Origin of the sequence: Agrococcus sp. Marseille-Q4369, from assembly GCF_018308945.1 — a bacterium.
Taxonomy (GTDB): domain Bacteria; phylum Actinomycetota; class Actinomycetes; order Actinomycetales; family Microbacteriaceae; genus Agrococcus.
The window spans coordinates 1,114,565-1,169,345 of the sequence record NZ_CP070501.1; the positions used below are offsets into that span (position 1 = coordinate 1,114,565).

54 protein-coding genes (1 of these 54 only partly in view) are annotated in these 54,781 nt (G+C 72.2%); 23 read left to right on the plus strand and 31 right to left on the minus strand.

The features are described from left to right. The 3 genes in view from JSQ78_RS05610 to rsmI are tightly spaced (at most 57 nt apart) and all read right to left on the minus strand, a layout consistent with a single transcriptional unit that may run on beyond the window. On the minus strand, nt 1-155 hold the start of the coding sequence (locus JSQ78_RS05610) for an SRPBCC domain-containing protein (RefSeq protein ID WP_211450066.1). The gene continues 328 nt to the left of window position 1, outside the view; 155 of the gene's 483 nt are visible here — the first part of the coding sequence; the start codon lies at nt 153-155; its stop codon lies off the left edge, out of view. A gap of 57 nt (nt 156-212) precedes the next feature. Further along, nucleotides 213-1,763 (minus strand): methionine--tRNA ligase, encoded by a 1,551-nt coding sequence (gene metG / locus JSQ78_RS05615; RefSeq protein ID WP_211450068.1) that lies wholly within the window; start codon nt 1,761-1,763, stop codon nt 213-215. Between the two features lie 50 nt (nt 1,764-1,813). Then, nucleotides 1,814-2,632, minus strand: a complete 819-nt coding sequence (gene rsmI / locus JSQ78_RS05620) for a 16S rRNA (cytidine(1402)-2'-O)-methyltransferase (RefSeq protein WP_211450070.1) — start codon at nt 2,630-2,632, stop codon at nt 1,814-1,816. A 76-nt stretch (nt 2,633-2,708) separates the two neighbouring features. On the opposite strand from rsmI, the gene JSQ78_RS05625 reads away from it, so the two are divergent. Then, nucleotides 2,709-4,409, plus strand: a complete 1,701-nt coding sequence (locus JSQ78_RS05625) for a dolichyl-phosphate-mannose--protein mannosyltransferase (RefSeq protein WP_211450072.1) — start codon at nt 2,709-2,711, stop codon at nt 4,407-4,409. A 4-nt stretch (nt 4,410-4,413) separates the two neighbouring features. Here the strand turns inward: JSQ78_RS05625 and JSQ78_RS05630 are convergent, their stop codons facing one another. Together JSQ78_RS05630 and JSQ78_RS05635 are read right to left on the minus strand one after the other, a co-directional pair. After that, complete coding sequence (locus JSQ78_RS05630; RefSeq protein ID WP_211450073.1) at nt 4,414-6,180, minus strand: thioredoxin domain-containing protein; 1,767 nt, start codon at nt 6,178-6,180, stop codon at nt 4,414-4,416. 129 nt (nt 6,181-6,309) lie between these two features. Continuing rightward, nucleotides 6,310-6,729, minus strand: coding sequence for a DUF2695 domain-containing protein (locus JSQ78_RS05635; protein WP_211450075.1), 420 nt, complete (start codon nt 6,727-6,729; stop codon nt 6,310-6,312). An 84-nt stretch (nt 6,730-6,813) separates the two neighbouring features. Here JSQ78_RS05635 and JSQ78_RS05640 point away from each other — a divergent pair, with 84 nt between their 5' ends. Beyond that, nucleotides 6,814-7,485 carry an alpha/beta hydrolase family protein gene (locus JSQ78_RS05640; RefSeq protein WP_211450077.1) on the plus strand — a complete coding sequence of 224 codons (672 nt, stop codon included), beginning with the start codon at nt 6,814-6,816 and terminating at the stop codon, nt 7,483-7,485. Between the two features lie 148 nt (nt 7,486-7,633). On the opposite strand, the gene JSQ78_RS05645 is transcribed toward JSQ78_RS05640, so the two are convergent. Both JSQ78_RS05645 and JSQ78_RS05650 read right to left on the minus strand, forming a co-directional pair. Continuing rightward, nucleotides 7,634-8,461, minus strand: coding sequence for an aldo/keto reductase (locus JSQ78_RS05645; protein ID WP_211450079.1), 828 nt, complete (start codon nt 8,459-8,461; stop codon nt 7,634-7,636). A 4-nt stretch (nt 8,462-8,465) separates the two neighbouring features. Beyond that, on the minus strand, nt 8,466-9,620 hold the full coding sequence (locus tag JSQ78_RS05650) for a bifunctional 2-methylcitrate synthase/citrate synthase (RefSeq protein ID WP_211450081.1): 1,155 nt from the start codon (nt 9,618-9,620) through the stop codon (nt 8,466-8,468). Nucleotides 9,621-9,795: 175 nt separating this feature from the next. On the opposite strand from JSQ78_RS05650, the gene JSQ78_RS05655 reads away from it, so the two are divergent. Continuing rightward, nucleotides 9,796-10,644 carry an SRPBCC family protein gene (locus JSQ78_RS05655; protein WP_211450083.1) on the plus strand — a complete coding sequence of 283 codons (849 nt, stop codon included), beginning with the start codon at nt 9,796-9,798 and terminating at the stop codon, nt 10,642-10,644. 58 nt (nt 10,645-10,702) lie between these two features. On the opposite strand, the gene JSQ78_RS05660 is transcribed toward JSQ78_RS05655, so the two are convergent. After that, nucleotides 10,703-12,487 (minus strand): hypothetical protein, encoded by a 1,785-nt coding sequence (locus JSQ78_RS05660; RefSeq protein ID WP_211450085.1) that lies wholly within the window; start codon nt 12,485-12,487, stop codon nt 10,703-10,705. 251 nt (nt 12,488-12,738) lie between these two features. Here JSQ78_RS05660 and JSQ78_RS05665 point away from each other — a divergent pair, with 251 nt between their 5' ends. Further along, entirely contained in the window at nt 12,739-13,311 is a 573-nt protein-coding gene (locus tag JSQ78_RS05665) for a TetR/AcrR family transcriptional regulator (protein ID WP_211450087.1), read from the plus strand. Between the two features lie 9 nt (nt 13,312-13,320). Here the strand turns inward: JSQ78_RS05665 and JSQ78_RS05670 are convergent, their stop codons facing one another. Further along, the gene (locus tag JSQ78_RS05670; protein WP_211450089.1) at nt 13,321-14,484 is read right to left on the minus strand and encodes an acyl-CoA dehydrogenase family protein; all 1,164 of its coding nucleotides are present in this window, start codon (nt 14,482-14,484) and stop codon (nt 13,321-13,323) included. 157 nt (nt 14,485-14,641) lie between these two features. On the opposite strand from JSQ78_RS05670, the gene JSQ78_RS05675 reads away from it, so the two are divergent. Both JSQ78_RS05675 and JSQ78_RS05680 read left to right on the plus strand, forming a co-directional pair. Continuing rightward, nucleotides 14,642-14,887, plus strand: a complete 246-nt coding sequence (locus tag JSQ78_RS05675; protein ID WP_211450091.1) for a CopG family transcriptional regulator — start codon at nt 14,642-14,644, stop codon at nt 14,885-14,887. Next, on the plus strand, nt 14,884-15,228 hold the full coding sequence (locus JSQ78_RS05680) for a type II toxin-antitoxin system PemK/MazF family toxin (RefSeq protein WP_211450092.1): 345 nt from the start codon (nt 14,884-14,886) through the stop codon (nt 15,226-15,228). The genes JSQ78_RS05675 and JSQ78_RS05680 overlap by 4 nt, the downstream gene beginning before the upstream one ends. Before the next feature lie 8 nt (nt 15,229-15,236). On the opposite strand, the gene JSQ78_RS05685 is transcribed toward JSQ78_RS05680, so the two are convergent. Genes JSQ78_RS05685 through JSQ78_RS05710 form a run of 6 tightly spaced genes read right to left on the minus strand, consistent with a single transcriptional unit; the run spans nt 15,237 to nt 21,938 of the window. After that, complete coding sequence (locus tag JSQ78_RS05685) at nt 15,237-16,331, minus strand: NADH:flavin oxidoreductase/NADH oxidase (RefSeq protein ID WP_211450094.1); 1,095 nt, start codon at nt 16,329-16,331, stop codon at nt 15,237-15,239. Further along, nucleotides 16,328-17,254 carry a methylisocitrate lyase gene (gene prpB, locus JSQ78_RS05690; protein WP_211450096.1) on the minus strand — a complete coding sequence of 309 codons (927 nt, stop codon included), beginning with the start codon at nt 17,252-17,254 and terminating at the stop codon, nt 16,328-16,330. The genes JSQ78_RS05685 and prpB overlap by 4 nt, the downstream gene beginning before the upstream one ends. Beyond that, nucleotides 17,254-18,759, minus strand: coding sequence for an MmgE/PrpD family protein (locus JSQ78_RS05695; RefSeq protein WP_211450098.1), 1,506 nt, complete (start codon nt 18,757-18,759; stop codon nt 17,254-17,256). Before JSQ78_RS05695 ends, prpB begins: the two co-directional genes overlap by 1 nt. After that, complete coding sequence (locus JSQ78_RS05700) at nt 18,756-20,345, minus strand: tripartite tricarboxylate transporter permease (protein ID WP_211450099.1); 1,590 nt, start codon at nt 20,343-20,345, stop codon at nt 18,756-18,758. Before JSQ78_RS05700 ends, JSQ78_RS05695 begins: the two co-directional genes overlap by 4 nt. A gap of 16 nt (nt 20,346-20,361) precedes the next feature. Then, the gene (locus JSQ78_RS05705) at nt 20,362-20,916 is read right to left on the minus strand and encodes a tripartite tricarboxylate transporter TctB family protein (protein ID WP_211450101.1); all 555 of its coding nucleotides are present in this window, start codon (nt 20,914-20,916) and stop codon (nt 20,362-20,364) included. After that, the gene (locus JSQ78_RS05710; protein ID WP_211450103.1) at nt 20,913-21,938 is read right to left on the minus strand and encodes a Bug family tripartite tricarboxylate transporter substrate binding protein; all 1,026 of its coding nucleotides are present in this window, start codon (nt 21,936-21,938) and stop codon (nt 20,913-20,915) included. The genes JSQ78_RS05705 and JSQ78_RS05710 overlap by 4 nt, the downstream gene beginning before the upstream one ends. Before the next feature lie 105 nt (nt 21,939-22,043). On the opposite strand from JSQ78_RS05710, the gene JSQ78_RS05715 reads away from it, so the two are divergent. Both JSQ78_RS05715 and JSQ78_RS05720 read left to right on the plus strand, forming a co-directional pair. Next, on the plus strand, nt 22,044-22,706 hold the full coding sequence (locus JSQ78_RS05715; protein ID WP_211450105.1) for a GntR family transcriptional regulator: 663 nt from the start codon (nt 22,044-22,046) through the stop codon (nt 22,704-22,706). 183 nt (nt 22,707-22,889) lie between these two features. Further along, nucleotides 22,890-23,453, plus strand: coding sequence for a hypothetical protein (locus tag JSQ78_RS05720; protein WP_211450107.1), 564 nt, complete (start codon nt 22,890-22,892; stop codon nt 23,451-23,453). A 21-nt stretch (nt 23,454-23,474) separates the two neighbouring features. On the opposite strand, the gene JSQ78_RS05725 is transcribed toward JSQ78_RS05720, so the two are convergent. Both JSQ78_RS05725 and JSQ78_RS05730 read right to left on the minus strand, forming a co-directional pair. Further along, nucleotides 23,475-25,280, minus strand: a complete 1,806-nt coding sequence (locus tag JSQ78_RS05725) for a DEAD/DEAH box helicase (RefSeq protein ID WP_211450108.1) — start codon at nt 25,278-25,280, stop codon at nt 23,475-23,477. Between the two features lie 43 nt (nt 25,281-25,323). Then, entirely contained in the window at nt 25,324-25,944 is a 621-nt protein-coding gene (locus JSQ78_RS05730) for a hypothetical protein (RefSeq protein ID WP_211450110.1), read from the minus strand. 107 nt (nt 25,945-26,051) lie between these two features. Between JSQ78_RS05730 and JSQ78_RS05735 the strand changes: the two genes are divergently transcribed. Continuing rightward, complete coding sequence (locus JSQ78_RS05735; protein ID WP_211450112.1) at nt 26,052-26,957, plus strand: ICP22 family protein; 906 nt, start codon at nt 26,052-26,054, stop codon at nt 26,955-26,957. Nucleotides 26,958-27,031: 74 nt separating this feature from the next. Here the strand turns inward: JSQ78_RS05735 and JSQ78_RS05740 are convergent, their stop codons facing one another. Next, nucleotides 27,032-27,502 carry a cupin domain-containing protein gene (locus JSQ78_RS05740; RefSeq protein WP_211450113.1) on the minus strand — a complete coding sequence of 157 codons (471 nt, stop codon included), beginning with the start codon at nt 27,500-27,502 and terminating at the stop codon, nt 27,032-27,034. A gap of 230 nt (nt 27,503-27,732) precedes the next feature. Next, on the minus strand, nt 27,733-28,689 hold the full coding sequence (locus tag JSQ78_RS05745; RefSeq protein WP_211450115.1) for a hypothetical protein: 957 nt from the start codon (nt 28,687-28,689) through the stop codon (nt 27,733-27,735). Between the two features lie 227 nt (nt 28,690-28,916). Here JSQ78_RS05745 and hrpA point away from each other — a divergent pair, with 227 nt between their 5' ends. Next, nucleotides 28,917-32,891: an ATP-dependent RNA helicase HrpA gene (gene hrpA / locus JSQ78_RS05750; RefSeq protein WP_211450534.1), complete on the plus strand. Its 3,975-nt coding sequence runs from the start codon at nt 28,917-28,919 to the stop codon at nt 32,889-32,891. Between the two features lie 31 nt (nt 32,892-32,922). After that, the gene (locus JSQ78_RS05755; protein WP_211450117.1) at nt 32,923-33,270 is read left to right on the plus strand and encodes a DUF6804 family protein; all 348 of its coding nucleotides are present in this window, start codon (nt 32,923-32,925) and stop codon (nt 33,268-33,270) included. 34 nt (nt 33,271-33,304) lie between these two features. On the opposite strand, the gene JSQ78_RS05760 is transcribed toward JSQ78_RS05755, so the two are convergent. Together JSQ78_RS05760 and JSQ78_RS05765 are read right to left on the minus strand one after the other, a co-directional pair. After that, nucleotides 33,305-33,505 (minus strand): hypothetical protein, encoded by a 201-nt coding sequence (locus tag JSQ78_RS05760; protein ID WP_211450119.1) that lies wholly within the window; start codon nt 33,503-33,505, stop codon nt 33,305-33,307. Continuing rightward, entirely contained in the window at nt 33,505-33,876 is a 372-nt protein-coding gene (locus JSQ78_RS05765; protein WP_211450121.1) for a hypothetical protein, read from the minus strand. The genes JSQ78_RS05760 and JSQ78_RS05765 overlap by 1 nt, the downstream gene beginning before the upstream one ends. Before the next feature lie 204 nt (nt 33,877-34,080). On the opposite strand from JSQ78_RS05765, the gene JSQ78_RS05770 reads away from it, so the two are divergent. Continuing rightward, a complete protein-coding gene (locus JSQ78_RS05770; protein ID WP_502756140.1) occupies nt 34,081-35,235 on the plus strand; it encodes an MFS transporter in 1,155 nt (384 codons plus the stop codon). A gap of 24 nt (nt 35,236-35,259) precedes the next feature. On the opposite strand, the gene JSQ78_RS05775 is transcribed toward JSQ78_RS05770, so the two are convergent. Next, entirely contained in the window at nt 35,260-36,171 is a 912-nt protein-coding gene (locus JSQ78_RS05775; RefSeq protein WP_211450125.1) for a DUF3800 domain-containing protein, read from the minus strand. Nucleotides 36,172-36,331: 160 nt separating this feature from the next. Here JSQ78_RS05775 and JSQ78_RS05780 point away from each other — a divergent pair, with 160 nt between their 5' ends. The 7 genes from JSQ78_RS05780 (at nt 36,332) to JSQ78_RS05810 (ending at nt 42,190) form a co-directional block, all read left to right on the plus strand. Then, entirely contained in the window at nt 36,332-36,487 is a 156-nt protein-coding gene (locus tag JSQ78_RS05780; protein ID WP_211450127.1) for a hypothetical protein, read from the plus strand. A gap of 67 nt (nt 36,488-36,554) precedes the next feature. Next, on the plus strand, nt 36,555-37,379 hold the full coding sequence (locus JSQ78_RS05785) for an aldo/keto reductase (protein ID WP_211450129.1): 825 nt from the start codon (nt 36,555-36,557) through the stop codon (nt 37,377-37,379). Between the two features lie 45 nt (nt 37,380-37,424). After that, on the plus strand, nt 37,425-38,396 hold the full coding sequence (locus tag JSQ78_RS05790; RefSeq protein ID WP_211450131.1) for a TetR/AcrR family transcriptional regulator: 972 nt from the start codon (nt 37,425-37,427) through the stop codon (nt 38,394-38,396). A gap of 116 nt (nt 38,397-38,512) precedes the next feature. Further along, on the plus strand, nt 38,513-38,977 hold the full coding sequence (locus JSQ78_RS05795; RefSeq protein WP_211450133.1) for a nucleotidyltransferase domain-containing protein: 465 nt from the start codon (nt 38,513-38,515) through the stop codon (nt 38,975-38,977). A gap of 38 nt (nt 38,978-39,015) precedes the next feature. Then, on the plus strand, nt 39,016-39,354 hold the full coding sequence (locus JSQ78_RS05800; protein WP_211450135.1) for a hypothetical protein: 339 nt from the start codon (nt 39,016-39,018) through the stop codon (nt 39,352-39,354). A gap of 80 nt (nt 39,355-39,434) precedes the next feature. Beyond that, a complete protein-coding gene (locus JSQ78_RS05805) occupies nt 39,435-40,334 on the plus strand; it encodes a DUF4349 domain-containing protein (protein ID WP_211450136.1) in 900 nt (299 codons plus the stop codon). Between the two features lie 164 nt (nt 40,335-40,498). Beyond that, nucleotides 40,499-42,190: a CAP domain-containing protein gene (locus JSQ78_RS05810; protein WP_211450138.1), complete on the plus strand. Its 1,692-nt coding sequence runs from the start codon at nt 40,499-40,501 to the stop codon at nt 42,188-42,190. Between the two features lie 46 nt (nt 42,191-42,236). On the opposite strand, the gene JSQ78_RS05815 is transcribed toward JSQ78_RS05810, so the two are convergent. After that, nucleotides 42,237-42,863: a Fic family protein gene (locus tag JSQ78_RS05815; protein WP_211450140.1), complete on the minus strand. Its 627-nt coding sequence runs from the start codon at nt 42,861-42,863 to the stop codon at nt 42,237-42,239. Next, the gene (locus JSQ78_RS05820) at nt 42,863-43,018 is read right to left on the minus strand and encodes a hypothetical protein (RefSeq protein ID WP_211450142.1); all 156 of its coding nucleotides are present in this window, start codon (nt 43,016-43,018) and stop codon (nt 42,863-42,865) included. Before JSQ78_RS05820 ends, JSQ78_RS05815 begins: the two co-directional genes overlap by 1 nt. Before the next feature lie 153 nt (nt 43,019-43,171). On the opposite strand from JSQ78_RS05820, the gene JSQ78_RS05825 reads away from it, so the two are divergent. Further along, nucleotides 43,172-44,494, plus strand: coding sequence for a maltokinase N-terminal cap-like domain-containing protein (locus JSQ78_RS05825; RefSeq protein ID WP_211450144.1), 1,323 nt, complete (start codon nt 43,172-43,174; stop codon nt 44,492-44,494). Nucleotides 44,495-44,575: 81 nt separating this feature from the next. Here JSQ78_RS05825 and JSQ78_RS05830 read toward each other — a convergent pair whose 3' ends face one another. From JSQ78_RS05830 to JSQ78_RS05840, 3 genes are all read right to left on the minus strand, one after another. Beyond that, nucleotides 44,576-44,926, minus strand: a complete 351-nt coding sequence (locus JSQ78_RS05830) for a histone-like nucleoid-structuring protein Lsr2 (protein ID WP_211450535.1) — start codon at nt 44,924-44,926, stop codon at nt 44,576-44,578. Between the two features lie 86 nt (nt 44,927-45,012). Continuing rightward, nucleotides 45,013-45,915 carry a UTP--glucose-1-phosphate uridylyltransferase GalU gene (gene galU, locus JSQ78_RS05835; protein WP_211450145.1) on the minus strand — a complete coding sequence of 301 codons (903 nt, stop codon included), beginning with the start codon at nt 45,913-45,915 and terminating at the stop codon, nt 45,013-45,015. Nucleotides 45,916-46,001: 86 nt separating this feature from the next. Continuing rightward, nucleotides 46,002-50,150: a DUF5979 domain-containing protein gene (locus JSQ78_RS05840; protein ID WP_211450147.1), complete on the minus strand. Its 4,149-nt coding sequence runs from the start codon at nt 50,148-50,150 to the stop codon at nt 46,002-46,004. Nucleotides 50,151-50,303: 153 nt separating this feature from the next. Between JSQ78_RS05840 and JSQ78_RS05845 the strand changes: the two genes are divergently transcribed. Next, on the plus strand, nt 50,304-50,870 hold the full coding sequence (locus JSQ78_RS05845) for a hypothetical protein (protein WP_211450149.1): 567 nt from the start codon (nt 50,304-50,306) through the stop codon (nt 50,868-50,870). Here JSQ78_RS05845 and JSQ78_RS05850 read toward each other — a convergent pair. Continuing rightward, a complete protein-coding gene (locus tag JSQ78_RS05850; RefSeq protein ID WP_211450151.1) occupies nt 50,789-51,463 on the minus strand; it encodes an arsenate reductase/protein-tyrosine-phosphatase family protein in 675 nt (224 codons plus the stop codon). The genes JSQ78_RS05845 and JSQ78_RS05850 overlap by 82 nt on opposite strands. A gap of 90 nt (nt 51,464-51,553) precedes the next feature. Between JSQ78_RS05850 and galE the strand changes: the two genes are divergently transcribed. Further along, nucleotides 51,554-52,564 carry a UDP-glucose 4-epimerase GalE gene (gene galE / locus JSQ78_RS05855; RefSeq protein WP_211450152.1) on the plus strand — a complete coding sequence of 337 codons (1,011 nt, stop codon included), beginning with the start codon at nt 51,554-51,556 and terminating at the stop codon, nt 52,562-52,564. 27 nt (nt 52,565-52,591) lie between these two features. Here the strand turns inward: galE and JSQ78_RS05860 are convergent, their stop codons facing one another. Together JSQ78_RS05860 and JSQ78_RS05865 are read right to left on the minus strand one after the other, a co-directional pair. Then, nucleotides 52,592-52,993: a hypothetical protein gene (locus JSQ78_RS05860; RefSeq protein WP_211450154.1), complete on the minus strand. Its 402-nt coding sequence runs from the start codon at nt 52,991-52,993 to the stop codon at nt 52,592-52,594. Next, the gene (locus JSQ78_RS05865) at nt 52,990-53,610 is read right to left on the minus strand and encodes a nucleotidyltransferase domain-containing protein (RefSeq protein ID WP_211450156.1); all 621 of its coding nucleotides are present in this window, start codon (nt 53,608-53,610) and stop codon (nt 52,990-52,992) included. Before JSQ78_RS05865 ends, JSQ78_RS05860 begins: the two co-directional genes overlap by 4 nt. Before the next feature lie 122 nt (nt 53,611-53,732). Between JSQ78_RS05865 and JSQ78_RS05870 the strand changes: the two genes are divergently transcribed. Further along, nucleotides 53,733-54,341, plus strand: coding sequence for an NADPH-dependent FMN reductase (locus JSQ78_RS05870; protein ID WP_211450158.1), 609 nt, complete (start codon nt 53,733-53,735; stop codon nt 54,339-54,341). A gap of 139 nt (nt 54,342-54,480) precedes the next feature. On the opposite strand, the gene JSQ78_RS05875 is transcribed toward JSQ78_RS05870, so the two are convergent. Continuing rightward, nucleotides 54,481-54,696 carry a hypothetical protein gene (locus JSQ78_RS05875; RefSeq protein WP_211450159.1) on the minus strand — a complete coding sequence of 72 codons (216 nt, stop codon included), beginning with the start codon at nt 54,694-54,696 and terminating at the stop codon, nt 54,481-54,483. Nucleotides 54,697-54,781 lie beyond the last annotated feature (85 nt).

Sequence of the window (54,781 nt, forward strand, 5' to 3'; positions counted from 1 at the left end):
CGGTCGATGCGCAGCCGAGAGCCGCGCGGGCCCATCCACTGCGCGAAGAGCTCAGCCGTCGTGTGCGCGCGCTGCACCTGCTCGGGACTCGCATCGAACTCGCGCCGGTGCACCACCGACTGCTCGCCGACGCGCTCGTGGGTCGTCTCCGCCATGGCCGAGACCCTACGCCCCTCCCGCTCGCGGTGCCCTACTCGACGAGCGGGGGCGGGCTACGCCGCGGGCGCCGCCTGCTCGATGCGCGGGAAGAGCGGCGGCACCGTCGTCACGCGGCCCGTGCCCCGCCACTCGTGCGCCTGCCGGATCGGCTGCTCGAGCACGTCGCCCTCGCCGCCGACCGCCGCCCACAGCGCTTGCGCGCTCGCGGGCATGATCGGCGCGAGCAGGATCGCGGCGGCGCCGATGCCGTGCACGTTCGAGGCGAGCACCTCGGCGAGCCGGTCGCGCTGCGCCTCGTCCTTCGCGAGCACCCACGGCGCCTGCTCGGTGATGTAGCCGTTCAGCCGCTCGACGATCGCCATCGCCGCGTCGACCGCCTGGTCGATCGCGAAGCGGTCGATCGCGCTGTCGGCGCGACCCACCGCATCCGTCACGAGATCCCGGATGGCGTCATCCGGCGCGACGTCGGGCACGACGCCGTCGCAGTACTTGTGCACCATCGCGATGACGCGCGAGGCGAGGTTGCCGAGGCCGTTCGCGAGCTCGGAGTGGTAGCGGGCGTCGAGGTCCTCCCACGAGAAGGAGCCGTCGGAGCCGAACGCGATCGCCGACGAGAAGTAGTAGCGGAAGGCGTCGACGCCGAAGACGTCGGTGATCTGCCGCGGCTCGATGCCGGTCGCCTTCGACTTCGACATCTTCTCGCCGCCGACGAGCAGCCAGCCGTGGCCGAAGACGTGCTCCGAGATCGGCAGGCCCGCGGCCATCTGCATCGCGGGCCAGATGACGGCGTGGAAGCGCGCGATGTCCTTGCCGACGATGTGCACGGCGGGCCAGCGGCGCGCGAACTGCTCGTCGTCGACGCCGTAGCCGTTCGCGGTGATGTAGTTGAGGAGCGCCTCGAACCAGACGTAGACGACGTGGCTCTCGTCCCACGGCACCTTGATGCCCCAGTCGAAGGTGTTGCGGCTGATCGAGAGGTCGGTGAGGCCCTGCTTGACGAACTGCCGCACCTCGTTGCGCACGTGCTCGGGCTGCACGTAGTCGGGGCGCTCGTCGTAGAGCGCGAGCAGCCGGTCGCCGAACTCGCTGAGCTTGAAGAAGTAGTTCGCCTCGCGCACGACCTCGATCGGGCGGGAGTGGATGGCGCACACGAGCTGGCCCTCGAACTCGCCCGTGCCCGGCACGAGGTCGTTCGCGGTCTTGTACTCCTCGCAGCCGACGCAGTACTGCCCCTCGAACTCGCCGTGGTAGATGTACCCGGCGTCCTTGAGCCGCTCGAGGAAGATGCGCACGCCGGCCTTGTGGCGCTCCTCGGTCGTGCGGATGAAGTCGTCGTTCGCGATGTTGAGCAGCTCGAGCTGCGGCTTCCACGCGGTCTCGACGAGCCGGTCGGTCCACTCCTGCGGGCTCACGCCGTTCGCGGCCGCGGTGCGCATGATCTTCTGCCCGTGCTCGTCGGTGCCCGTGAGCATCCACGTGTCGTCGCCGCGCATGCGGTGCCAGCGGGCGAGGACGTCGGTGGCGACCTCGTTGTAGGCATGGCCGATGTGGGGTACGTCGTTGACGTAGTAGATCGGCGTCGTCACCGTGAAGCGCTCAGACATGGGGTCAAGTCTAGGAGCCGCCGGCTCCTCCGACCGCCGGTCGCGGGCGCTCAGGCGGGTGGATGCGCCAGGGCGGCCTGATACAGCGCGTTCCGCGGGTGCCCGGTCGCCTCCGCGACCTCCGCCGCGGCGTCCTTCAGCCGCATCCCGCTCTCCTTGAGGCGCAGCACCTGTGCGACGGCGGCGTCGAGGTCGGCGAGCACCGGCGCCGCGCCCTCGACGACGATCACGATCTCGCCCTTCACGCCCGCGCGGGCCCAGTCGAGCAGCTCGGCGGCCGTGCCGCGCCGCACCTCCTCGAAGCGCTTCGTGAGCTCGCGCGCGACGGCGATGCGCCGGCCGGGCATGGCGCGGTCGATCGCCTCGACCGACTCGGCGAGCCGGTGGGGCGCTTCGAAGAGCACGACGGTGCGCTCCTCGCGAGCGATGGAGGCGAGCATGCGGTCGCGCTCCCCCGCCTTCCGCGGCAGGAAGCCGTCGAACGCGAAGCGGTCGGTGGGCAGGCCCGAGAGCGCGAGTGCCGTGAGCACCGCGGAGGGCCCGGGCAGGCACGACACCTCGACGCCCGCGGCGACGGCGGCCTGCACGAGCCGGAAGCCGGGGTCGCTCACGGTCGGCATGCCGGCGTCGGTGAGCACGAGCACGTCGCCCTCGCGAGCGCGCTCGACGAGCGCGGGCGAAGCGGCCTCCTCGTTGTGCTCGTGGAGCGCGACGAGCTGCGGCTGCGCGTCGATGCCGAGGGCGCGGAGGAGCTGGCGGGCCGTGCGGGTGTCCTCGGCGGCGATGACCGGCACCGTGGCGAGCGCTTCGCGCAGCCGCCCGCTCGCATCGCCGAGGTTGCCGATGGGCGTCGCCCCGAGGATGATCACCCGGCCAGGCTAGCCCGCGGCGACCGCCAGGCTTCGACACGCTCAGCCACCGAGGAGCGATGCGACAATCGGGCGTGTGACCCTGCCCCGCACCGCCGACGACGCCGACGGCGTCGACGACCGCGACGACGTCGAGGCGGCGGCCGAGCCCGCGCCCTCGCGCCGATCCGGCCGGGCCGGCGGGCGGCTCACCGCCGCGTACGCCTCCGTCGAGCGGCGCTTGCTCGAGCCGGGCATCCGTCGCCGCGTCGAGATCGGCGCGCCAGTCGCCATCCTCGCGCTCGCCGCGCTCGTGCGGCTCACGAACCTCGGCCACCCGGGTGTGCTCGTCTTCGACGAGACGTACTACGTCAAGGAGGGCTGGTCGACCTGGCAGCTCGGCTACGAGGGCGAGTGGGTCGAGGGCAGCGACGAGCGCTTCGAGGCGGGCGACCCCGGCGGCCTCACCGACGAGCCGGACTACGTCGTGCACCCGCCGCTCGGCAAGTGGATCATCGGCATGGCGATGGCCGTGTTCGGCATGGCCGACCCGTTCTGGTGGCGGCTGCCGAGCGCCCTCGCCGGCATCGCCGTCGTCGGCCTGACCTACGCGGTCGCGCGCGGGCTGCTGCGCTCGGTCGCGTTCGCGAGCCTCGCGGGCTTCCTCGTGGCGATCGACGGGCTCGCGATCGTCATGAGCCGCACGGCGCTGCTCGACGGGGTGCTCGCGATGTTCGTGCTCGCGGGCGCTGGCGCGCTGCTCATCGACCGGCGCGGCTCCCCCGCGCGCACCGTGCGCGCCCTCGCCGACCGGCCGCAGCGCATCCTCGCCGCCTTCTGGAACCGGCCGTGGATCATCGTCGCCGGAGTGCTGCTCGGCGCCGCGTGCGCGACGAAGTGGTCGGGCGCCGCCTTCCTCGCCGCGTTCGGCCTGTGGACCGTGGCTCTCGACGCGCTCGACCGGCGCCGCGCCGGCTACCGCTCCCCGTGGCTCGGCACGCTGCTCTCGCAAGCGCCGGCGAGCTTCGTGCTGCTGTGCGGGCCGGCGCTCGTCGTCTACGTCGCGAGCTACGCCGGCTGGTTCGACGGCGGCTGGGGCTCGCAGCTCATGCTCGAGCGCGCCGACCTGCGCTGGGGCGGGCTGCTCGCGTGGGTGCCGCTCGGCCTGCAGTCGCTGTGGCAGTACCACGTGCAGCAGTTCGGCTTCCACGTCGGCCTCACGAACGACCACAGCTACCAGTCGCCGGCGTTCGAGTGGTTCTACCTCGGCCGCCCGACGGGCTTCGAGATGGTCTCGGGCGCGGAGGGCACCTGGTGGGTGACCGCGCTGCCGAACCTGCTCGTCTGGTACGCCTCGGTCGTCGCGCTCGGCGTGCTGCTGTTCCACTTCGGCCGCTCGCTCGACCGCCGCGCGGGCTTCCTGCTCGTCGCCGTCGCGGCCGGCTACCTGCCGTGGCTGCTCGTGCCCGAGCGCACGATCTTCTTCTTCTACGCCATCGTCATGCTGCCGTTCATGGTGATCGGGCTCGCCCACGCGCTGCAGCTGCTCGTGGGGCCGCGGCGGGTGGCGGCGGATGCGTCGACCCGGCTCGAGGTGGACGTCGCCGTCGCCGTCGCGCCGCCCGCGGGGATCGACGACGGCGCCGAGCGGCGAGCGGCGGGCTGGGCCGTCGTCGTCGTGATCGTGGTCGTCGCGATCGCGGTCTCGCTGTGGTTCATGCCGGTCTGGTACGGCATCCAGCTGGAGTCGGACCTCATCCGGCTGCGCTACTGGCCGCCGACGTGGCCGGGCCGCTGACCGCTCAGTAGCGCTCGGGGAGCTCGCACACGAACGCCTCGCAGCGGTAGGCGCCCGGCTCGGTCTTGCCCTCGAAGAGCGAGAAGCCTGCGGCAGCGAGCTCGACCGCTTGCGCGGGCGATGCGATGACCGCGCCGGGCTCGCGCCGGTGCTCGATCGGCGGCTCGCCGACGAGCACGGTCGTGCGCGGCGGCTCTGCGAGCAGCGCCGCGACCCGCAAGGAGGCGGCGCCGGCGAGCGGGTTGCGCATCGCGAGGCTCGCGTCGAGCACGCGCTGCGCGTGCTCGAGGTGGGCCGCGTCGCCCGTGAGCGCGTAGAGCTGCTGCAGCGCGCCGGCGAGCGCGGAGCGGCCCGAAGGGGCATCGCCGTCGGAGTCCGGCCCGCGCTCGAGCGCCGGCCCCTGCCCCGTCGGCGCGGCGGGGTCGGGTGCCGCCGCGAGGATCGCCCGCGCGGCGACCGCCCAGCGCGCCTCGCCGGTCGCGGCGGTGAGCGCGAGGAGCCCCGAGGCGAGGCAGCCGGCGTCGGCGGCCGTGGCCGAGGCACGCGAGGGACGGCCCTCGAGGCTCGCGTGCACGAGCGCGGCGGGGTCGGCCGCGTGGTGCTCGAGCAGGAACTCGGCGGCGCCCCGGGCGAGCTCGAGCGCGCGCTCGTCGTCGTCGCGGAGCGCTCGGATCGCGAGCGCCTCGACCGCGAGCCCGTTCGCCGCGGTGACGACGAGCCGATCGAGCGGAGGCCGCTCGACGCCGGGCGCGTCGGGATCGGCCGCGAGGTGCCAGCCGCCCTCGACGCGCTCGCCGGCGACCGTCGACTCGGCATCCTCGGCGATCGCGAACGCGCCGCCCGGCAGTCGCAGCACGTCGCCGAGGAAGCCGACGATGCCGGTGGCGACGCGCTCTCGGCCGAGCAGCGTCGCGGCGTGCAGCAGCTGCGCGTTGTCGACGAGCATCCGCTCGAAGTGCGGCACCGTCCAGTCGCGCTGCGTCGCGTAGCGGAAGAAGCCGCCGTCGCGGCCGCGGAGGCTCGAGTAGCCGCCCGTCGCGACCACGTCGTCGCCACCCGCAGCCGCGTCGAGCAGCCGCTCCGCGAGCCCCGGTGCGAGCGCGGCCGTGCGCGGCTCGGCGAGCGCGACGATGAGACCCGGCTGCGGGAACTTCTGCCCCTCGCCGAGGCCGCCGTGCCACGTGTCCTCGACCGACTCGACGGAGGCGAGCGCAGCGCGCGCCTCCTCGGCGCTCGGCGCCTCCCCGCCGGCGCCGCGAGCCGCGTCCCGAAGCGCCTCCTGCACGCGCGCCGCGGTCGCGAGCACGGCATCCGACTGCTCGCGGTACGCCTGCCCGATCGCCGTGAGCAGCTCGCCGAAGCCCGGCAAGCCCTGCCGACTCGTGGGCGGGAAGTAGGTGCCGGCGAAGAAGGGCAGCCCGTCGGGCGTGAGGAAGACGCTCAGCGGCCAGCCGAGGTTGCGCGTGAAGGCGCTCGCGGCGCTCATGAGGGCAGCGTCGACGTCGGGCCGCTCCTCGCGGTCGACCTTGATGGCGACGAACCCCTCGCGCAGCCGCTGCCCGATCTCGGGGTCGGCGAACGACTCGCGCGCCATGACGTGGCACCAGTGGCACGTCGCGTAGCCGACCGAGGCGAACACGGGCACGCCGCGCTCGCGCGCCTCGGCGAACGCCTCCTCGCCCCATTCGCGCCAGTCGACGGGGTTGTCGGCGTGCAGCCGCAAGTACTCGCTCGCCGCGTGCGCGAGCCGGTTGTCGACGGGTCGCTCCATGCGCGGGACGCTACTCCGCGAGGCTGGGCGCCGCGTGCTCGCGAAGGCGCTCGATCGCGCCGGCGCCGGCGCTGCGGCCGCTCGCGTCCGCGACCACCGGCGGCCCGCGCGGCCGCCCCTCGCCGCCGCTCACCATCGCCCGCGCCGGATCATCCGATGCCAGTTGCGGCACGGCTGCGTCGAGCCGCGCCGCACGCCGAGGCACGGCGGCATCGACTCGGGCGGCTCGGCCTCGAGCACGATCGTGCGCCCGTCGACCTCGATCTCGCGGCTGGTCGACCACAGGTGCCACGCCGGCTGCATCGCGTTGACGAGCACCTCGCAGTCGCAGTACCCGCCGGCGGATTCCAGCCGTGCGAGCAGCGCCGTCGCGCGCGGCGCGACGAGGTCGCGGTAGCGCTCGGCGAAGCGCAGGTCGCCGTCGCAGCCGCCGCCCTCGAGCGCGCGGTCGAGGTAGCAGGCGATGCACTCGCCCGGCTGGGGCACGGCCCACTCCTCGAGCAGTCCGTGCAGGTAGGACTCCGCCTCGTCGGCGATCGATGGCTCCATGCGGCGCAGGGTGGCAGGCTCCCCGTCCTGCGTGTGCGACGCATCCGCCTGCCTGTGGAGAGCGAGGCGTGCGAGGCTCGATGCATGGACGCCCACACCCTCGACGAGACCAGCATCGTGCCCGTCGCGATCGAGCACCCGACCGTGCCGCACGTCGACGCGATCGTCGAGCTCCCGCGCGACCCGTGGGCGAGCCTCGTGCTCATGCACGGCGCGGGCGGCTCGGCGACGAGCCCGTGGATGGTCGGCGCGGCGCGCGGGCTCGTGGCTGCCGGCGTCGCCGTCGCGCGCGCGAGCTTCCCGAACGCGCAGGCCGGCAAGCGCCAGCCCGAGCGCGAGCCGAGCGCGATCGCGACGTGGATCGCGGTGATGGATGCGGTGGCACCGCTGCTCCCGCACGCCCCGTGGGCGGGCGGCAAGTCGTTCGGCGGCCGCATGGCGGCAGCGGCGGTCGCGGGCGGCATGCCGGCGGCGGGGCTCCTCTACCTCGGCTACCCGCTGCACTCGCCCGGCAAGCCGGAGCGGCTCAAGGACGCGCACCTCGACGCGATCGCGCTGCCCCAGCGGTTCCTGCAGGGCACGAACGACCCGTTCCAGTCGGGCGACCTGCTCGATCGGCTCGTCGAGCGGCTGCCGGACGCGCGCGTCGACTGGGTGGCCGGCGGCGACCACTCGTTCCTCGTCGCGAAGGGTGACCGCGACCAGCAGCGTGTCGCCGAGGCCCTCGGCCCGCGCATCGCGGCGCTGCTGCGCTGAGCCGCGACGCGACCCGTTCGCAGCGACTCGACCGCTTCCCGCCGACCCGACCCTGCCCGCGGACGAGCCGACCCCTCCCCGCCGACTCGACCCGTTGCAAGGGGTCGAGTCGGCGAGAAGGGGTCGGGTCGCGGTGGGGCGCCGCGCGCTAGTTCGTCTCGGCGGGGTCGGCCGAGACGCGGCCGGCCGCACCCTGGTCGAGCGCGTCGATCGCGGCGATGTCATCGGCCGAGAGCGTCACCTCGGCGGCAGCCAGGTTCTCGGCCATGCGCTCGGGGCGGTTCGACTTCGGGAAGACGATGCGGCCGGCGGCGAGGTGCCACGCGAGCGTGACCTGCGCCCACGAGACGCCGAGGCGCTCGGCGATCTCGCCGATGACCGTCGCCGAGTAGTCGACCTTGCCCTGGCCGAGCGGTCCCCACGCCTCGATCTTGATGTCGTGCTCGGCGGCGAGGGCCGTCGCGGCGCGCTGCTGGAACTGCGGGTGCAGCTCGATCTGGTCGACGGCCGGCACGATGCCGGTCTCGAGCACGCCGGGCAGGAAGCGCTCGTCGAAGTTCGAGACGCCGATCGAGGTGGTGAGCCCCTCCGAGCGCAGCTCGGCGAAGGTCTCCCACGTCTCGACGACGCTGCCGTTGGCGGGCGTGGGCCAGTGGATCAGGTAGAGGTCGACGTGGTCGAGCCCGAGCTTCTCGAGGCTCTCGCCCATCGCGGCGCGCGTCTCGGCGGCGCCCCGGCGGTCGTTCCAGAGCTTCGTCGTGATGAAGAGCTCGTCGCGCGGGATGCCGCTCGCGGCGATCGCGCGGCCGACGCCCTCCTCGTTGCGGTAGATCGCCGCGGCGTCGATGTGGCGGTAGCCGGCCTCGAACGCCTCGGTGACGATGCGCTCCGTCTCGGTCGGGTCGACCTTGAAGACGCCGAAGCCGAGCTGCGGGATCGTGTGGCCGTCGTTGAGCTGCAGGGTGGGGATGGTCATGCGGTTACTCGATCTCCTGGATCGTGGACGTGTCCTCCGGCAGCGCCTCCGCGTCGATGCCCGGCACATGCCGTTCGTCGACGCCGACATACTCAGAGAGGGGGCGGATGAGCGCGTTGTTCGCGCGCTGCTCGATGATGTGGGCGGTCCAGCCCGTCACGCGCGCCGCGACGAACAGCGGCGTGAAGATCGGCACGTCGAACCCGATGAGCGCGTACGCCGGCCCCGACGGGAAGTCGAGGTTCGGCTTGATGGGCTTGCGGTCGGCCATCGCCTGCTCGAGCGCGCGGTAGATCTCGAGCATGTCGGGCCGGTCGTAGTGCTCGACGAGCCGCTCGAGCGCGGCGCGCATCGTCGGCACGCGCGAGTCGCCGTTCTTGTAGACGCGGTGCCCGAAGCCCATGATCTTGCGCTTCTCGTCGAGCGCCGACTGCATCCACGCATCCGCCCGATCCGCCGAGCCGACCTCGTCGAAGACCTCCATCACGGCCTCGTTCGCGCCGCCGTGCAGGTGCCCCTTGAGCGCGCCGATCGCACCGGTGACGGCGGAGTAGAGGTCGGCGAGCGTCGAGGTGATGACGCGGGCGGTGAAGGTGGATGCGTTGAACGAGTGCTCGGCGTAGAGCACCATCGACTGGTTGAACGCCTCGACGACGACCGGGTCGGCCTCCTCGCCGAACGACATCCAGAGGAAGTTCGCGGCGTAGTCGAGGTCGTCGCGCGGCTCGATGAGCCCCTGGCCGTTGCGGCGGCGCTGCTCATAGCTGACGATCGCGGGCAGCACGGCGAAGAGCCGGAAGGCCTTCTCGAGATCGGCGGATGCGTCCTCGGTCGTCGGGTCGTTGGCCCCGACGATGCTGACGGCCGTGCGCACGACGTCCATGGGGTGCGCGGTCGTCGGGAGCGCATCCATGACCGTCTTCACGTTCTCGGGGAGCGCCCGGTGCTCGCGCTCCTTCGCGCGCAGCTCGGCGAGCTGCTCGTCGGTGGGCAGGTCGCCGTGCCACAGCAGGTGCGCGACGGCCTCGAAGGGCTGGGTGAGCGCGAGCTCCTGCACGGGGTAGCCGCGGTAGAGCAGCGAGTTCGTGTCGGGGTTGACCTTCGAGACCTCGGTGGTGTCTGCGATGACACCGGCGAGGCCCTTCTTGATGTCGGCCATGGTGCTCCTAGGTCGAGTGGCGGGAACCGCAACCGACTCTAGGGCACGGTCGCTCAGAACTCGTTCGCCGAGCGAACGAGGTGCGCGATGCCGAGGCGCCGCCTCTTGACGGCCGCCGAGCGCCGGTGCACCATCGACGTGTGCGCTCTCCCGCACACGTCCTCCGAGGAGCGAGATGACCCAGCACGACGCCGTGTGGTCGGCGCTCTCGCACCCCGCGCGCCGCCGCATCCTCGATGCGCTCCGCGAGCGTCCCGCATCGACCGGCCGCCTCCACGAGGCGATCGCCCAGGCGGGCCTCTCTCCCAGCCGATTCGCGACGCAGCGGCACCTGCAGGTGCTGCGCGACGCCGAGCTCGTGCTCGTCACCGACCGGGGCCGCGAGCGCGAGAACGCCCTCAACGCATCCGCCCTCTACCAGGCCACCATCGGGTGGCTCGACCCGACGAGCGCGCGCACCGCGCACTCGCTCGACAGCGTGCGGCGCCTCGCCGAGGCGCCCGCGCGGGAGGAGACCGACATGAACGAGTTCCACGTCCGCCAGGCGATCGACATCGCCGCCCCGGTCGAGCGCGTCTGGCAGGCGCTCGTCGACGAGCCGCACCGCTGGTGGGGCTCGCCCTACCTCATGCTCGAGGGCACCGGCCAGCAGCTCGAGTTCCCGCAGCGCGCGGGCGGCGCCGTGCTCGAGCGGCGCGGCGACGCGACCGCGCTGTGGGGCATCGTCACCGCGTGCGAGCCCGGTCGCGCCTACGCCTGGGCGGGGCAGATGGGCATGGGCCCCGCCTACACGGGCGAGGCGCGCTACGAGCTCGAGGCGACGGATGCCGGCACGCGCGTCACGCTCGAGCACGACGCGATGCGCTTGTGGGGCGACGACGACGTCAAGGGCACCGGGTCGGGCTACGACTACGGCTGGGCCGACCTCAACGCGCGGCTCAAGGCCTTCGTCGAGGACGGCGCCGAGCACGGCACGACCGGCGCGAACGCGGAGCCGGAGTTCGAGTTCGCGCCGTCGACCTAGGGCGCGCGCGACGGCGCCGCTGCCGGACGCGCTCCTCCCGGAGTGGCGCCGCCGCGCGCTACGCGGCCGCTCGCGCGTGTGCTCGACGCGCGAGGCGCGGCGCGAGGAGGGCCGCGCCGCCGAGCACGAGCAGGCTCAGCCCGAGCGCGAGCGCGGGCGAAGCGGTGGCCCCGGTCCGCGGCAGCTCCGCCGTGGATGCCGCGCCGATCGACACGGGCTGGATGGCGATCGCGCCGAGCTCCGCGAACTCGAGGATCAGGTGGTGCTCGCCCGCAGGCACGCGCGCGAGGTCGAACGCCCCCGTGCCTGTGCCGCGATCCCAGTGCACCGTGCCGAGCGGCACAGGCTCCGACCGCACCGTGCCGATGACCCTCGAGCGCGCGGCTGCGAGCAGCTGCTCGTGCGCCGAGAGCACGGCGGCGGCCCGATCTTCGTCGCTCAGGAGCTCCTCGACCTCCCCCATGGCGCCCTGCTGGCTCGCGCGGGACGCCTCCATCTGCGCCGCGAGCGCCGCCGCCTGCTCGCGGGCCTCGGCGAGCCGATCCTCGGGTTCGCCGGCCAGCAGCGAATGGTCGACACCCGCGGCCAGCAGCGCCCGTGCCGCCTCCGAGAGCGCATCGGGCGTGGGCGACCCGACGTAGGCGGCGAGCGCCGCCTCGGCATCGACCTCGAGGCCCAGCTGGGCGCTGCCCGCATTGAGCGCAGCGATCAGGGCCTGGAGCTCGGAGTCGCTGGCCCCGGCGAGCGCGGCCGCGTCGAGCAGGGCGCGAATGTCGAGGATCCACAGCGGCGGGCCAGCCGCCTCGGGCGGACGCTTGAAGAACGCCAGGTAGGGGCGCGAGAGAGCGTTGGGCTCATCGATCAGCCCGACGCCGACGGTCGCGCCCTGCGCATCGACGACCCACCCCGCGAGGGCGGGCGACGAATCGTCCGCCCTCTGGAAGAGCGCAGTGAGCATCGTCTGGACGGTCGACGCGGAGCCACCGGCGAGCAGCTCGCCGAGGCTGGCGCCATCGCCGATCACGACCTGCGCGGCGGACGGGAGGTGCGGCCCGGGCGTCGGCTCGACCGGGTCGGATGGGACGAGCGGCTCCGAGGGATCGACCGGCGTCGGGACAGGCGACTCCGTCGGCACCGGCGACTCGGTCGGCACCGGCGACTCCGTCGGCACCGGCGACTCCGTCGGCACCGGCTCGGGAGCGGCACCGTCGCTCATGAGGGCGAATGAGCGCTCGATCGCGACGACCGACGGGCTCGAGCCGCCGAACGGGAGCGCGAACGGCGCGTTCTCGGCGGGCTGGCCCGGCGCGAGGACGAGGCCGGCCGGCGGGACGAGCGAGACGCTCGTGGCCGTCTCCCAGCTCGTCGGCAGCGCGGCCGAGACGAACGAGCCGTCGGCGGCGAGCGGCACTCGCTGCACCGTCACACCCCCACTCGCGACCTCGATCGCTGCGCCGCTGAGATCGAGGAGCGGCTCGCCGTCGACCGTCGCCGCGACAGTGCCGTCGACCACCGCGAAGCTGCCCCACAGCACGACGTCGACCGGCTCGCCGCGGGAGACGACGAACTCGCTCCGGCCGACGCCGGGATCCTCGAGGTCGCCGCGATCGCCCGGCCACTCCGCCTCGGCGAAGTAGAAGTCGGCCGTGCCGTCGACCTCGAGCTCGAGCGAGCCGTCGAGCCCGCTCACCCCGCTCGCGACGAGCACCTGCTCGCCGCTCGCCTCGCGCACAGTGACGTGCGCGCCGGCGATCGGCGCGGTTGCGGTGCCGTCGTCGACGCGGACGGCGATCACGACGGGCGACGGCGCGGGCTCGGCGCTCGCCATGGGCGGCACCGCCATGAGCAGCAGCCCGGCGACGACGGCGACGGCACCCGCCCCGCGCGCTCGACTGTCGATGGCGCCAGCACGCGCGCGGAGGCGCGTGCGGGGATTTCGCGGGTGGGGATGCTGGGGACGCGACATGAAGGGCCTCTCGTGCTGGGGACCTCTATAGTGGACTATGTGCAAACTTTGACGCAAGCCACGTTCTGCGATGTGATGTCCGGATGACAGGGCTACGAGAACGGAAGCGACGGGAGTCGCGGCGCGCCATGGAGTCGGCGGCGGTCGAGATCGCCTACGCCGAAGGCATCGACGCGGTGACCGTCGGTCGCGTGTGCGAGTCGGCCGGCGTCTCGCGCAGCACCTTCTTCAACTACTTCTGGTCGATCGAGCAAGCGATCTTCGGCACCACCATCGCGTACGACGCCGAGCTGACCGAGCGCATCCTCACCGAGCACGCCGACGACCTCGTGCTCGCGGCAGGGCTCATCGCGGTGGAGCACGTGCGCCGCGCCGACGGGGACCCCGACCTCGGCCGCCGTCGCTTCGCCCTGTTCGTGCGTGAGCCAGGCATGAGCAGCGCCGTGTCGGCGCGCAGCCGCGCGAGCCGCGACGCGCTGGTCGGGGTGGTCGAGCGCTGGCTCGAGCAGCACCCCGAGCACGCCCGACTGCCGGCGACCGACCGCGGCGCCGAAGCCCGGTTCGCGGTCGCCCTCTCGATCGCACTCGGCGACGAGGCGCTGCAGCACCTGCCGGAGGTGGACGGCGACCACCCCGTCGACCTCGCGGTGCTCCGCGCGGCACGTACGCGACTGGCCGCAGTCGGCGCGGTCGCCGGCTGACGCGCGGGCTCAGGCCAGCCCGAGCGCCCTCGCCACGACGAGCAGCTGCACCTCGCTCGTGCCCTCGCCGATCTCGAGGATCTTCGAGTCGCGGTAGTGCCGAGCGACGGGGTACTCGTTCATGAAGCCGTTGCCGCCGAAGATCTGCGTCGCGTCGCGCGCGTTGTCCATCGCCGCCTCGCTCGAGACGAGCTTCGCGATCGCGGCCTCCGTCTTGAACGGCTTGCCCGCATCCCGCAGCCTCGCCGCGTGGTGCCACGCGAGCCGGGCGCCGTGCACGCGCGCCTGCATGCGCGCGATGACGAACTGCACGTTCTGGCGCGTCGCGAGCGGCTCGCCGAAGACGGTGCGCTGCTTGGCGTAGTCGATCGACGCCTCGAGACAGCCTTCGGCCGCGCCCGTCGCGAGCGCCGCGATCGCGATGCGCCCCTCGTCGAGGATGTGCAGGAAGCCCGCGAAGCCGCGACCCCGCTGCCCGAGCAGGTTGCCGGCTGGCACGCGCGCGTCGCGGAAGGTGAGCGGATGCGTGTCGGAGGCGTGCCAGCCGACCTTGTCGTAGGGCGCCTCGACCGTGAAGCCCGGCGTGCCGTTCGGCACGATGATGGTCGAGATCTCCTTGCGGCCGTCCCGCTCCCCCGTGACGGCGGTGACCGTCACGAAGCGCGTGATGGGCGTGCCGGAGTTCGTGATGAACTGCTTCGCGCCGTTGATGACCCACTCGTCGCCCTCGAGCCGCGCGGTCGTGCGCGTCGCACCGGCGTCGGAGCCCGCCTCGGGCTCGGTGAGGCCGAAGCCCGCGAGCGCGCGCCCCTCGAGCAGGTCGGGCAGCAGCTCGGCCTTCTGCTCGTCGGTGCCGAAGAGGTGGATCGGCATCGCGCCGAGGCTCACGCCCGCCTCGAGCGTGATCGCGATCGACTGGTCGACGCGCGCGAGCGCCTCGATCGCGAGGCCGAGCGTGAAGTAGTCGCCGCCCTGGCCGCCGTGCTCCTCGGGGAACGGGATGCCGAACAGGCCGAGCTCGCCCATCTGCGCGACGACGTCCATCGGCAGCGTCTTCGTGCGGTCGGCCTCGTACGAGGCGGGCGCGACGACCTTGTCGGCGAAGTCGCGCACCGCGCGCGCGAGGTCGAGCTCCTCGTCGCTCAAGGCGTAGGTGGTCAGGTCGATCGTCATGCCGGCTCCTCGTTCTGGAAGGGGACCGCCCTTCGTGCGCGAGGAGCCGTGGGTCGGATCGCGACCCGCTCGGCTGCGCTCCGCGCTGAGCAGTCGTCCAGCACTGTACGGCACGCGCCTCTGGAGTGCCGCGGTATGACCGGTTATACTCGACGGCATGAAGACCGCGATCTCGATCCCGGACGGAGAGTTCGAGCGCTTCGAGCGGATCGCCGCTCGGCACGGGATGAACCGCTCGGAGTTCTATCGGCGCGCCGGCCGCAGGCTCGCCGACGAGCTCGAGGGTGCGGCAGAGCTCACCGCGCAGGCCGAAGCGGTCATCGCCCGAGTCGGCCAGCCGTCCGCCGACAGCCCGATTCTCCGGGAATCCGAGCGCATCATCGGCGAGGGCACCGACTGGTGATCGCCCACGGGGACGTGGTGTGGGTCGACTTCGGGTCGCCGCGCGGCTCGGAACCGGCGAAGCGGCGCCCTGCGGTGGTGCTGCAGGAGGACTGGCTGCTCGCCACCGCGATCGCCACGGTGCTCGTCGTGCCGCTGACCTCCAACGTCGCGCTCGAGGCCTTCCCCGGGAACGTGATCGTGCCCCTCGATGCCTCGGGTCTCGATCGCGACTCGGTCGCCGTCGTCTCGCAGCTCGGGCCGGTGAGCCGGGAGTTCATCGACCCGTACCCCGTCGGTCGAGTGCCGGCCTACGTGCTCTCGAAGATCGCCGACGGGGTCCGCCTCGTCACCGGCGTCTGAACCGTCCGCTAGACCAGCCGCGCCCGCGTGTACTGCGGAGGCCAGACGGATGCGTGTGGGCCGTCGGCGGGGAGCTCGCCGTCGAGCACGACCTCGGCCTCGAGCGCCCAGTGCGGGTTGCGCAGCCACGGGCGCGCGAGCATGACCGCGTCGGCGTCGCCGGCGGCGAGCACCCGCTCGGCGCGCTCGGGCTCGTCGATGAGGCCGACCGCGTTGACCTTCACCCCGGTCGCCTCCCGCACGGCGCGCGCGAACGGCACCTGGTAGCCGGGCTCGAGCGGGATCTCCTGCCGCGGGTCGAGCCCGCCAGAGGAGAGGTCGAACCAGTCGGCGCCCGCGGAGGCTGCGGCCCGCACGTGCTCGATCGTCCGCGCGGTGTCGATGCCGCCCTCGACCCAGTCGGAGGCGCTCAGCCGCACCAGGAGCGCCGCGTCGGGCGCGGCCTCGCGGACGGCCTCGACGACGAGCCGGAGGAGCCTCGTCGAGAGGGCCGCCGCATCCGGCCCCCACTCGTCGGCGCGTGCGTTGGTGATCGGCGAGAGGAACTGGTGGAGGAGGTAGCCGTGAGCGGCGTGCACCTCGAGCGCCTCGAAGCCCGCGGAGACAGCGCGACGGGCGGCGTCGGCGAACGCCTGCGGCAGCTGCGCGACCTCGTCGGTGGCGAGCGCTCGCGGCGGCGCGAAGCGGCCGAACGCATCCGACCCCGCACCGACGCTCTGCCAGCCGCCCTCAGCGGCGGGCACGGAGCCGCGCCCGCTCCACGCGCGATACGTCGACGCCTTGCGGCCCGCGTGGGCGAGCTGCATCGCGGGCACGGCGCCGTGGGCGCGGATGCGCGCGGCGATCGGCGCCCACGCCTCGGCTTGCGCGTCGTTCCAGATGCCCACGTCCTGCGGCGAGATGCGGCCCTCGGGCACGACCGCGGCGGCCTCGGTCATGACGAGGCCAGCGCCGCCGCGCGCGAACGACGCGAGGTGCTCGTGGTGCCAGTCGTTCGGCATGCCGTCCTGCTGCTCGCAGGAGTACTGGCACATCGGCGAGACCCACGCGCGGTTGCGCGCCTCGAGCGGCCCGACCGCGACGGTCGAGAAGAGCAGGCTCACTCGCTCGTGCCCGTCGGCACGTCGAAGTTGAACACGCCCTCGTCGAACGCGTTGTAGGCCGCGTAGTCGTTGAGCTCGTAGAGCCGCGCGCGCGTCTGCATGCGCTCGACGGCACCGTCGAGCGTGCCCGTCTCCTTGAGCAGGCGCAGCTCGCGCTCGATCGCGCCCATCGCGATGCGCAGCAGCGACACCGGGTGGATGGCGATGTTGACGCCGACATCCTCGAGCTGCTGGTGCGTGAACAGCGCGCTCTTGCCGAACTCCGTCATGTTGGCGAGGATCGGCACGTCGACGGCATCCCGGATGGCGGCGAACTCCTCGAGCGAGGCCATCGCCTCGGGGAAGATCGCGTCGGCGCCGGCGGCCTCGAGGGCCTTCGCGCGGTCCTTCGCCGCCTCGAGGCCGGCCTCCCCGGAAGCGCCGACGCCGCGGATGTCGGTGCGCGCCATGATGACGAGGTCGCTGTCGCGGCGCGCGCTCGCGGCCGCGGCGATGCGCTGCACCGCCTTGTCGAGCGAGACGACCTCCTTGCCGTCGAGGTGGCCGCACCGCTTGGGGTTGACCTGGTCCTCGAGGTGGAGGCCCGCGACGCCGGCGTCCTCGAGCTCGTGCACCGCGCGCGCGACGTTCATCGCCTCGCCGAAGCCGGTGTCGGCGTCGATGAGCGTCGGCAGGTCGGTCATGCGCGAGATCTGCCGGCCGCGCTCGGCGACCTCCGTGAGCGTCGTGAGGCCGATGTCGGGCAGCCCGAGCTCGGCCGACATGACGGCGCCCGAGATGTATGCGCCCTCGAAGCCGAGCTGCTGGATGAGCGGCGCGGTGAGCGGCGTGAACGCCCCCGGGAAGCGCTGGATGCGCCCGGAGGCGAGCCCTGCCCGGAACGCCTTGCGCTTCTCGTTCGGGGTGACGGAGCTCGAGAGCACTAGAAGATGCCCTGCGTCGTGCCGGCGTCCACCGTGCCGGCGGGGGCGCGGAGGTTGAGCTCGCGCACCTCCGCAGGCGTCAGCTCGGGCAGGCGCTCGACGAGGCCGAGGAAGCGGTCGAGCTCGGCGTCGTCGATGATGCCCTGGGCGAGCGTGCGGAGCTTCTGCACGTACTCCGCACGGCCGAACGGGCGCGCCCCGGCCGGGTGCGCATCCGCCACCGAGATCTCGTCCTCGATCGTCTCGCCCGACGTGAGGGTGATGACGATGCGGCCGCCGAACGCCTTCTTGTCGGGGTCGGGGTCGTGGTAGCGCTCGGTCCACACCGGGTCCTCGAGCGTGGAGATCTTGTTCCACAGCTCGACGGTGTCGGGGCGCTGCGCGCGCTCGGGCGCGTAGGAGTCGACGTGGTGCCAGCCGCCGTCCTGCAGCGCGACCGCGACGATGTACGGGATCGAGTGGTCGAGCGTCTCGCGGCTCGCGGTCGGGTCGTACTTCTGCGGGTCGTTCGCGCCCGAGCCGATCACGTAGTGCGTGTGGTGGCTCGTGTGCAGCACGATCGAGGCGATGTTCGACGGGTCGCGCAGCTCGGGGCGCTCGGTGCCGAGGCGGCGGGCGAGGTCGATCCACGCCTGCGCCTGGTACTCGGCCGAGTGCTCCTTCGTGTAGGTGTCGAGGATCGCGCGCTTCGGCTCGCCCGGTGCGGGCAGCGGCACGTGGTAGACGCCCTCCCAGCCGTCGAGCAGCCAGGCGATGAAGCCGTCCTCGCCCTCGTAGATCGGCACGGGGCTCGTCTGGCCGCGCATCGCGCGGTCGACCGACTCGACCGCCATCTTGCCCGCGAAGGCCGGCGCGTGCGCCTTCCACGTGGAGATCTCGCCCTTGCGCGACTGGCGCGTGGCGGTCGTCGTGTGGAGCGCCTGGCCGACGGCCTGGAAGATCGTCTCGGCCTCGAGGCCGAGCATCGTGCCGATGCCGGCGGCGGCCGACGGGCCGAGGTGCGCGACGTGGTCGATCTTGTGCTTGTGCAGGCTGATCGCGCGCACGAGGTCGACCTGGATCTCGTAGCCGGTCGCGAGACCGCGCACGAGCGCGGCGCCGTCGCAGCCGAGGTGCTGCGCGACCGCGAGGATCGGCGGGATGTTGTCGCCGGGGTGCGAGTAGTCGGCCGCGAGGAAGGTGTCGTGGAAGTCGAGCTCGCGCACGGCGACGCCGTTCGCCCACGCCGCCCACTCCGGGCTCACGCGGTCGTCGACGCCGAAGATGGCCGCGCCGGGCGTGTAGGGGTGGCGCTGGGCCTGCTCGCGGGCCGAGACGACCGGCGCGCGGTTGAGGCTCGCGACCGCGACGGCCGCGTTGTCGATGATGCGGTTCGCGATCATCTCGACGACCTGACCCTCGACCTCCACGGGGTCGACCGCGACCTGGGCGATCTTCCACGCGAGCTGCTCCTCGCGGGGCAGGTTCTCGGCGGACTTCCGGGCGCGTACCTCGTGGTGGATCATGGCGTCTCCTTCGTTCGGTTCTGTGCGGGCGCGGACGACTCGAGGTCGCGCTCGCCGTCGATCTGCACGGTGTCAAGCATGGTGGTTCTCGTGAGGCGGCGCTTGTTGAGGCGCCGGATGAGGCTCGGCAGCAGCAGCACGAGCGCGAGCGTGATGTAGACGACGAGCGAGAACGGCGAGCTCACGAGGGTGAGCGGGTCGCCCGCGGAGATGTCGAGCGCTCGGCGCAGCTGGAGCTCGGCGAGCGGCCCGAGGATGGCGCCGACGACGACGGGCGCGATCGGGAAGCCGAAGCGGCGCAGCAGGTAGCCCACGACGCCGAACGCGATGAGCAGCAGCACGTCGAACGACGCGCCGTTGACCGCGTAGGCGCCGAGCAGCGCGAAGGTCGCGATGCCCGCGAACAGGTAGGGCTTCGGGATCTTCAGCAGCTTCACCCACACGCCGACGAACGGCAGGTTGAGGATGAGCAGCATCAGGTTGCCGATCAGCAGGCTCGCGATGAGGCCCCAGACGAGGTCGGCCTCGTTCTCGAGCAGCGCGGGACCCGGCTGGAGCCCGTACTGCTGGAACGCGACGAGGATGATGGCCGCGGTCGCGGAGGTCGGGATGCCGAGCGTCAGCAGCGGCACCATCGTGCCCGCGGCGTTCGCGTTGTTGGCCGCCTCGGGACCGGCGACGCCCTCGATGGCGCCCTTGCCGAACTCCTCCTTGCGCGCACCCTTCGCGAGCTTCTTCTCGAGCGAGTACGAGAGGAACGTCGGGATCTCGCTGCCGCCGGCGGGGATGACGCCGAGCGGGAAGCCGATCGCCGTGCCGCGCAGCCACGGCTTCCACGAGCGGCGGAAGTCGGTGCCGGTCATCCACTTCTGGCCCTTGATGGATGCGACGGCGTACTTCGACGAGGTCTGGTGCGCGACGACGTAGAGCACCTCGCCAATCGCGAAGAGCGCGACGATGAGCACGACGGTGTCGATGCCGTCGAGCAGGCGCGGCATGCCGAAGGTCAAGCGGTCCTGGCCCGACTGGAAGTCGATGCCGACGAGCCCGATCGTGAGCCCGAGCGCGAGCGAGATGAGTCCCCGCAGCGGTGAGCCGCCGACGAGCGCGCCGACGGTCAGGAAGGCGACCACCATGAGCGCGAAGTAGTCGGCCGCGCCGAGCTGCACCGCGACGTCGACGATCGCCGGCGCGAACATCGCCACGAGCACGGTCGCGATCGTGCCGGCGATGAACGAGCCGATGGCCGCCGTCGCGAGCGCTGCGGCGCCGCGCCCCGCGCGGGCCATCGCGTTGCCGTCGATCGCGGCGACGATCGAGCCCGACTCGCCGGGCGTCTTCAGCAGGATGGAGGTCGTCGAGCCGCCGTACATCGCGCCGTAGTAGATGCCGGCGAAGAGGATGAACGCGCTCGCGACCGGCATGCCGTAGGTCATCGGGAGCAGCAGCGCGATCGTGAGCGCCGGGCCGATGCCCGGCAGCACGCCGATCATCGTGCCGACGAAGGCGCCGAGCAGGGCGAAGAGCAGGTTCTGGAGCGTGAACGCGACCGAGAACCCGTGGAGGAGTCCCTCGAGGCCTTCCATCAGAGCACTCCCATGATCAGAGGATCCCGGTCAGGATGCCCGCGGGCAGCTGGATGCGTAGCGCGAGCGTGAAGAGGTAGAAGATGCCGAGCGAGAGCACGACGGCGATGGCGCTCGTGACGAGCCACCGACGGGCGCCCGTCGCGACCGCGACGGCGATGAACGTGAGCGCCGCGGCGATCGGGTAGCCGAGCACCTCGACGGTGAGCGCGAAGCCGATCATCGCCGCGGCGGAGAGCGCGAGCTGCCACCAGTGCATCGTGCGGACGTCGAGGTCTCCCTCGGCGGCGTCGGGGTGGCCGAGGCGGCCGCGCAGCACCTGCACGAGGAGCACGGCGCCGAGCGCTGCGGTGATGGTGCCGACGATGATCGGGAACTGCCCCGCGCCCAGGCCGGAGGCCGAGCGCGAGACGGGCTGACCCATCCCGTCGATGATCGTGATCGCGCCGATCGCGACCACGGCAACCGCGAGCAGCAGCTCGGGCCAGCGTCGGGTGTCGGGAACGGGGCTCGCCCCGGGGGCGGCCGCAGGTGCGGCCGCTCCCGAGGCGAGCGGAGCGTCGGTCGTCACTGGACGACGAGGCCGAGCTGCGAGAGCACGCCCTCGACGCGGGTGTTCTCGGTAGTGAGCCAGTCGGCGAACTCGTCGCCGGCGAGGAACAGGTCGGCCCAGTCGTTCGTCTCGAGCAGCTCCGCCCACTCGTCGGAGGCGGCGACCTCGGTGATGACGTCGACGTACTGCTGGCGCAGCTCGTCGTCGAGGTCGGCCGGCGCCATGACCGAGCGCCAGTTGGCGAACTCAAGGTCGGCTTGGTCGATGTCGGCGACCGTCGGGATGTCGAGGCCCTCGATGGGCTCGGCGGTCGAGAGCAGCAGGCCGCGCAGCTCGCCGGTCTCGATCTGCTGGCGGAACTCGCCGATGCCCGAGATGCCGGCGCTCACCTGGTTGCCGAGCAGCGCGGTCGTCGCCTCGCCGCCGCCCGAGTAGGGAACGTAGTTGAGGTCGCTCGGGGCGATGTCGTACTGCTCGGCGAGCAGGCCGAGGAAGACGTGGTCGGCGCTGCCGGCGGAGCCGCCGGCGATCGGCACGCCCGCGGGGTTCTCGGCGATCGCGGCGAGCAGGTCGTCGACCGTCTCGAACTCGGAGGCAGCGGGAACGACGATGACCTCGGCCTCGCCGATGAGGCGCGCGATCGGCGTGACGTCGTCGAGGCTCACGCCGGTGTCATTCGTGAGCACGCCGCTCATCATGGCGAGGCCGGAGGCCATCAGCACGCCGTCGCGGCCCGGGTTGCCGGCGATCTGCGCGAGGGCGACGGTGCCGGACGCTCCGGGCACGTTGGTCACGGTGACGGACTCGGCGAGCTCGGTCCCCTCGAGGGCGCTGGCGAGCGCGCGAGCCGTCTGGTCCCAGCCGGAGCCGGGGTTGGCAGGAGCTATGATCTCGATGCGGCCGAGGCTCTCGGCGGCGACGGGACCCTCGGAGCCGGCCGGCTCCTGGCTGGCGCTCGGCTGCTGCGTCGCGGTGGTGCAGCCGGTCAGCACGAGGGCTGTGGCGCCCACGACCGCGGCGAGCTTCCAGTGGTTCTTCACGTTCACTCCTTCGTGGCGTTGTCGGGCCGAACTGCGGCCCTCGGCGAGACTCGCACATCTGCATGCAGATAAGCAAGTGCGAGTATCCGTGGCACACTGTGCCCCATGGACGATCGTGGGCGACGTCGCGACCACGGCGCGTCGACGTACGAGCAGCTGCGCTCGCTCATCGTCGAGCGCCGGCTCGAGCCGGGCATGCCGCTGTCGGCGCCGGAGCTCGCCGAGCAGCTCGGCGTCTCCCGCACGCCCGTGCGGGAGGCGATGGCCACGCTCGTGATGGAGGGGCTCGCGGTGCGGTCCGGCTCGAACAGGACGATGGTCGCGCCCGTGTCGGTCGAGGAGCTCGGCCACGTGCTCGACACGCGTGCTCGGCTCGAGGGGCTCATCGCCTCCGACGCGGCCCGGCGGGTGACCGACGCCGACGTCGAGATCCTCGAGCGGCAGATCTTGCTCATGGACCGCTTGCGCGACGACTACACGCAAGTGGTGCGCTTCGGCGCCGAGTTCCACGACGAGCTGCAGCGCATCAGCGGCAACGTGCTCGCCGAGAACCTGCTGCGCATCGTGCGCGGGCACGTGGACCGCTACCGCTCGCTCACGTCGGCGAGACCGGGTCGCGCGTCCGACGCGACCGATGAGCACAAGGCCGTGTTCGAGGCGGTCGTCTCGCGCGACCCCGAGCGGGCCGAGGCCGTCATGCGCGCCCACATCGACTCGGCGAAGGCCGTCGCCATCTCGCTCATGCTCGAGCACGACGCCGACGCCTGAGCCGGCCGACGCCTGAGCCGGCCCACGCCTGAGCCGGATGGTCCTCCCGCTCGGCCGCGCTTGAGGCGCACCTGCGCGAATCGACGCGGGATCGTGACCGCGATCGGGCGCCGGTGCGAGGACACTGGAGGTCACCGCGTCACGGCCGAGCGGCCGCCGGTGCGCATGCCGAAGGAGCGCATGATGCCTCGGACGAGTCCCGTCACCGCTGCAGCGACTCGGGTGCGCGACAGCGCGGCCCTCGCGCTCGCGCTGCTCGCGCTCGCGGCGTGCAGCGGCGCGGAGCACGGCGGCCATGACGCCGGAACCGCGGGCGCGCCGTCGGCGGCTGCCGAGATGATCTGCGCCGGGCAGGTGCAGACCGCGATCGCCTCGCTGCTGCAGCTCGAGCGCGCCGTCGAACCCGTCGCCTCGTGGGATGCCCCGGACTACTCGTGCTCGTACGACATCGAGGGCGCACCGCTCGTGCTCACCGTGCACGACTCGACCGATGTCGCGGTCGGCGAGGAGCACTTCGCCGAGGTGCAGCGCAGCCTCGACGCGACCGCGATCGAGGGGATGCTCGCGCTCGGGCTGCCGTCGTTCTCCACCGGCGACGGCATCGTCGGCTTCCTGCGCGACGGCAAGACGCTCGTCGTCGACGCGACCGCGCTGCCCGAGTCGCTCGCTGGCGGCGCGCTGACCCGCGACGGCGCCGCGTATGCGGTCGCCTCGGCCGTGCTCGTCTGCTGGGTCGAGCACGACTGAGCGCTGGAGCCAGCGCTGGAGTCAGCGCCGGTCGACGAGCCGGCGGAGGTAGTGGATGCGGTCCCGCAGCTGCTGCATCGACGCCTGCGCCACGGGCGGCCCGCCGCACACCCGCCGGGCCTCGGCGTGCACGAGCGCGTGCGCCTCGCCGCGCCGCTTCGCGACGATCGCGACGAGCGAGTTGAGCAGCTGCCGCTCCTCGCGCATGTTGCGGTAGAGCGGCTCCGGCGCCTCCTGCGCCGGCGGCCGGTCGCGGATGCGCGCCGCCTGCCGGGCGTGCCTGCGCTTCAGCAGGTCGGAGATCTCCTCCGCGTCGAGGATGCCCGGGATGCCGATGAAGTCCATCTCCTCCTCGGTCGCCGGCTCGACGAGCTGCCCGAACTCCGCGTCGCCGAAGAGCACGCGGTCGAAGGTCGCGCTCGACTCGAGCGGCTCCCATGTGAAGGGCGCGGGCTCCCGGTCGTCCTTGTCGCCCCGCTCGGCCGCGGCCATGAGGTCGTCGTCGAGCAGCTGGTCGTCGGGCTGCTCGCGGTCGAGCGCGTGGTCGCGCTGCCGCTCGAGCTCGGCCGCGAGCGTGAGCAGCGGCGGCACCGACGGCAGGAAGACGGTCGCGACCTCGCCGCGGTGGCGGGATCGCACGAAGCGGCCGATCACCTGCGCGAAGAACAGCGGCGTCGCCGAGCTCGTCGCGTAGACCCCCACCGCGAGCCGCGGCACGTCGACGCCCTCCGAGACCATCCGCACCGCGACCATCCACCGCTGCGTGCCCTTCGAGAACGCCTCGATCCGATCCGAGCCGCCCGGGTCGTCAGACAGCACGACGGTCGGCTCCTCGCCCGAGATGCCGCGCAGCAGCTGCGCGTACTGCCTCGCCTGGGCCTGGTCGGTCGCGATCACGAGACCGCCCGCATCCGGCACCGCCTGGCGCACGTGCGTCAGCCGCACGTCGGCCGAGCGCAGCACCTGCTGGATCCACTCGCCGCCCGGGTCGAGCGCGGTGCGCCACGCGCCGTTCGTGATGTCCTTCGTGTCGCCGTGGCCGAGCGTCGCCTTCATCTCGTCGCCCATCGACGTGCGCCACTGCATCGTGCCGGCGTAGGCCATGAAGAGCACGGGCCGGACGACGCCGTCGCGCAGCGCGTGCTCGTAGCCGTATGCGTAGTCGGTCTGGCTGAGCCGCACGCCGCGCTCGTCGCGCACGTACTCGACGAACGGGATGGGCGAGGTGTCGCTGCGGAACGGCGTGCCCGTGAGCGAGAGGCGGCGGGTCGCGGGCCCGAACGCCTCGAGCACCGCGTCGCCCCAGCTGAGCGCGTCGCCCGCGTGGTGCACCTCGTCGAGGATGATGAGGCTCGGCGCGGAGCGGGTGATGCGCTCGTGCACGGATGCGCGGGCGGCGACCTGCGCGTACGTCACGACGACCCCGTGGTACTGCCGCGGGTAGTCGCCGTCGGCGTTCGCGAAGTCGGGGTCGAGGCGGATGCCGGCCTTGTGCGCGGCGTCGGCCCACTGCTGCTTGAGGTGCTCGGTGGGGGCGACGACGGTGATGCGGCGCACCGTGCCGCGGCGCAGCAGCTCGGAGGCGAGCCGGAGCGCGAAGGTCGTCTTGCCGGCGCCGGGCGTCGCGGCCGCGAGGAAGTCGCGCGGCTCGGTCTCGAAGTACTGGGTGAGCGCCTCCTGCTGCCACGCGCGGAGCGGCTGCGCCGTGCCCCACGGGGCGCGATCGGGGTAGAGCGGCGGCAGGTTGTCGGCCGCCCACGAGCCGAAGTGGCCGCCGTCTGCGGGGCCCTCGGGGCGCGCGATCGGCTGGCTGGTCACTCGCTCCATCGTAGGCGCGACCGCCGACGCGGGCGCCGTCGCGCGTGTCGCGTCAGGGCGCCGGGAGCAGCTCGACGGAGTCGGCGACCGCGTCGAGCTCGGCGTCGTCGACCTCGGCCTCGCCGCCCGAGTAGGCGATCGCGATCGCGTGGCCGTCGCGGTCGTCGACCGCCACGACCCACATGCCGTCGGAGGCGGCGTCGCCGCTCCCGAACGTGAAGTCGACCCGCACGGCGCTCGACGCGCCGGGCACCTCGATGTCCTCCTGCGAGAGGATGCGGAAGTCCTCGATCTCGGTCTGCGCTTGCGCGATGAAGATGGAGACGCCGGCGCGGGCGCCGTGGAAGCTGCCGAAGCCGTCGGAGATCGCGATCGCCTCGTAGGTCGGGGTGTCCGTCGCGGCGTAGCGGAGCGTGAAGGTCTGGTCGCCGCCCGTCCGCTCCCACCCCTCCGGCACCGTGACGGATGCGCGGCCGAGCACGCCGCGCTCGCTCGGCTGGGCGGGGACGGGGGCGACGCTCGGCTCCGCCGCTTCCGCAGACGCGGTGACCTCGGTCACCGCGGTCGGCTCGGCGCTCGGCGATGGCGCGGGCGGGGGCTGCACGCAGCCCGTCAGCAGCAGCGCCGCTCCCAGCGTCGTCGCGATCGTCGTGCGGCCCCGGCTCGTCAGCATCGTCGGCGCTCCCCTCGTCCCCCATGACGGTAGCCCCGCATCCGCCGTGTCCGCTCGACTCGCAGGCACCCCGTGCCATCTCAGGCGAGCGCGCCTAGGCTGACCGCATGCACTACCTGCTCGGATTGGCTGCCCTCCTGATCGGCGTCGTGATCGCGACCCGCCGCACGCGGCCCACGTGGTTCGTCGTGCTCACCGCCGTGCTCATCGGCATCGGCGCGCTGCTCGCGGTGCTGAGCTACGCGCGCGTCACCGACTCGCTCGGCCTCGTCGCCAACAACGTGCTCGGCTGGACGTACGTCGGCCTCTCGATCATCACGATGCTCTCGGCGGTGTTCGTGCTCGAGCGGCGCGGCGAGTTCGGCGAGGAGCTGCCGCCGCTCATCGGCGACAACCCGCTCGACGGCGACACCGACGACAGCGACGACCTGCCGCCCGGCCAGCCGCACCCCGACTTCGCAGATGCCGCCGCGGAGCGCGCGCGGCAGCAGGCGGAGGCTCGCAGCCGCGCCGAGGCGCGCGGCTCGGCTGGCCTCTCGGCCGGGGTCGCCGGTGGCGCGGGCGCTGCGGCGGCGACGGCCGCGGCGTTCGGCGACGGCGTCGTGCCGACGGCCGACGAGCTCGGCTCCGACCCGGCCGCGAACCGCGGCGGCACGCTCGCGAGTGACGCGGTCGCGGGCGAGTCGACCGGCGCGGGCGCGGCGCAGCCGGAGGCCGGCACGCGCGGCGGCACCATCCCCGAGGTGCACCCGGGCGACACCGAGGCGCCGCGCGGCTACTCCCCCGCGCCCGAGGAGGGCCACCAGGGGCGCGATGAGGACGCCGCAGACGCGGGCGCCGGCTACCGGCCCGGGCCGAGCGAGGACGCGCAGGACGGCACCGCCGTCATCGGCGCCGACCCCGACATCCACACGCCCGCTGACGAGACCGACGTCGAAGCGGCGCCCGAGGGCCGCGCCGACGACGCGGCCCAGCACGGCGAGCGCGAGACGGACGCGCCCGAGCGCGACTGACGCATCCGCCCGTCTTCCGCAGACAGCACGACGCCCGCCGGAGCTCCGGCGGGCGTCGTGCTGTCTGGAAGAGGCTAGGCCGTCTCCTCGCCCTTCTCGTCGACCTCCTCGACCCACGAGGGCGGCTCGTCGCGGCCGGCCTCCTCGTCCTCCTCGGCCTGCTCGGCGGTCTCCTGCACGATGCCCTGCGCGTGGTGCGTCGGCGCGTAGATCGCGTAGAGCCGCAGCGGCTCGTCGCCGGTGTTCTCGACGTCGTGCCACGTGCCCTCGGGCACCTGGATGCTCCAGCCGTCGCTGACCTCGGTCTCGGTCAGGTCGTCCTTGGTGGGGCCCATCTTGGCGACGCCCTTGCCCTGGTCGATGCGCAGGAACTGGTCGGTGCCCTTGTGCACCTCGAGCCCGATCGAGTCGCCCGGCTCGATCGACATGAGCGTGACCTGGAGGTGCTTGCCCGTCCAGGCGACGTGGCGGTATGCCCCGTTCTCGACCGTGGCGGTCTCGATGTCGAAGACGTTCGGGTTGGGTCCGTTGTCCTTGATGTCCATGCTCCGCATCCTGCCTGCGGAGGCTGGGAGGCGGCAGGGCGGAGCCGCCTTCCCGGCCTAGCTCCACCCGGCTCGGCGACTCGACCCCTTTCCGTCGAGTGGACCCCTCTGCCGAACGGAGCGGACCCTTTCTCGCTGACGCGACCCGCTGAAACGGCTCGAGTCGGCGAGAAGGGGTCAACTGGAGCTGGACGACGTGTCGCATCGACGAGAAGCGGTCGCCTCGAGCGTCAGCAGCCGTCGAAGCCGAGGAGCGGCGGCCGCTCGCGCTGCAGGCCGTGCCCGGTGAGGATCGCGTCAAGCCGCGAGGGGCGCATGAGGTCGTCCCAGATCCAGCGCGCGAAGTCGTTCTCGAAGCGCAGGTCGTCCTCGCGGGCCTTCTCGTCGGCGAGCGCCTGAGCGCCGGCGATGCCGGCTTCGTTTGCGAGGACGCCGTACTTCATGGCGCCGTCGAACTCGCCCAGCAGTGGCCGATCGCCGCGCTGTGCCCAGCGCATGTCGGTCCGGTATTCCTTGCCGCTCAGCCCGTTCACGCGGGGCTGCAGCTCCGGTGCCGGGAACCCGAGCTGGTGAACCCGCACCCGGCTGTACGACTCTCCGACCGACTCGGCATCGGCGTCGGCGAACTCGACGCTCCATGCCGCCCGTCGCCGGCCTCGCGGCCCCTGGCGCGAGAGCGCGTCGAGGACCTCGTCGCGCGTGACCAGCTGTGCGCGCAACGCCGCGTCGAGGGCGGCCACGCCGACGAGCGGATCTCGACGGCGGGCGACGTCTGCGAGCGCGTACGCCGCCGAGCACACCAGCAGCTCGCCGACCTGCACGACGTCGGCCTCGTCCAGAGCCACCGGCGAGTGGCAGACCCCGGCCTTGATGCCTGCCGTGCGAGCGCCTCCTGCGGTGAAGACGTGATCGGGCTCGAGGCCGAACGGCAGCTCGTGGACGGCGAGCGCCGACTCGCGCGCGAAGATGGGCTGGTCGCGCATGAGCGCGACGGCTTGGATGCGGCTGAGGTACCTCGTGCGGCGGTCGGCCTGCTTCAGCTCCTCCGCCGGGGCGTAGACGCCGCGACGCACGCGCGCGAGCGACGCATCGCGGTCCGGCTGGGCGGAGGGGTCGAGGCCGACGAGCGCGCGTCGCCGGCGCACCTCGACGAGATCGCCAGCCGTTGCGGAGGTCACTGCGGTCATGTGGGCGACTGTCCCAGCAGTCGTGGCTCCCCGATCGGTGCCAGGCAGCCGGCTGTGGACGGAGCCGCCCCCTCGACCCGACCCCTTCGCGCCGATCCGACCGCTTCCGGCAGCGACTCGACCCCTTCCCTCCGACTAGAGCCGATGCAGCAGGTCCCGTCGGCGAGAAGGGGTCGAGTCGGCGCCGGCCGAGCCGAATCGGTCTCGTGAAGCCTCTGAGTGGGCGGATGCGCTGCGCGCGCGGGTGCAGAGGCGCACTGCGGGAGAATGGTCGCGTGCGCATCGAGTACCCGGCTGAGCTGCCCGTCAGCGACGCGCGCGACGAGATCATGGCGGCGATCCGCGACCACCAGGTGGTGATCGTCGCGGGCGCGACCGGCTCGGGCAAGACGACCCAGCTGCCGAAGATGTGCCTCGAGCTCGGCCGCACCAGGATCGGCCACACGCAGCCCCGCCGGCTCGCGGCCCGCACGATCGCCGAGCGCATCGCCGAGGAGCTCGGCACAGAGCTCGGGCAGGAAGTCGGCTACAAGGTGCGCTTCACCGACCAGGTGAGCGCCGACACCCGCGTCAAGGTCATGACCGACGGCATCCTGCTGGCCGAGATGCACCGCGACAAGGACCTCAAGGCCTACGACACGATCATCATCGACGAGGCCCACGAGCGCAGCCTCACGATCGACTTCCTCATCGGCTACCTGCAGCGCCTGCTCCCCCGCCGCCCCGACCTCAAGGTCATCGTCACGAGCGCGACGATCGACCCGGAGTCGTTCAGCCGCCACTTCGGCGGTGCGCCGATCATCGAGGTCTCCGGCCGCACGTTCCCCGTCGACATCCGCTACCGGCCGCTCGTCGCCGAGGCCCAGCGCGTCGGCGCGCAGGACGCCGACGACGACGGCGAGCCCGACGAGCCCGCCGCCGACCTCGACCCGATCGAGGGCATCGAGGCGGCCCTCAAGGAGATCGCGCGCGACGACTCCGGCGACGTGCTCGTGTTCTTCCCGAGCGAGGCCGACATCCGCGACGCGCAGGACCAGCTGCAGGGCAAGCTCGGCCCGACCACCGAGATCCTGCCGCTCTACGGCCGCCTGAGCGCCGCCGACCAGCACCGCGTCTTCGAGCGCTCGACCCGGGCGGGCATCCGTCGTCGGGTCGTGCTCGCCACCAACGTGGCCGAGACGAGCCTGACGGTGCCGGGCATCCGGCACGTCATCGACACCGGCACCGCCCGCATCTCGCGCTACTCCGCGCGCAGCAAGGTGCAGCGCCTGCCCATCGAGGCGATCAGCCAGGCGAGCGCCAACCAGCGCTCGGGCCGCGCCGGCCGCGTCGCGCCCGGCATCGCGATCCGCCTCTACTCCGAGGAGGACTTCGACCGCCGCCCCGAGTTCACCGACCCCGAGATCCTGCGCACCAACCTCGCGGCGGTCATCCTGCAGGCCGCGTCGCTCGGCCTCGGCCCGCTCGAGGAGTTCCCCTTCCTGCAGCCGCCAGACCCGCGCGGCATCAAGGACGGCCGCGACCTGCTGCGCGAGCTCGGCGCCATCAGCCGGAAGGGCGACATCACGCGCGTCGGCCGCGAGCTCGCGCGGCTGCCGGTCGACCCGAGGTTCGGGCGGATGGCCCTGGCCGGCCGGGAGGCGGACGTCGCCCACGAGGTCATCGCGATCGTCGCGGGGCTCACGATCCAGGACCCGCGCGAGCGACCGCTCGAGCGCCGCGAGGAGGCGGACCGCATGCACGCGCGGTTCGTCGACCCGAAGAGCGACTTTATCACGCTGCTCGCGCTGTGGCGCTACCTGCAGGAGCAGCAGGCGACGCTCTCGGGCAACCAGTTCCGCAAGCTCTGCAAGGCCGAGCACCTCAGCTTCCTGCGCGTGCGCGAGTGGCAGGACGTCGTGCGGCAGCTGACGCGCGCGCTGGGCCTGAAGCGGGAGGTCCTTTCGGACCTCCCGCGGCCCGCCAGCGCCGACGCCCGTCCCGGGCGTCGGGGATCGGCTGACCCGAGCGCGAAGCCCGACGCGCAGACCGCGCGACCCGTCGCAGTCGACGCCGACGCCGTCCACAAGGCGCTGCTCTCGGGGCTCCTCGGCCGCATCGGCCGCCTCGACGAGGCGCAGAAGGCGCAGCACCCGCGGCCCGGCGAGCCGGGTTCGAAGCGACGGATGCGTCCCCGCCCCGAGTACGTCGGCGCACGCGGCGCGCGGTTCCAGATCTTCCCCGGCTCCGGCCTCGCCAAGAACCCCCCTCGCGCCGTCATGGCCGCCGAGCTCGTCGAGACGAGCCGCCTGTTCGCCCGCACCGTCGCATCCGTCGACCTCGCCTGGGCCGAGCCGCTCGCGGGTGACCTCGCGAAGCGGCAGGTGAGCGAGCCGCACTGGGAGCGCAAGCAGGGCGCCACCGTCGCCTTCGAGAAGGTGACGCTCTTCGGCGTCACGATCGTCGAGCGCCGGCGCGTGCAGTACGCGCGCTTCGACCCGGAGCACGCGCGGGAGCTCTTCATCCGCCACGCGCTCGTCGAGGGCGAGTGGGACAGCCCGCAGGACTTCGACCGCAAGAACCGCGAGCTGCGGCGCGAGATCGAGCGGCTCGAGGAGCGCCAGCGGCGCCGCGACCTGCTCGTCGGCGACGAGGCGGTCTTCGAGTTCTTCGACGCGCGGATCCCCGCCGACGTCGTCTCGACCCGCAGCTTCGAGGGCTGGTGGCGCAAGGCGCGCGAGGAGACGCCCGATCTGCTGACGATGACGCGCCGCGACCTCACCGGCGAGGAGCCGCAGGTCGACTCGCGCGCGTTCCCGACGAAGTGGCAGCACGGCGAGCAGCGGCTGCGGCTCAGCTACCGCTTCGAGCCGGGCGCCGCCGACGACGGCCTCACGGTGCACGTGCCGCTCGCGGTGCTGCCGAGGCTCAGCCCCGAGGGCTTCGACTGGCTCGTGCCCGGCATGCGCGAGGAGCTGCTCACCGCGATGATCAAGAGCCTGCCGAAGCACGTGCGCAAGCACGTCGTGCCGGCGGGCGACTGGGCGCGCGGCATGCTCGCCGAGCTCCCCGACGAGCCGGCGGGCGGCGAGCGCGCGAAGTCGCTCTCGGAGGTGCTCGCTGCGCGCATCTCCCGCACCGCCTACGTGCAGGCGGCAGCGACCGACGTCGACTGGGGACGCATCCCCGACCACTTGAAGCCGACGTTCGCGGTGGAGGACGCCCGCGGCCGAAGGCTCGGGCAAGACAAGGACCTCGAGGCCCTCAAGCGGCGATTCGCCGGGCAGGCGCGCACGCAGGTCGCGAAGGTCGCCGTGAAGGTGACGAGCGACCTCGAGCGCGACGAGGTCGCGGGCTTCGACACCGACCTGCCCGAGCACATCGACGTGCGGCAGGGCGGCAACACGGTGCGCGCCTACCCGGGCTACGCGGTGACGGGCAAGGGCACGGTCGGCATCCGGCTCGCGTCGACGCGCGAGGCGCAGCAGCGCGATCAGCGGGCGGCGGTGCGGCAGCTGCTGCTGCGGCAGGTGCCGAGCCCCGCGCCCTACGTGCAGTCGAACCTCACGAGCGCCGAGAAGCTCGCGCTCGGCGCCTCGCCCTACCCCTCGACCGACCGGCTCTTCGACGACCTCATGCTCGCGATCATCGACGCCGAGCTCGGCGCGCGGCCGCCCGCGACGGTCGCCGAGTTCCAGGCGCTCCGCGCGCGGGTCGCCGACGGGCTCGTCGACCGCATGTTCGCGCTCGCGAGCCAGGTGGCGCGCATCCTCACGAGCGCCCGGCTCGCCGATCGCGCGATCCGCGACGGCGCGAGCCTCGCCCACATGGCGGCGCTCGCCGATGCGCGCGCGAACCTCGAGCAGCTCGTCTTCGACGGCTTCGTGAGCCGCACCGGGCTCGAGCGGCTCGGCCGGCTCGAGGTCTACGTGCGCGCGATCGAGCACCGCGTGAAGCGGCTGCCCGAGACCGCCAACCGCGACCGCGCGTGGATGACCGAGGTCGAGCAAGCGACGGCCCTCTACACGGCGGCGGGCGGCACGCTGCCGCTGCCGCCCTCGGTGACGGATGCGGTGGCGGGCGCCGACGAGACCGGCAAGGCCGAGCGGCTGGTCACCGCACGTTGGCTGCTGGAGGAGCTGCGCGTGAGCCTCTTCGCGCAGCAGCTCGGCACCGCCGGACCCGTCAGCCTCCAGCGCGTGAAGAAGGCGCTCGCGGCGTGATCCCCGCCCGCACGGCGTAGGTTGGGATGCGATGACCTCCGACCGCTACGGCCCCACCTTCCAGCGCAACGCGCTCGCGCCCGGCATCCTGCTGGCCGTCGTGCTCGTCGTCGCGCTGCTGCTGCTCGAGAGCGAGTGGTACGGCACGCTCCGCTTCGTCATCTCGGTGCTGGCGCTCATCATCGGCTGGTTCGCGCTGCAGGCGAAGCACTGGTGGTGGGTCCCGGTGTTCCTCGTCATCGCGATCGCTTGGAACCCGGTCATCCCGTTCGATCTGGCTGGCCAGGCGTGGGCGCTCGCGCACATGGCCGCCGTGCTGCTCTCGCTCGTCGCCGGCGTGCTCATCAAGAGCCCGCGCGTCGGCGACGGCAAGAGCTGAGCTCGACGGCGCCCCCGCCCGCGCGGCGTTCGGCTCAGGCGCTCTGCTTCGCGAGCTCGACGATCCACGGCTCCGTCTCGATGCCGCGGATCTCGTCGGCCACGATGCGCGCCCGCGCCGCAGCGATGCGCTCCGCTTGCGACACGACCCGCCCGGTGATCCGCGAGCGGTAGACCGTCCGGCGCGGCGCCGACGCCGTCTCGCCGGAGGCTTCCTCGGCACCCTCTTCAGCCATCATCGCCTCCTGCTCCCATTGTGCCTCGCTCCGGCGGAGGCTCCGTCGCGGGCGACCTGCGTGAGCGCCCATTCCGCCCTCGCCCACCACTGCTCCTTCCGCCGCTGCCGCTCGAGCTGCCGCCGGTCCTCCTCCGCCTGCCGCCGGGTGGAGCGCGCGCCGTACGCGGCGGCCGCGAACGCGATGAGCGCGGCCGCGACCGCCGCAGCGCCGCCGAAGCCGGCCGAGGTGAGGAACGTCGACCACGCGAGCGCGTCGCCGAGCAGCGCGACCGAGAGCGCACCGACGATGAGGCCGACGATGACGCCGAGCGCCGCCGACAGCACGGCGAGCGCCCGCCGGTCACCCAGCTCGTCCGCCCTCCTCGCCATGCGCGGATCGTACGCGGCGAGCGCCCGACCGCACCACGGGAGATCGCGACCCTGTGGAGGAGCGCGCGCTGCAGCATCCGCCCCCCGACCCCGAGCGGCGAGACACCGCACTCCGGCATGCACGGCCGCAGACCGCTTCCCTCCTAGGCTGTCCTGGTGCGTCTATACGGTGAGGTGCTGAGGGTCCCGGGGCTCGCGCGCATCATGCTCGCGCAGCTCATCGCGCGCTTCCCGGCCGGCATGTACTCGCTCGGCATCCTCATGCACATGGAGCAGCAGCACGGCTCCTACACGGCAGCCGGTCTCGTGCTCGCGGCCTTCTCGGTCGGCATGGCGGCCGCCGGTCCGTTCGTCTCGCGCCTGATGAGCCGCTTCGGCACCGTCGGGGTGCTGCTGACGACCACCGTCGTCTCGATCGCGGCGCTCACGTCGATCGCGATCTTCGACCTGCCGCTCTGGGCGGATGTGCTCGCCGGCATCGTCGCTGGCGCCGCGATGCCGCCCGTCGTGCCGACGGTGCGCACGCTCTACCCGCGCATGGTGCAGCAGCGGCTGCTCGCGCCCCTCTTCTCGTTCGACGCGGCGCTGCAGGAGATCATCTGGGTCTTCGGCCCGGTGCTGCTGACGATGCTCGTCTCGTTCCTCGGCACCGGCACGGCGATGCTCGTCACGATCGCGATCCAGCTGGTCGGCGGGCTCTTCTTCCTGCTCTCGCCGGAGGTGCGGCGCCTGCGCATCCCGCCGACGACCCGCAAGCTCGGCCGCGTGCTGCGCAAGCCCCCGGTGCTCCTGTCTGTGATCGTCTCGTCGATGTTCATCGGCGGCTTCGCGGCCGTGGAGGCGGGCGTGGTCGCGACGTTCGATCACGGCTCGCTCGAAGCGGGCATCGTGCTCGGCGTCTCGGCGCTCGGCTCGCTCGTCGGCGGCTTCGCGCTCGGAACGCGAGCGATCACGCCGTGGTCGGTCGCGATCCGGCTCGGGATCGTGCTGCTCGGCATGGCGATCGCGCTGCCGATGACCGATGTCGTCGGGCTCTCGATCGCCCTCTTCATCGCTGGCATCGGCACCGCCCCCGCGCTCGCCGCCTTCTCGGCGATCGTCGCCGGCACCGTGAAGTTCGCCGACACCCCTGAGGCCTACGCCTGGATCGGCACCGGCCAGCTGCTCGGCGCCGCGCTCGGCTCGGCGATCGCGGGCGTCGCGATCGACGCGAACGGCGGCGTCGGCGGCGTCTGTGTCGCGGTCGTCATGGTCGCCATCGCGGCGGCGATCGCGGCGATCTTCCGCCGCCATCAGCCCGACCTGCGGCAGGGCATCGGCGAGCCGCCCGACACGGCACCGGTCGAGCTGCCCCGCTGAGCGAGGCACCACGCCGGTGACCGGTCACATCCCGGGCTGTCGACGTTTCTGGGCGCCAGCGCGGAGCTTCCGAAGCGCCGCGTCAGGGATGCTCGATCCGAGGAGCTGACCGTCCGGAGTCGGATGGAGCGGACGCTCGGAGCGGAAGACTTCCGAGTGGTTGAGGTCCGGCACCGACCGCTTCCACAGTCGAAGCTTGGACTCGCGCGTGAATGAGCCGCGCACTGCGTCGACGGCCTTAGGTCCGGTCACCCAACGGTAGGGCGAGTCGCGGATCTGGAACTCGATGGCGCGCGTCACGCAGGCGGAGACCCAGTCGGCGAACTGGATGTTCGCGCTCAGGACGCTGTCGACGTGCATCGGGGGCTCGATGATGCGGCGCATCTCCGGATGACTGCTCGCGCGCCCGAGGATGTGTGCGTACATGTTCGGCACTCTCTCGGACCGCTGATTCTCATTGATCTGGTCGATCATGACCATGAGGTTTGAGCCGTCCTGCGACTCCGAGTGCCTCGCTAGTCGGTTGAGCGTCTCTTGCATCGCAGCGGTCTCGCGCTGCGCGGTGTCCAAACGCGTCTGCGCAGGGGTGCCGATGGGCTTCTCGTCCGCATAGTAGAAGAGGCTTCCGCCCAAGGCGCGAAGCGTCCGAACCAGGCCGTTGAACACTCGGATCTGCTGCGGGAACTTGGCCATCGTGTCTGGCCTGAAGATCGAGGACCCCTTGCGCTCCCACTGGCCGGGATTGGCTGCGCGCTCGATCTCTGTCTTGAAGACGCGCCGCTTCTCCTCGGTGAAGGCAGTGCCGAACCGACGTGCGTTGGTCTCGGGGATGACGAAGCCTGCGTAACCGAACGCTGGACTCGTGTTGAAGCGGGCGTGGTCTCGTGCAACGAACGCACCGGGCTCACCGATCTCATCGATGTAGGCCAGCAGCACACCGAGATTGTGCACCGAACCGCTGACGCAACGCAGAAACCCACGCACAGGGCGTGGGCTTCTCGAATCGGCGCGCCGGAGACTTTCTCACTCCTCGCTACCGCCTTCAAGAATAGTCGCCCCGGCTTCGGGCGGCAATCGGCTGCGCTCCCGAGGGTGGATGGACGCGAACGGCGGCGTCGGCGGCGTCTGGGTCGCCGTCGTCATGGTCGCCATCGCGGCGTCGATCGCGGCGATCTTCCGCCGCCACCAGCCCGACCTGCGGCAGGGCATCGGCGAGCCGCCCGACACGGCACCGGTCGAGCTGCCCCGCTGACCCGACCCCCCGCACTCTCCCCCGCGCGACGGACGACGCCGCGCACCCCGCCTGCGATGATCGACGCGTGCCCCATTCCCTCGAGCTCAACGACGGCAGCACGCTGCCCGCGCTCGGCTTCGGGCTCTACAAGGTGCCGCCGGCCGAGACGGCCGACGTCGTCGCCGCGGGCCTCGCCGCCGGCTACCGGCTCATCGACGGGGCCGAGCTCTACGGCAACGAGCGCGAGCTCGGCGAGGCACTGCGGCGAGCGGATGCGTCGGGTCTCGACCGCGAAGACCTCACGGTCACGAGCAAGTTCTGGGGCGAGGCGTCGCAGGAGCCCGCCGCAGTGCGCGCCGCGTTCGACGCGAGCGAGCGGGCGCTCGGCCGGATCGACGTCTACATGATCCACTGGCCCAGGCCGGCCCGCGACCGCTACGTCGACGTCTGGCGCACGCTCGTGGAGCTGCAGGCCGAGGGACGCGTGCGCACGATCGGCGTCAGCAACTTCACCGAGGAGCACCTCCGCCGCATCATCGGCGAGACGGGCGTCACCCCGGCGATCAACCAGGTCGAGTCGCACCCGTGGCTGCCGCAGCGCGAGCTCCGTGAGGCGCACGCAGCGATGGGGATCGTCACCCAGGCGTGGAGTCCGCTCGGCCGCGCCCGGGTGCTCGAGGACCCGGCCATCGAGCGCATCGCCGCCGCGCACGGCGTGACGCCCGCGCAGGCGATCATCCGCTGGCACCTGCAGACCGGTGGTGCCCTCGTGCCGAAGTCGACGCATCCGCATCGCTTGCAGGAGAACCTCGACGTCGACGGCTTCAGCCTCAGCGACGCCGACCTCGCCGCGATCGCGGCGCTCGAGACCGGCGAGCGCACCGGCACGCACCCCGACGACCGCAACTAGCGACACGACACGACACGACACGACACGACACGAGACGCGACACCCATGACGAGCATCGGCAGCCACGACGATTCCCCGCAGCTCCCGCACGCGCATGCCCTCACGTGGGGCGTCGCCGCGCTCCCGCACCGCGGCCCGAAGCGCGAGCTCAGCACCGAGCGCATCGTCGAGGCCGCGATCGAGATCGCCGACGCCGACGGGCTCGAGGCGGTCAGCATGGGCAAGGTCGCGGCGGCCGTCGGCGTCGCGCCGATGTCGCTCTACCGCTACGTCACCGGCAAGGACGACCTGCTGCTGCTCATGTTCGACGCCGCGAGCGAGGTGACGGTGCCGAGCACGGGCGGCACGTGGCGCGAGCGGGTGAAGCAGTGGGCGCTGTTCGTGCGCGCGACCTACGAGGCGCATCCGTGGCTCGCCGACATCCCGCCGAGCTCGACGCCCACGACCCCCAACCGGCTCGCGCTCATCGAGGCGGGCCTCGTCGCGCTCGAGGACGTGCCCGCGCCCGACCGCATGAAGCTGCCGACGCTGCTGCTGCTGCTCGGCTACATCGCCCTCTACTCGCGCGCCTCGAGCAACGCCGACGTCGACGACGCGATCCTGCATGCGCTGCCCGAGCTCGTCACCGACGAGCGCTTCCCGCTGCTCGCGCCGGCGGTGCGGGAGGGCATCTTCGCCGCGCCCGAGACCGACCCGGGCCGCGGCTTCGGCTTCGGCCTCTCGCGCATCCTCGACGGCATCGAGCGCTGGGTCGAGCGCAACGAGCCCGACGACGACTTCGAGCGCATGCCCGCGGCGATCGTCGCCGACAAGCAGGTGCGGGAGGCGGCGAAGGCGGTCGCGGAGGCGCGCGAGCAGCTGCGGCGCGCGGAGTCGAAGGCGGCGTATGCGGTGACGAAGGCGACCGAGCGGCTGCGGGCGGTCGAGGCCAAGACCGAGGCCGCCGAGGCGAAGGCCGCCGCGAAGGCCGACGCGAGGGCGGCGAAGGCGGAGGCGAAGCGCTCGAAGCGCGATTGACCCGTCGCTCGGCCCGCGCATCGGAAGCGCAGCCTGGAGACTGCTCGCGCACCGTGCCAGAATGTCGGAGTACGCCGACATCGGAGGGACGAATGCTCGACAGCAAGAGTCTTGGCATGCGTCTCCGCGCGCTGCGAACCAGTCGAGGCCTCTCCCAGCGCGAGCTCGCACAGCGCGCCGGCATCGCTCGCTCGAGCATCATCGACCTCGAGCAGGGCAAGCAGACGCTCGAGCTCCGCACGCTCATCGCCGCGCTGAACGCGCTCCGTCACGACGTCGATCTCGTCTCGGATGTGCGTCCGTCCGAGATCCTCGCGGAACGAAAGCAAGACATCCTGCAGGCCGCAGCCGCGCACCGCATCAGCGATGTACGCGTCTTCGGGTCCACGGCGCGCGGCGACGACGATCGCGAGAGCGACATCGACCTCCTCGTCCACACCCCCGACGACATGCACCCGGGCGAGCTCGCCGCGTTCGAGGCCGAGATCGAGCGTCTGACCGGGATCGACGTCGACGTGCTGTCCGACAAGCTCGCGGGCGCGAAGTACGACGAGATCCGCGCGTCGGCGGTACCGCTGTGAATCGAGAGGCGCGCGAACGAGGCCGACGAAGCGCCGCGGTGCGGGCCGCTGCATGCGAGCGGATCATCGCTGCCATCGACGACATCGAGACCGTGATCCGAGGCCAGACGCAGGCGGACTTCTTCGCGGAGGACTTCGATGCGCGCACTCGGCGCAAGGCCTGCGAGCTCGACGTCGTCAGGATCGCGAACGATGTCGCCGAAGCCGGGATCGAGGACGACCTGCCCACGCTCGCCCGGGACGGGCTGAGGAAGCAGCGGTCGATCGCGGCGCACTCGTACGTCGCGATGGACCCCGACATGCTGTGGCGTGGCCTGCACGGCCTCGACGAGGTGAAGCGCGCAGCCGAGGCCGCGCTGAGGGCACTCGGCGCGTAGTCGCGCATCGAGACTCCAGACGCCCAACTCACGAGAAAGGTTGGGCTGTGCTTCTCGCGCCAGCGAAGCACGCTGGAAGCATGACCCGCAGACTCGCTCCGATGGCCGGCATCCTCATCGCCGGCGCCGTCCTCCTCACCGGCTGCGGCGCCAGCGGCGCCTCGACCGGCTCCCCGATCATGCCGACGACCGATCGGGGCGGCTTCCCCGAGTCGGCGCCCGACTTCGAGGAGTCGGCCGGCGGCGACAGCGGCGGCCTCCCCGAGCAGGACGCCGAGAACGACCGCGACGTCATCATCACCGGCGCCGTGTCGATGCGCGCCGAGGATCCGATCACGACGGCGGATGCGGTGGCCGACGCCGTCGAGGCACGTGACGGCTCGATCGACGCGCGCTCCGAGGGCGCGTCGACCGACTTCGAGCCCGCGTGGGCGACGCTCACCGTGCGGGTGCCGGCCCCACAGGTCGAGGACCTGCTCACCGCGATCCGCGGCCTCGGCGACGTGACCGCGGTCGACACGGAGGAGCAGCGCGTCGGCGCGCAGGTGCGCGACCTCGAGGTGCGCGTCAACGCGGCGCGAGCGTCGGTCGAGCGCCTCACCGAGCTGCTCGGCACCGCCGCGAACACCGACATCCTGCTCGACGTCGAGGCGCAGCTGACGCAGCGCACGTCCGAGCTCGAGCAGCTCCTCTCGCAGCAGCGCTCGCTCGCCGACCAGGTCGCGATGTCGACGATCGACGTGAGCATCCGCGCGACGACCGTCGAGGGGCCGACGGGCACGCCGAGCTTCTGGGACGGCCTCGTCGCCGGCTGGGGCGCTTTCCTCGCGTGGGGCGCCGCGTTCCTCTTCGGCCTCGGCCAGGCGGTGCCGACGCTCGTGGTCCTCGCGCTGCTCGCGCTCGTCGCCTTCTTCATCGTGCGCAGGGTCATGAAGCGGATGCCGTCCCGCAAGACCCCGACTTCCCCGCTCGTCGAATAGGGCCGCAGGGCCGCATCGCGACGGAGTGGCCGGTCTCGATGCGCGCCCCCGGCGCTGCTCGACCTGCGGGCGGGAACCGGAAGCTCTAGCCGAGGTTGAACCCCTCCGCTACGCTCATCGTGGCCCCAGCCTGTTCCGATACTCCGACCGTCACGAGGTCTGCTTTGTCCCGCCGCCGCTCCCTGCTCTATGCCGCCCTGGCCACGCTCGGGCTCAGCACCGCGCTCATCGTCGCCCCGAGCGGCGCGCCCGCGGCCGTCTCCTCCGAGCAGCTCGCGCTGACGCAAGAGGCGCACCTCGCGGTCATCGACGACATCTCGATGTGGGATGCGCGCTCGCCGCACCCGCGCATCGGCGCGGTCTCGGGTGACCCGGTCGCCGGCACGATCCAGATCGGCTGGGCGGGTCCGGTCCCCTCCGAGGTGCGGGCCATGGCCGACGCCGCCGCCACCCGCGGCATCGACATCACGTTCGTGCCGCAGGAGGCGAGCGAGGCCGAGCTGGTCGAGCTCGCGCACGCGCTCGCCGCATCCATGCCCGCCGACGGCGCGTTCGCGATCGGCATCGGCGCCGACTCCCTCTCGGTCGAGGTCCCGACGCCCGAGGCCGCCGAGGCCGCCGGCACGGAGCCGATCGCGCTCGAGGGCGAGGTGCTCGACGTCATCGACGAGACCGAGCGGGCCGCCGAGCAGCTCGGCGCGAGCCTCACGGTCGAGGAGACCGATACCGTCCCGAGCACCACCGCCGCGACCGAGCTCGCGCAGGGCCAGCCGGTCGACGCATCCGCCGCCCTCTTCACCGGCCGCTCGAACGACTCGACCGAGGTATCGGGCGGGCTGCGCGTGCAGACCCAGTTCGCGAACGGCACCTTCGTGGGCTGCACGTCGGGCTTCACGGGCTTCCACGGCCACCAGCCGGTCATCATCACCGCGGCGCACTGCAGCGACTTCCGCGACGACCGGGCGGTGCGGAACGCGGCCGGCACCCGCATCGGCACCTCCGACCTCGTCGCCGAGCTCAACGACGGTGCACGGCCGTACGACCTCGGCGCGATCGCCCTCTCGTACGACACCCGCACGCTGCCGCGCATCTACACCGGCGAGACCTCGACGGTGAACATCACCGACACCCAGCTCTCGTTCCCGCCCGCCGGCTACCAGCTGTGCTCGTCGGGCCAGGTGACGGGCTGGAAGTGCAACATGACGACGGGCGCCGCCTACGTCGCCTGCTACGGCACCGAGTGCATGAACGTGCAGGAGGTCACCGCGAGCAGCGGCAACGCCTTCTGCCGCGGCGACTCCGGCGGCCCGGTCGTCAGCACGCCCAGCTCGGGCGGCGCGATCGCGGTCGGTGTCGTCTCGGGCCTCCGCGGCAACAACGTCACGTGCTCGGCGCGCGGCCTCATCGCGCCGATGTCGCAGCTCATGGCGACGCTCCCCGGGCTGCAGCTGCACACCGTCAGCGGCACCGTCGCGGGCGACGCCCCCATCGCGATCCTCGACCGCATCAACCGCGAGCGCAGCGCCGCGGGCCTCGGTCCGCTGTCGCAGGACGGCTGCCTGAGCAGCATGGCGCAGGGCTGGTCGGCCACGATGGCCGCGACGTCGGCGCTCGGCAGCGCGCACAACCCGAACCTCAACGCGCAGGCACGCGGATGCGGCATGGCCGGCTGGGGCGACAACGTCGGGCGCACCTCCGGCTCGGCCGTCTCGCCGAACGGGATCATGGACGCCTGGATGGCCTCCCCCGCCCACCGCGCCAACCTGCTGAGCACTTCGTTCACGCACGTCGGCGTCGGGGTCGAGCGGGGCGCGAACGGCTTCTGGTACTATGTGCTCGACTTCGGGCGCCGCTGACCCACGCCGGCAGAAGTCTCACAACGCTCCCCACGAACGCGGGGTCTCATTCGTCGAGGGGCCGCGTCCCGATGAAGTCGGGGAGCGCTCGGGGATCGCGAGAGCGGTCATATTCCCGCAGCAGATCGATGTACTGCTGCTTGTCGACCTGCCAGTCGTAGATCTCCGCCTCCGGCGAATCCTGCGCGATGGCGAACACGCCATCTGCGAGCAGTCGCGTCGTCCTGCCATTGCCGTCCGTGAAGGGATGGATCCTGACGATCTCGGCGTGAACCGCGATTCCGAGTTCACGAGCGGTCCAGTCCTCGGTGTACTTCCAGCGATGACAGATCGTGTCGATTGCGCTTCGCACCTCGATCGCTATCTGTTCCGGCGCGACGCCGATGTTGATCTCCCGCTTCCGGTAGAAGCCGGCCCACGACCAGACATCTCCGTACAGCCGTTCGTGCAATCGCCGGACGAAGAGATCATCGAGGACCTCATCGAGCGTCAGAGCTCCTTCGTAGGCGCTGAGCAACAGTTCTTCCGCGACCTGTTCCTGCAGCGCTTGCTCGAGGTCGTAGACGGCTACCTTCGAGATGGGCTCGCCAAGGATGCGCTTCGCTTCGCAGGTGAGCGCGTCGAGCTCTTCGTCCGGAACGGGCGTCTCGCCGTACTCCGGCGCGAGTGACATCAGCCGCGTTGGCGGCGCTCTGCCAGGAAGCGCGTCACTCGGGGCGAGCGCACGTGGGTCGACGGAACGGTGCGGCGTTCGAGCTGCGCCGACGCCTTCGTCGAACGCACGACGGCGCGCTGCACTGCGACCCTGCTCACGACGCGGCGTTCCATGATCTGCACCTTCGGATTCGGTGTTGTGTGCGGTCCGACTCTACCGCTGGTCTGCGGTCCCGTCACTGAGCGATCCCGCGTACGAACACTCGACGTCCGACTGCTCGGTCCCCACTCTGCCAACGCTCAACCAGCGACGGCAGACTGACCCGCATGAGCGCTCCCCTCTCCTTCGACGCTCCGGAGGTCACCGACGCCATCGCGGCCTGGATGCCCGACGCCCGCTGGTACCCGCTGAAGGGCCAGGAGGCCGACGTCACCCTCGCGCACAGCTACGAGCTGGGCGACGCGGCGATCCTGCTCATGCGCGCCGGCGACACGCTGCTCCAGGTCCCCGTCGCGTGGCGCTCCGAGCCGGGCGCCGCCCCCATCGCGCAGCTCGGCGAGCGCTGGCTCGTCGACGCGTCCTCCGATCCGGATGCGGTGCAGACCCTCATCGAGATCGCCGCCGGCACGAGGGCGGTCCCGGGCCTCGAAGGCGACGCGACGAAGCCGCCCGGGCCCGCGGGCGCGATCCGCGTCATCGGCGGCGAGCAGTCGAACACCTCCATCATCGGCGGCGACGGCAGCTGGATCGCGAAGGTGTTCCGCGTCGTCCACCCCGGCGACAACCCCGACGTCGTCGTCACCGGGGCCCTCACGCGCGCCGGCTCCGAGCCCGTGCCGGCGCTCCTCGCGTCGATCCGCGCGACGTGGCCCGCCGGGGATGCGACCGTCACCGGGCACCTGCTCGCGGTCTCCGAGTTCGTGAACGGCGCGGAGGACGCGTGGGAGCTCTACCGCCAGCACGCCCTCGCGACGCTCCGCGGCGAGCAGCACGAAGCGCCCGACGCCCGCGCGCTCGGGGCGGCCGTCGCGACGGTGCACCGCGACCTCGCGGCGGCGCTCGGCACCGCCGAGGCGAGCGAGGCCGACTCGCACAGCTTCATCAGCGGCCTCGAGCAGCGGCTCGGCTGGGCGCGCGAGCAGGCGGCCGAGGCGCTCGCCGACCTCGACGCCGCGCTCGGCCGCGCCAAGGAGCAGCTGGGCGAGATCCGCTCGATTGGCGAGCTGCAGCACATCCACGGCGACCTGCACCTCGGGCAGGTGCTGCGCTCGAGCGACGGCGACTGGCTGCTGCTCGACTTCGAGGGTGAGCCGCTGCGCCCCATGCACGAGCGGTCGGTCCGCGAGCCGCGCCTGCGCGACGTCGTCGGCATGCTCCGCTCGTTCGACTACGCCGCCGGCTCAGCGCAGCAGCAGCTGCCCGACGCCGACCCGGCGGTCGCCGACGACTGGGTGCAGCAGCGCCAGCAGGAGTTCCTGGCGGGATACGCGGATGCTTCGGGTCCGGTCGACGAGCGCGACCCCGTCTTCCGCGCCCTCCTGCTCGACAAGGCGCTCTACGAGGTCGTCTACGAGGTGCGCAACCGCCCGGATTGGCTGCAGGTGCCCCTCGAGGCAGTGAAGGCGCTCTTGGCTCCCTCCACTCGTTGAGCCGGTCTGCGCGCAGCGCTCAGACCGGCTCGAAACGCGAGACGCGCCGCCCATCGGGCGGCGCCTCTCGGAATGGATCGATCAGCGGTTCTTGTACCGCTCCACGACATCCGCCGGAATGCGTCCGCGCGAGGCTACCTTCAGCCCCTGCGACTCCGCCCACTCGCGAATGGCGGCCGTATCGCTGCTGCTGCCGCCGCTGCTGCGCCGATTGCTGCTGCCCGAGGTGCGGCCGCGGCTGCGCCCGGAGACGCGGCGCGACGCGCGCACATAGCGCTCGAGCGTGCTCGAGAGCTCTTCGATGTTCTCGTTGCTGAGGTCGATCTCGTACTCAGCGCCGTCGAATGCGAATCGCACCGTGCGACCGGTGCCATCCTCGATGGGCTCGCCCGTGAAGTCGTCGACGAGCTTGGTGAAAGTCTGCTTTGCCATGTCACGCAATATAGACGATCGTCCGATGAGCGCAACACAGGAATCGAAAGCGAGAGAATGTTCGCCTTCTCGGAATGTACCCCGGCCTAAGCCGGCTGCTCGGAGAAGTGCTCCACATACTCGCGAAGCCATTCTCGAAGGCCCGGGCCGAGATCATCCCTTTCGCACGCGAGCATGACGTTCGCCTTGATGTAGTCGAGCCTGTCGCCCGTGTCATAGCGGCGGCCCCGGAAGATGACGCCGTGCGCCCCGCCCTCTGCATCGTCCTCCGCCATGGTGAGGAGCGCGTCCGTCAATTGGATCTCTCCGCCGCGACCGGGCGCCGTCTGCTCGAGCACCGGGAAGATCTCGGGCTTGAGCACATAGCGGCCGACGATCGCGAGATTCGAGGGCGCCGTGCCCGGCTCGGGCTTCTCGACGAGGCCGCGCACGCGCACGACGTCATCCTCCTCGGTCGCGTCGACGGTGGCGATGCCGTAGAGGTGCGCTTGCGCCGGGTCGACCTCCATGAGCGCGACGACGCACGTGTCGCGCTGGTCGTGCACCTGCAGCATGCGCTCGAGCAGGTGGTCGCGGGCGTCGATGATGTCGTCGCCGAGCAGCACCGCGAAAGAGTCGCCGTTGACGTGCGCCTTCGACCGCAGCACCGCGTGCCCGAGCCCGAGCGGGTCGCCCTGCCGCACGTAGTGCACGTTGGCGAGACCCGTGGATTCGGCCACCTTCTGCAGGCGGTCGGCATCACCCTTGCGAGTGAGGATCTGCTCGAGCTCAGTAGCGCGATCGAAGTGGTTCTCGAGCGCATTCTTGTTCCGACCGGTGACGAAGAGCACATCAGGCAGGCCCGCCCGCACGGCTTCTTCGACGACGTACTGAATCGCCGGCTTGTCGACGACCGGCAACATCTCCTTCGGAAGCGCTTTCGTAGCCGGGAGGAATCGCGTGCCGAGTCCTGCCGCAGGAATGACAACCTTCGTGACGGAATGCCGCATGAGGGTCAGAGTAGCCGGATGAACCCGTGCGACGACGCTCGGGCCGCCAGAGTGGCGGCGGCCCGAGCGTCGCTGCGGTCGGTCGCCTACGCCTCGCTGCGACGCCTGCCCGCTGCCAGCACGAGCACCGCGCCGAGCAGCAGCAGCACGGCGGCGAGCGACAGCACGACCGCCTGCGCCTGCCCCAGCTCCGCGCCGGTCCGGGGCAGCTCGCGGGCGTCGATGCCGTTGACGAGCTCGATGGATGCCGTAGCGGCCCCGAGCGTCACGGTCGCCCCGGTCGTGCCGTCGAGCGGCACGACGGTCGTGTCGGCGAGCGATGTCCACTCCGCACCGGTCCAGGTGGTGCCTGCCGGCAGCTCCCGCTCGTCCTCGACGATGCGGATCGGCACGCCGACCGGCACTTGCTCGAGCGTGACCGCTGCACCCGCGGCGACCTCGGTCTCGAGCGTGCGCTCCTCGCCCATGAGGTCGGTCCACGACGCGACGATCGGGAACGTCGTCCCCTCCGGCACGTCGCTCGCGCCAGAGCCCTCGAGCTCCTTCGAGACCGCGAGCGAGCCGACCTCGGCGATCGCCGTGTTCGTCAGGAGCACGGCCGAGTCGGTCGCGGCACCGATCGTGACGACGGCGACCGCCGCCTCGCCGTGCTCGACGTCGTCACCGCTCCAGCGAGGCGCGTCCCATCGGAACGCCGGCGTCGAAGCCGGCATGGCCTCGCTGAGGGTCACCTCGGTGCCGTAGGGCAGCTCGCCGCCGAACGGCGTCGGGGTGCCGTCGGTCGCAACGTCGAGCTCGCACTGCTCGGTGCCGTACGCGGTGGTCCACGTCGCCATCACCGTCACCGACGCGGGCGCGTCGGCGTGCCCGAGCGCGATGCCCTCGAGCTGCTTGGTGATGGTGAAGGTGCCCGGCGCCCAGGTGGCCTCGTTCACGACCGTCACGAGCGTCGAGTCGCCCTGCAGGTCGGAGACGACCACGGTCGCGCTGCCGTCACCGGCATCGGTCACGTCCTCGCCGCTGATCACGATCGAGCCCCAGTCGACGGTCGGCAGCTCCGGCCGCTCCCCCTCGGTCACCGTCACGACGGTGCCCGCAGGCAGCTCCACGCCCAGCGGGGTCGGCTCGCTCGCCGAGATCTCCAGCTCGCGCGAGCGCTCGACCCCATCCGCGTCGACCCAGCTCGCGGTGATCGGGAACGTCGCACCCGCAGGCACGTCCTCCGCCGCCTCGCCCGCGATGCCCTTGACGAAGCTCAGCCCCGCCGTCGACGTCGCCGCGTGGTTCTCCAGCGACACGAGCGCGTCAGCATCGCGGCCGATCGTCACGATCGCCGACGAGCCCGACACCTCCACCCCATCGCCCGACCACACCGGCGCACCCCACGCGATGCTCGAGCCGTCCACCAGCGGAGCCTCCGTCAGCGACACCTCCGTGCCGATCAGCAGCGCATGCCCCAGCGGCACCGGCGTGCCATCCGTCGGCACCTCCAGCTCCACCGAACCCGGCACACCCTCCTGCACCCACGACGCCGTCACCGACACCGACTCCGGCACCGCAGCCGAACCCGCCTGCGCTCCGGTGACCAGCTTGGACAGCGAGAAGGTGCCGACCGTGCGCTCGACGTGGTTGGTCACGGTGATGGTCGACGGCTCGCTCGAGTGCCCGGGCGTGATGAGCACGCCGTTCGGCTCGATGCTCGGCTCACCCCACGTGAAGGCGTCGTCGTCGACGAGCGGCGACTCCGAGAGGGTCACGGTCGCACCGATCGGGAGGTCGTCGAGCACGACAGGCTCTCCGGCCACGAGCGTGAACTCGCGATCCGGCTGCGCCGGGAAGCCGGCGCCGAGGGCCGAGACGTCGATCGACGCCGTCATCGCGTACTCACGCTCCGCGTCCACGAGACCCGCCGCGCCGCCCTCGACCGCCTTCACGACCTCGAGCGAGCCGAGCAGCGCGGTGTTCGTCAGCGTCACGCCGATGTTCAGCGCGGGCGTGATGGTCGCGATGGCAGTCGTGCCGTCGGCGCTGACCTGGAGCCCCTCGGACGGCTCGAAGCGAGGCGCGCCGAACGTGACGCCGGGCACCGACGGGAAGCGGGGCTCCGAGAGCTCCATGGTCCAGCCGCGGCCGCGCGGGTTGGGGCCGCTCACGGGCTCGCCGTCGAGCGGCACTCGCAGGTCGTACTCGGCCTGCACGGTGCCGCGCGGGTCGCGCTCGCGCACGTGCACGGTGAACGCCGCGCCCTCGGGCACGAACGCCGCGCCCGGGGTGGTCTCGAGCGCCTTGTCGATCGAGACGGAGCCGCGCGTGACGCCCTGGCCCGTGCCGCTGCCGCTCAGGCGCTGCTCGACCGTGCGGGTGAAGCGCAGGCCCTCGACGCGTGCGTCGTTGCCGTACTCGGTGCCGGGCGCATCCATGCCCCCGCTCCTCGTGCAGGTCGTGTAGCGCACGACGTACTGGTACTCGTGGCTGAAGCCCTCGACCGCCTGGCCGTCGACTCCCGGCAGCGTCGGGCGCGGCACGGTGATGGTGATGGTCGAGCCGTCGAGCGTCGCGGTCGCGCTCTCGCTCAGGTCGACGGTGCGGAGCCCGCCGTCCTGGATCTGGTCGCGCGCCTCGACGCGGAGGCCGAGCCGGTCGGCGACGTCCCCGCCCGAGCCGACGCACACCTCGTGATCGTCCGAGAGGACGTCGGTGATCGTGAGGTCCGTTTCGACCTCGGCGATCTCCTGGCCCGGCAGGGTGATCTGCCAGCCGAGGGTGGTCTGCGGCAGGTACGTGACGCCGTCGAGCTCGACGTTCGAGCCGTTGATCTGGCCGTTCTTGCCGACCGTGCGGCTCGGCACGGTCGCGGTCGCGCCATCCGTGACGCCGGCGATCGTCGCCCTGTTGCCGAACTCGGTGCCGGATGCCGGCAGGCCGTCCGTCGTCGCGCACGTCTGGTAGCGGATGACGTACATGTAGTCGTTCCCCTGGAAGGCGAAGTCGCCTTGCGTGGCGAGCTCGACCTTGAACTCCTCGGCTTCTGCCTGTGTCGTCGTCAGGCGCAGCTCGCTGGCCGGGATGGTGCGCTGGCGGCTGCCGCTCGGCCCGTATCGCTCGAGCACCGTGAGGCCTCGCACCTCGGGCGCGCCGTCGGCGTTCGTGCACAGCGCGTGGAGACCTTCGAGCGCCTCGCTGAGCGTGACGGTGTCGCGGCCGACGAGGTGATCGCCCGCGACGGTCACGGCCCACTGGATGACGCCGTTCCGGTCGGCGCGACCGAGCACCGAGCCGGTCTTGTCGACAAGCGCGGTGATGGCCCAGTCCTGGCGCACGCCGATGCCGCCGGACGACTCGCCCCAGACGTCGACGATCGCCTCGTTGGTGTAGACGGTGCCCTGCGCGTCGATCTCGCGGTCGGGGGTGCACGTGTCGTAGCGGACGCGGTAGGTCACGTTCGCGTCGAAGCCGCCCTCGGGCGCCGTCAGCACGATCGAGAAGGCGTCGCCTGCCTCGACTCCGTCGGCCGTCGAGCCGATCGATGTCACGTTGACGACGGTCGAGCCGCGCACGGTCTCGATGCGGAGGTTGGAGGGCGTGCAGAGCTCATGGTTGTCGCTCACGCGCTCGCGGATCGTCACGACCTCGTGCGCTGCGAGCCGGCTGCCGGGCAGCTCGATCGTCCAGCGCATCGACCACTTGTCGGCGTTGAGCGCGCCGGTCTTCGTCCAGCCCGTGGGCAGCGTGATGCCGTCGTCGATGCCCCCGATGCCAGGCAGGTCGACGCTCGTCAGCTTCCCGTTGAGGTCGAGCACGACGGACTCCTCGGTCGTCGCCTCGACTGCCTCGATCTGGAGCTCGAACGTGCCGAACACGAGCTCGGGGAACTCCACGACCGCGTCGGTGAGCGTGCAGGTGAGCGTGTCCGTCGCCGGGTCGGTGAGGCAGTTGCCCCAGACGGTTCCGTCGGCCCCGCTCAGCTGGAACGGCAGCGCCGCGGGGAAGCCGAGCTCGGCAGGCAGCCCAACCGTGAAGACGTCGCCCGCGTGCGGGTCGGCATCGGTGGCGTCCCACGTGCCGCTGAGCGTCATCGCCTCGCCGATCGTCGCCGGCTCACCGTCGACCGTCGTGATCGTGACGTCGCGCACCACGATGTTCGGGTTCTGCGCTGCGTGCGCCGTCGTCGGCGCGGCGATCAGCGTCGCCACGGTGATGAGCGCGGCGAGGCCTGCCGCAGCGGCGCGGCGCATTGCGGCACGGGGTCCGGAGGTCAGTAGCGACAGGGCAGCAGAACCTTGCGGCTCGGGCGGACGGCGCGGTGTGCGGTGCATGGCTGTGGTGCTTTCCGTTCGACGGCGCGACGAAGTCGAGGAGGTCGCTAGCCCCGAGACTATGCGTATGCAGTGAACAGAACAGCGTTCACGATCAGGCCGCGCGAAAGCGTTGCTCAGCATCGCCTTAGCAAGGCAGCCACTGGTTCCATTGACCGCGAACAGCGCCACCCGGAACCTGCGTTGGACGAACGCTCCGCCGTCGCACTGCGCGACGTCGTCGGCATGCTCCGGTCGTTCGACTACGCCGCCGGCTCCGCGCAGCAGGAGCTGCCCGACGCCGACCCGGCGGTCGCCGACGAGTGGGTGCGGCAGCGACAGCGGGAGTTCCTGGCGGGATACGCCGATGCGTCGAACCTGGTCGACGAGCACGACCCCGTCTTCCGCGCGCTATTGCTCGACAAGGCGCTCTACGAGGTCGTCTACGATGTCGTCGCCAGTCACCGGCGTCCGCGCCGCGATCGCGGGTGGAGCGGCCGTGCTGCTGTACCTGCAGCTCCGACGCATCTGGCGCCGACGACGGCGACGGCCGCCCGCAGAGTGACGGGACCGCCAGGTCAGCGACCGTCGGCGAGCCGACGCAAGCCGCCGACGAGGCGGTCGACGCTCTCGGCGACCGACTCCGCGGAGCGGCGGTAAACCTCCGCCTCGAACCGGTACGGGTCTTCGATGTCGAGCTCTAGCGGCGAGGCCGGCAGCGGCATGAGCCCCCGCACCGTCGCGGCGGCACGCACCACCTGCCGCAGCCACGCGGCGACGCCCTGCTCGTCCCGCGGCGCCACCGGCGCGTCGACCGCACCGCCGGCGAGCGCGTCGACGATGCGAGCGAGCTCGACCAGCGTGAACGCCCGAGACTGCGCGACCGGCGCGAGCGACGCCGCCGCCGATCGGTGCTCTCGAGCCATCGCGAGGATGAGGTCGGCGTCGGCGACGTGCCGCTCGAGCAGGCGTCGCGCGCGGTGGTCGCCACCGCCGGCCGCTCCGAGCCGCAGCGACTCGCGCGCAGCGAGCGGATCCATCGGGTCGTCGTCGAACGCGCGCGTGCCGGCGCTCGAGACGAGCAGCTCCGGCAGCTCGTCGACCCCGAACGCACGCGGCAGTCGCGCCCGCAGCAGCTGCTCGGCCAGCGGCGACCGGCACAGGTTGCCCGTGCACACCGTCAGGACGCGGATCGTCGCGTCGTCCCGCACCGCAGTCGCGGTGGGGTGCGAGCGGAGCCTCGGCAGCGGCATGCGCTCACGGTAGCGGCGCGGGCAGTGCGCCGCACGAGGAGCGCTCCCGCACGCCTCTACCCTGGTCAGGATCCCCGACCTAGGAGTGCCATGCGCGTGCTGCTCACCGGCGGAGCCGGCTTCATCGGCTCCCACACCGCCATCGCGCTCGTGAAGCACGGGCACGATGTCGTCATCCTCGACGACCTCTCGAACGCGAGCGAGGAGGCGGTGCGCCGCGCGGAGCGGCTCGCGGGCGCCGCGATGCCGCTCGTCGTCGGTGATGCGGGCGACGCCGAGCTCGTCGGCCGCGTGCTTGCCGAGCACTGCATCGACGCGGTCATCCACTTCGCCGGGCTCAAGGCGGTCGGCGAGTCGGTCGAGCGGCCCCTCACCTACTACCGCGTCAACCTCGGCACCGCGATCGCGACCCTCGAGGCCATGGCGACCCACGGCATCCGCCGCTTCGTCTTCTCGTCGTCGGCGACCGTCTACGAGCAGCCGGGCGAGCTGCTGCGCGAAGATGCGCCCGTCGGCATCGACCTGCCCAACCCCTACGGCCGCACGAAGGCGATGATCGAGGCGATCATCGCCGACGCGGCCGCCGCCGACCCCGCGCTCGAGGCGGCGGTGCTGCGCTACTTCAACCCGGTCGGCGCGCACCCCTCGGGCGACATCGGCGAGGACCCGAAGGGCATCCCCAACAACCTCATGCCGTTCATCGCGCAGGTCGCGGCGGGCGAGCGCGAGCGGCTGCGCGTCTTCGGCGACGACTACCCCACCGTCGACGGCACGGGCGTGCGCGACTACATCCACGTGCTCGACCTCGCCGAGGGGCACGTCGCCGCGCTCGAGGCGCTGGAGCCCGGCGTGCTCACCGTCAACCTGGGCACGGGCCGCGGAGCGTCGGTGCTCGAGGTGCTGCGCGCGTTCGAGCGGGCCGTCGGGCGGGAGCTGCCCTTCGAGGTCGTCGAGCGCCGCGTCGGCGACGCGGGCGTCTCGACCGCCGACCCGACGCTCGCGCACGAGCGGCTCGGCTGGCGCGCGACCCGCTCGCTCGACGACGCGGTGACGGATGCGTGGCGCTGGCAGGAGCGCAACCCGCGCGGCTACCGCGCCTGACCTCGACCGGGGGCCGTGCTGCCAGGGTCAGAGCGATGCCAGCTCTGTCAGCCGATGGGCAGCTCTCTCGGCTCGCGTGAGATCGGTATCGCTCAAGGGGTCGTGGCCATAGCCGGCTCGTGTCTTCATCGCGAGCAGGACGCTCAAGGCCTTCGCCGCCGACGGGTCGACCGTGTCGAGCAGTGCGATGGCCTCGTCGTGATCCTGCCCCTTCGCATGCTTCCCGAGCGCTCCAGCGCACAGCGCGTCGGTCGCGGCGATGCCGGCGTGGACGTAGAGCGTCACCGCTGCATCGGCAACGCCGTCGCGGTCAGCGAGCTCCCGCGCCTCGTCCGCCACGCGAAGGAACTGCTTCGCCTTCGCGAGCCGACCCTGCCGCACCGACCTGTCGGCGGGAACGGTCCTGTGATCGCGCTGCTTCGGCGTCACGCTCGAACCCCTTCGCGCAGGCGCCGACGGAGCCACGAAGGCTCACCGGCGATCTCGACCCCGTCGCGGAGGATGGACTCGAAGATGCTCGCTGGCTCGATCTCGCGGTCACTGTAGACGAGCGGCCTCACGTCGTTGCCCGTCCATGCCGCGGCACGGGCGACGAGCTGGTGCACCAGCTCGTGAGAGAGGTCGTCCGGCGCATCGTCCGGGAACACGAAGAGCAGATCGATGTCACTGTCGGATCGCATCTCGTTGCGCGCCGCCGACCCGAACATCACGACGCTGAGGGGACGCAACGGCCATGCCGCGACGGCGTCGCGCAGCCGTGCCAGGAACTCCTGCTTGGCTCGGCTGATCGACGCGATCGCGTCCGCCAGCAGGTGCTCTCGGTTGATGCCGTACGCGCGACTGCGCCCGGCCACACGCTCTCGCACCGTGCCTTGCTCGAGGAGCCTCTCGACCGAGTTGCGCACCCCCTGCAACGAGCCGCGCTCCGGCAGCAGCTGCTGAATCTGATGTACCGAGAGGAACTGCTCAACGCGCGCCAGCACGGTAAGCACCTGGGAGTCGATGCCCGAGGGGGCGAGCACGGCGAACGGATTCTGCAGACGCATGCTGACCTCCTTCGACGGTCGATCATCCCACGAATGTGGACGGATAGCCACGAAAGTTGGCGTCGCCGCCTGACTGGTTCCGCGCTCTCGACACTCTCAGCAGCCGGGGCCATGCTGGCGCCATGGCTGAGACGTACCACCACGAACCCCCGTACACGATCGGCGTCATCTGCGGCAGCATCTCCGCGTCGTCGATCAACCGCCGGCTCGCCCGGGCGCTCATCAAGCTCGCGCCCGACGACCTGCAGTGCTCGTTCATCGAGATCGACAAGCTCGACCTCTACGACCACGACCGGGACGGCGACTACCCGCCCGAGGCCCTCGAGCTCAAGCGGCAGATCAGGGGGGCCGACGGCATCCTGATCGTCACGCCCGAGTACAATCGCTCGGTGCCCGGCGCGCTCAAGAACGCGATCGACTGGGCCTCGCGGCCCTACGGCGAGAACGCGCTGTCGCGGAAGCCCGTCGGCATCATCGGCACCTCCCCCGGCGCGATCGGCACGGCCGTCGGGCAGCAGCACCTGAAGACGATCATGTCGTTCTGCAACGCGCCGCTCATGAACGAGATCGAGGCGTACGTGCAGTACACGGATGGGCTGGTCGACGACGACGACGACATCACCGTGGAGTCGACGAAGGAGTTCCTCTCGACCTACATGCGCGCGCTCGACGACTTCGTGCGGCGGGTGCTGACGGTGATCCCGAAGCCCGACGGGTCGACCGCGGCCTGAGCGGCGGTGCGCGAGGGCACGTTCCAGGCATGACGCCGCCTCGCTCCCGACCGGAACGCCGGCGCGACGCGGAGCGCCGGCTCGCCGACGACGTCGACGTCTGGGTCGCGACCGCAGCTGAAGGCCTGAAGCTGCTCGGTCAGTGGCCGCGGCGCGACGCGCGCTGCGCGGCGAGGTCGTCGAGGGCGCGGCGCAAGCTGCGCGACTGCGCGGGCGTCAGCGTGTCGGGATCGAGCTCGTCGATGAAGCCGGCTTCGTCGACGGCGGCCGAGGACGGCGCCGCCTCGCGGTCGCCCGCGGGGAGCGGGATGGGCTGTGCGGGGGCGGCGGGCCGGTGCCGGGCGGCGAACGACATGCTTCGGACCATAGGACGGATTCGCGCCGCAGAACCGGGTCTGCACACTCTCCTGGGCCGGTCTTGAGGATTCGTCGGCCCGCTA

Bases quoted from the DNA above. Each gene is read 5' to 3' on its own strand.
- galE (WP_211450152.1), top strand. From the start codon at position 51,554: ATGCGCGTGCTGCTCACCGGCGGAGCCGGCTTCATCGGCTCCCACACC.
- JSQ78_RS05735 (WP_211450112.1), top strand. From the start codon at position 26,052: ATGCACTACCTGCTCGGATTGGCTGCCCTCCTGATCGGCGTCGTGATC.
- JSQ78_RS05670 (WP_211450089.1), bottom strand. From the start codon at position 14,484: ATGACGATCGACCTGACCACCTACGCCTTGAGCGACGAGGAGCTCGAC.
- JSQ78_RS05875 (WP_211450159.1), bottom strand. From the start codon at position 54,696: ATGTCGTTCGCCGCCCGGCACCGGCCCGCCGCCCCCGCACAGCCCATC.
- JSQ78_RS05825 (WP_211450144.1), top strand. From the start codon at position 43,172: ATGAGCGCTCCCCTCTCCTTCGACGCTCCGGAGGTCACCGACGCCATC.
- JSQ78_RS05780 (WP_211450127.1), top strand. From the start codon at position 36,332: ATGGACGCGAACGGCGGCGTCGGCGGCGTCTGGGTCGCCGTCGTCATG.
- JSQ78_RS05815 (WP_211450140.1), bottom strand. From the start codon at position 42,863: ATGTCACTCGCGCCGGAGTACGGCGAGACGCCCGTTCCGGACGAAGAG.
- JSQ78_RS05720 (WP_211450107.1), top strand. From the start codon at position 22,890: ATGCCTCGGACGAGTCCCGTCACCGCTGCAGCGACTCGGGTGCGCGAC.
- JSQ78_RS05790 (WP_211450131.1), top strand. From the start codon at position 37,425: ATGACGAGCATCGGCAGCCACGACGATTCCCCGCAGCTCCCGCACGCG.
- JSQ78_RS05740 (WP_211450113.1), bottom strand. From the start codon at position 27,502: ATGGACATCAAGGACAACGGACCCAACCCGAACGTCTTCGACATCGAG.
- hrpA (WP_211450534.1), top strand. From the start codon at position 28,917: ATGCGCTGCGCGCGCGGGTGCAGAGGCGCACTGCGGGAGAATGGTCGC.
- JSQ78_RS05850 (WP_211450151.1), bottom strand. From the start codon at position 51,463: ATGCCGCTGCCGAGGCTCCGCTCGCACCCCACCGCGACTGCGGTGCGG.
- JSQ78_RS05830 (WP_211450535.1), bottom strand. From the start codon at position 44,926: ATGGCAAAGCAGACTTTCACCAAGCTCGTCGACGACTTCACGGGCGAG.
- JSQ78_RS05635 (WP_211450075.1), bottom strand. From the start codon at position 6,729: ATGGAGCCATCGATCGCCGACGAGGCGGAGTCCTACCTGCACGGACTG.
- JSQ78_RS05715 (WP_211450105.1), top strand. From the start codon at position 22,044: ATGGACGATCGTGGGCGACGTCGCGACCACGGCGCGTCGACGTACGAG.
- JSQ78_RS05700 (WP_211450099.1), bottom strand. From the start codon at position 20,345: ATGGAAGGCCTCGAGGGACTCCTCCACGGGTTCTCGGTCGCGTTCACG.
- JSQ78_RS05675 (WP_211450091.1), top strand. From the start codon at position 14,642: ATGAAGACCGCGATCTCGATCCCGGACGGAGAGTTCGAGCGCTTCGAG.
- JSQ78_RS05840 (WP_211450147.1), bottom strand. From the start codon at position 50,150: ATGCGCCGCGCCGCTGCGGCAGGCCTCGCCGCGCTCATCACCGTGGCG.
- JSQ78_RS05630 (WP_211450073.1), bottom strand. From the start codon at position 6,180: ATGGAGCGACCCGTCGACAACCGGCTCGCGCACGCGGCGAGCGAGTAC.
- JSQ78_RS05865 (WP_211450156.1), bottom strand. From the start codon at position 53,610: ATGCGTCTGCAGAATCCGTTCGCCGTGCTCGCCCCCTCGGGCATCGAC.
- metG (WP_211450068.1), bottom strand. From the start codon at position 1,763: ATGTCTGAGCGCTTCACGGTGACGACGCCGATCTACTACGTCAACGAC.
- galU (WP_211450145.1), bottom strand. From the start codon at position 45,915: ATGCGGCATTCCGTCACGAAGGTTGTCATTCCTGCGGCAGGACTCGGC.
- JSQ78_RS05755 (WP_211450117.1), top strand. From the start codon at position 32,923: ATGACCTCCGACCGCTACGGCCCCACCTTCCAGCGCAACGCGCTCGCG.
- JSQ78_RS05665 (WP_211450087.1), top strand. From the start codon at position 12,739: ATGGAGTCGGCGGCGGTCGAGATCGCCTACGCCGAAGGCATCGACGCG.
- JSQ78_RS05725 (WP_211450108.1), bottom strand. From the start codon at position 25,280: ATGGAGCGAGTGACCAGCCAGCCGATCGCGCGCCCCGAGGGCCCCGCA.
- JSQ78_RS05655 (WP_211450083.1), top strand. From the start codon at position 9,796: ATGACCCAGCACGACGCCGTGTGGTCGGCGCTCTCGCACCCCGCGCGC.
- JSQ78_RS05805 (WP_211450136.1), top strand. From the start codon at position 39,435: ATGACCCGCAGACTCGCTCCGATGGCCGGCATCCTCATCGCCGGCGCC.
- JSQ78_RS05745 (WP_211450115.1), bottom strand. From the start codon at position 28,689: ATGACCGCAGTGACCTCCGCAACGGCTGGCGATCTCGTCGAGGTGCGC.
- JSQ78_RS05795 (WP_211450133.1), top strand. From the start codon at position 38,513: ATGCGTCTCCGCGCGCTGCGAACCAGTCGAGGCCTCTCCCAGCGCGAG.
- JSQ78_RS05650 (WP_211450081.1), bottom strand. From the start codon at position 9,620: ATGGCCGACATCAAGAAGGGCCTCGCCGGTGTCATCGCAGACACCACC.
- JSQ78_RS05760 (WP_211450119.1), bottom strand. From the start codon at position 33,505: ATGGCTGAAGAGGGTGCCGAGGAAGCCTCCGGCGAGACGGCGTCGGCG.
- JSQ78_RS05765 (WP_211450121.1), bottom strand. From the start codon at position 33,876: ATGGCGAGGAGGGCGGACGAGCTGGGTGACCGGCGGGCGCTCGCCGTG.
- JSQ78_RS05645 (WP_211450079.1), bottom strand. From the start codon at position 8,461: ATGACCATCCCCACCCTGCAGCTCAACGACGGCCACACGATCCCGCAG.
- JSQ78_RS05770 (WP_502756140.1), top strand. From the start codon at position 34,081: ATGCTCGCGCAGCTCATCGCGCGCTTCCCGGCCGGCATGTACTCGCTC.
- JSQ78_RS05660 (WP_211450085.1), bottom strand. From the start codon at position 12,487: ATGGCGGTGCCGCCCATGGCGAGCGCCGAGCCCGCGCCGTCGCCCGTC.
- JSQ78_RS05820 (WP_211450142.1), bottom strand. From the start codon at position 43,018: ATGGAACGCCGCGTCGTGAGCAGGGTCGCAGTGCAGCGCGCCGTCGTG.
- JSQ78_RS05870 (WP_211450158.1), top strand. From the start codon at position 53,733: ATGGCTGAGACGTACCACCACGAACCCCCGTACACGATCGGCGTCATC.
- JSQ78_RS05640 (WP_211450077.1), top strand. From the start codon at position 6,814: ATGGACGCCCACACCCTCGACGAGACCAGCATCGTGCCCGTCGCGATC.
- JSQ78_RS05730 (WP_211450110.1), bottom strand. From the start codon at position 25,944: ATGCTGACGAGCCGGGGCCGCACGACGATCGCGACGACGCTGGGAGCG.
- JSQ78_RS05695 (WP_211450098.1), bottom strand. From the start codon at position 18,759: ATGATCCACCACGAGGTACGCGCCCGGAAGTCCGCCGAGAACCTGCCC.